The sequence below is a fragment of the Nocardia exalbida NBRC 100660 genome (genome assembly GCF_000308575.1).
Taxonomy (GTDB): Bacteria; Actinomycetota; Actinomycetes; order Mycobacteriales; family Mycobacteriaceae; genus Nocardia; species Nocardia exalbida.
In genome coordinates, this window is sequence record NZ_BAFZ01000058.1 from 56,570 (window position 1) to 112,320 (window position 55,751).

General features: G+C 67.9%; 55 protein-coding genes and 1 pseudogene (2 of these 56 running past the window's edge). 32 read left to right on the forward strand and 24 right to left on the reverse strand.

Features of this window, described 5'->3' with window-relative positions:
- The 3 genes in view from ON29_RS13455 to ON29_RS13465 are tightly spaced (each overlapping or abutting the next) and all read right to left on the reverse strand, a layout consistent with a single transcriptional unit that may run on beyond the window.
- Nucleotides 1-660 carry the 5' end (the start) of a type III PLP-dependent enzyme domain-containing protein gene (locus tag ON29_RS13455; RefSeq protein WP_040866581.1) on the reverse strand. 846 nt of this gene lie to the left of the window's left edge, so 660 of the gene's 1,506 nt are visible here — the first part of the coding sequence; it begins with the start codon at nt 658-660; its stop codon lies off the left edge, out of view.
- Nucleotides 657-1,943 carry a heavy-metal-associated domain-containing protein gene (locus ON29_RS13460; RefSeq protein WP_040866582.1) on the reverse strand — a complete coding sequence of 429 codons (1,287 nt, stop codon included), beginning with the start codon at nt 1,941-1,943 and terminating at the stop codon, nt 657-659. The genes ON29_RS13455 and ON29_RS13460 overlap by 4 nt, the downstream gene beginning before the upstream one ends.
- Entirely contained in the window at nt 1,940-3,196 is a 1,257-nt protein-coding gene (locus tag ON29_RS13465; RefSeq protein WP_245548940.1) for an aminotransferase class V-fold PLP-dependent enzyme, read from the reverse strand. Before ON29_RS13465 ends, ON29_RS13460 begins: the two co-directional genes overlap by 4 nt.
- A gap of 136 nt (nt 3,197-3,332) precedes the next feature.
- On the opposite strand from ON29_RS13465, the gene ON29_RS13470 reads away from it, so the two are divergent.
- Nucleotides 3,333-3,764 (forward strand): pyridoxamine 5'-phosphate oxidase family protein, encoded by a 432-nt coding sequence (locus ON29_RS13470; RefSeq protein WP_040866583.1) that lies wholly within the window; start codon nt 3,333-3,335, stop codon nt 3,762-3,764.
- Here the strand turns inward: ON29_RS13470 and ON29_RS13475 are convergent.
- The 4 genes from ON29_RS13475 to ON29_RS13490 all read right to left on the reverse strand — a co-directional run bounded on the left by ON29_RS13475 (nt 3,761) and on the right by ON29_RS13490 (nt 7,063).
- A complete protein-coding gene (locus tag ON29_RS13475; RefSeq protein WP_040866584.1) occupies nt 3,761-4,195 on the reverse strand; it encodes a CBS domain-containing protein in 435 nt (144 codons plus the stop codon). The genes ON29_RS13470 and ON29_RS13475 overlap by 4 nt on opposite strands.
- A gap of 102 nt (nt 4,196-4,297) precedes the next feature.
- On the reverse strand, nt 4,298-5,560 hold the full coding sequence (locus tag ON29_RS13480) for a PucR family transcriptional regulator (RefSeq protein ID WP_040866585.1): 1,263 nt from the start codon (nt 5,558-5,560) through the stop codon (nt 4,298-4,300).
- Between the two features lie 243 nt (nt 5,561-5,803).
- Nucleotides 5,804-6,043 carry a hypothetical protein gene (locus ON29_RS13485; protein ID WP_040866586.1) on the reverse strand — a complete coding sequence of 80 codons (240 nt, stop codon included), beginning with the start codon at nt 6,041-6,043 and terminating at the stop codon, nt 5,804-5,806.
- Between the two features lie 222 nt (nt 6,044-6,265).
- Nucleotides 6,266-7,063, reverse strand: a complete 798-nt coding sequence (locus ON29_RS13490; protein ID WP_174371817.1) for an SAM-dependent methyltransferase — start codon at nt 7,061-7,063, stop codon at nt 6,266-6,268.
- A gap of 326 nt (nt 7,064-7,389) precedes the next feature.
- Here ON29_RS13490 and ON29_RS13495 point away from each other — a divergent pair, with 326 nt between their 5' ends.
- Both ON29_RS13495 and ON29_RS13500 read left to right on the forward strand, forming a co-directional pair.
- Nucleotides 7,390-7,611: a DUF397 domain-containing protein gene (locus ON29_RS13495; RefSeq protein WP_040866650.1), complete on the forward strand. Its 222-nt coding sequence runs from the start codon at nt 7,390-7,392 to the stop codon at nt 7,609-7,611.
- Nucleotides 7,612-7,701: 90 nt separating this feature from the next.
- Nucleotides 7,702-8,601 carry a Sco1979 family transcriptional regulator gene (locus ON29_RS13500; protein WP_051175166.1) on the forward strand — a complete coding sequence of 300 codons (900 nt, stop codon included), beginning with the start codon at nt 7,702-7,704 and terminating at the stop codon, nt 8,599-8,601.
- 235 nt (nt 8,602-8,836) lie between these two features.
- On the opposite strand, the gene ON29_RS13505 is transcribed toward ON29_RS13500, so the two are convergent.
- The 4 genes from ON29_RS13505 to ON29_RS37045 all read right to left on the reverse strand — a co-directional run bounded on the left by ON29_RS13505 (nt 8,837) and on the right by ON29_RS37045 (nt 10,935).
- Entirely contained in the window at nt 8,837-9,064 is a 228-nt protein-coding gene (locus ON29_RS13505; RefSeq protein ID WP_040866587.1) for a hypothetical protein, read from the reverse strand.
- A 297-nt stretch (nt 9,065-9,361) separates the two neighbouring features.
- Nucleotides 9,362-9,664: a putative quinol monooxygenase gene (locus tag ON29_RS13510; RefSeq protein ID WP_040866588.1), complete on the reverse strand. Its 303-nt coding sequence runs from the start codon at nt 9,662-9,664 to the stop codon at nt 9,362-9,364.
- Nucleotides 9,665-9,728: 64 nt separating this feature from the next.
- The gene (locus tag ON29_RS13515) at nt 9,729-10,388 is read right to left on the reverse strand and encodes an SDR family oxidoreductase (protein WP_040866589.1); all 660 of its coding nucleotides are present in this window, start codon (nt 10,386-10,388) and stop codon (nt 9,729-9,731) included.
- 82 nt (nt 10,389-10,470) lie between these two features.
- On the reverse strand, nt 10,471-10,935 hold the full coding sequence (locus ON29_RS37045; protein ID WP_051175183.1) for a DUF2599 domain-containing protein: 465 nt from the start codon (nt 10,933-10,935) through the stop codon (nt 10,471-10,473).
- A 165-nt stretch (nt 10,936-11,100) separates the two neighbouring features.
- On the opposite strand from ON29_RS37045, the gene ON29_RS13525 reads away from it, so the two are divergent.
- On the forward strand, nt 11,101-12,210 hold the full coding sequence (locus tag ON29_RS13525; protein WP_040866590.1) for a lipase family protein: 1,110 nt from the start codon (nt 11,101-11,103) through the stop codon (nt 12,208-12,210).
- A 10-nt stretch (nt 12,211-12,220) separates the two neighbouring features.
- On the opposite strand, the gene ON29_RS13530 is transcribed toward ON29_RS13525, so the two are convergent.
- Complete coding sequence (locus tag ON29_RS13530; protein ID WP_040866591.1) at nt 12,221-12,463, reverse strand: hypothetical protein; 243 nt, start codon at nt 12,461-12,463, stop codon at nt 12,221-12,223.
- Nucleotides 12,464-12,807: 344 nt separating this feature from the next.
- Here ON29_RS13530 and ON29_RS13535 point away from each other — a divergent pair, with 344 nt between their 5' ends.
- The 7 genes from ON29_RS13535 (at nt 12,808) to ON29_RS13565 (ending at nt 20,625) form a co-directional block, all read left to right on the forward strand.
- Nucleotides 12,808-13,983 carry a lipase family protein gene (locus ON29_RS13535; protein ID WP_083863461.1) on the forward strand — a complete coding sequence of 392 codons (1,176 nt, stop codon included), beginning with the start codon at nt 12,808-12,810 and terminating at the stop codon, nt 13,981-13,983.
- Between the two features lie 234 nt (nt 13,984-14,217).
- Nucleotides 14,218-15,591, forward strand: a complete 1,374-nt coding sequence (locus tag ON29_RS13540) for a lipase family protein (RefSeq protein ID WP_040866593.1) — start codon at nt 14,218-14,220, stop codon at nt 15,589-15,591.
- 178 nt (nt 15,592-15,769) lie between these two features.
- On the forward strand, nt 15,770-16,834 hold the full coding sequence (locus ON29_RS13545) for a fused (3R)-hydroxyacyl-ACP dehydratase subunits HadA/HadB (protein ID WP_040866594.1): 1,065 nt from the start codon (nt 15,770-15,772) through the stop codon (nt 16,832-16,834).
- A gap of 385 nt (nt 16,835-17,219) precedes the next feature.
- Entirely contained in the window at nt 17,220-18,164 is a 945-nt protein-coding gene (locus ON29_RS13550; RefSeq protein ID WP_040866595.1) for a Sco1979 family transcriptional regulator, read from the forward strand.
- Nucleotides 18,165-18,265: 101 nt separating this feature from the next.
- Nucleotides 18,266-19,216: a Sco1979 family transcriptional regulator gene (locus tag ON29_RS13555; protein ID WP_051175167.1), complete on the forward strand. Its 951-nt coding sequence runs from the start codon at nt 18,266-18,268 to the stop codon at nt 19,214-19,216.
- A 186-nt stretch (nt 19,217-19,402) separates the two neighbouring features.
- The gene (locus ON29_RS13560) at nt 19,403-20,062 is read left to right on the forward strand and encodes a TetR/AcrR family transcriptional regulator (RefSeq protein WP_051175184.1); all 660 of its coding nucleotides are present in this window, start codon (nt 19,403-19,405) and stop codon (nt 20,060-20,062) included.
- Nucleotides 20,044-20,625, forward strand: coding sequence for an Rv1733c family protein (locus ON29_RS13565; RefSeq protein WP_157172766.1), 582 nt, complete (start codon nt 20,044-20,046; stop codon nt 20,623-20,625). The genes ON29_RS13560 and ON29_RS13565 overlap by 19 nt, the downstream gene beginning before the upstream one ends.
- 216 nt (nt 20,626-20,841) lie before the next feature.
- Here ON29_RS13565 and ON29_RS13570 read toward each other — a convergent pair whose 3' ends face one another.
- Nucleotides 20,842-22,392: an acyl-CoA carboxylase subunit beta gene (locus ON29_RS13570; protein ID WP_040866598.1), complete on the reverse strand. Its 1,551-nt coding sequence runs from the start codon at nt 22,390-22,392 to the stop codon at nt 20,842-20,844.
- Nucleotides 22,393-22,959: 567 nt separating this feature from the next.
- On the opposite strand from ON29_RS13570, the gene ON29_RS13575 reads away from it, so the two are divergent.
- The 4 genes from ON29_RS13575 to ON29_RS13590 are packed head-to-tail and all read left to right on the forward strand — an operon-like array spanning nt 22,960 to nt 27,029.
- Entirely contained in the window at nt 22,960-23,904 is a 945-nt protein-coding gene (locus ON29_RS13575; RefSeq protein WP_245548942.1) for an RsbRD N-terminal domain-containing protein, read from the forward strand.
- A gap of 57 nt (nt 23,905-23,961) precedes the next feature.
- A complete protein-coding gene (locus ON29_RS13580) occupies nt 23,962-24,912 on the forward strand; it encodes an acyl-ACP desaturase (protein WP_040866599.1) in 951 nt (316 codons plus the stop codon).
- Entirely contained in the window at nt 24,909-25,937 is a 1,029-nt protein-coding gene (locus tag ON29_RS13585) for an alpha/beta hydrolase (RefSeq protein ID WP_040866600.1), read from the forward strand. Before ON29_RS13580 ends, ON29_RS13585 begins: the two co-directional genes overlap by 4 nt.
- A 42-nt stretch (nt 25,938-25,979) precedes the next feature.
- Nucleotides 25,980-27,029: an LLM class flavin-dependent oxidoreductase gene (locus ON29_RS13590; RefSeq protein WP_051175168.1), complete on the forward strand. Its 1,050-nt coding sequence runs from the start codon at nt 25,980-25,982 to the stop codon at nt 27,027-27,029.
- A 12-nt stretch (nt 27,030-27,041) separates the two neighbouring features.
- On the opposite strand, the gene ON29_RS13595 is transcribed toward ON29_RS13590, so the two are convergent.
- Nucleotides 27,042-28,079 carry a fused (3R)-hydroxyacyl-ACP dehydratase subunits HadA/HadB gene (locus tag ON29_RS13595; protein ID WP_040866601.1) on the reverse strand — a complete coding sequence of 346 codons (1,038 nt, stop codon included), beginning with the start codon at nt 28,077-28,079 and terminating at the stop codon, nt 27,042-27,044.
- A 44-nt stretch (nt 28,080-28,123) separates the two neighbouring features.
- A complete protein-coding gene (locus ON29_RS13600; protein WP_051175169.1) occupies nt 28,124-28,729 on the reverse strand; it encodes a YdcF family protein in 606 nt (201 codons plus the stop codon).
- 358 nt (nt 28,730-29,087) lie between these two features.
- Here ON29_RS13600 and ON29_RS13605 point away from each other — a divergent pair, with 358 nt between their 5' ends.
- The 5 genes from ON29_RS13605 to ON29_RS13625 all read left to right on the forward strand — a co-directional run bounded on the left by ON29_RS13605 (nt 29,088) and on the right by ON29_RS13625 (nt 34,738).
- Nucleotides 29,088-30,287: an esterase/lipase family protein gene (locus ON29_RS13605; protein ID WP_040866602.1), complete on the forward strand. Its 1,200-nt coding sequence runs from the start codon at nt 29,088-29,090 to the stop codon at nt 30,285-30,287.
- Nucleotides 30,288-30,617: 330 nt separating this feature from the next.
- Nucleotides 30,618-31,925, forward strand: coding sequence for an ABC transporter substrate-binding protein (locus tag ON29_RS13610; RefSeq protein WP_040866603.1), 1,308 nt, complete (start codon nt 30,618-30,620; stop codon nt 31,923-31,925).
- A gap of 2 nt (nt 31,926-31,927) precedes the next feature.
- On the forward strand, nt 31,928-32,773 hold the full coding sequence (locus ON29_RS13615; protein WP_217999160.1) for a carbohydrate ABC transporter permease: 846 nt from the start codon (nt 31,928-31,930) through the stop codon (nt 32,771-32,773).
- On the forward strand, nt 32,770-33,636 hold the full coding sequence (locus tag ON29_RS13620; RefSeq protein WP_040866604.1) for a carbohydrate ABC transporter permease: 867 nt from the start codon (nt 32,770-32,772) through the stop codon (nt 33,634-33,636). The genes ON29_RS13615 and ON29_RS13620 overlap by 4 nt, the downstream gene beginning before the upstream one ends.
- Before the next feature lie 13 nt (nt 33,637-33,649).
- Nucleotides 33,650-34,738: an ABC transporter ATP-binding protein gene (locus ON29_RS13625; protein ID WP_040866605.1), complete on the forward strand. Its 1,089-nt coding sequence runs from the start codon at nt 33,650-33,652 to the stop codon at nt 34,736-34,738.
- 42 nt (nt 34,739-34,780) lie between these two features.
- On the opposite strand, the gene mhpA is transcribed toward ON29_RS13625, so the two are convergent.
- Both mhpA and ON29_RS13635 read right to left on the reverse strand, forming a co-directional pair.
- Nucleotides 34,781-36,610 carry a bifunctional 3-(3-hydroxy-phenyl)propionate/3-hydroxycinnamic acid hydroxylase MhpA gene (gene mhpA, locus ON29_RS13630; protein WP_083863463.1) on the reverse strand — a complete coding sequence of 610 codons (1,830 nt, stop codon included), beginning with the start codon at nt 36,608-36,610 and terminating at the stop codon, nt 34,781-34,783.
- Entirely contained in the window at nt 36,607-37,632 is a 1,026-nt protein-coding gene (locus tag ON29_RS13635) for a VOC family protein (RefSeq protein WP_040866658.1), read from the reverse strand. Before ON29_RS13635 ends, mhpA begins: the two co-directional genes overlap by 4 nt.
- Nucleotides 37,633-37,834: 202 nt before the next feature.
- Between ON29_RS13635 and ON29_RS13640 the strand changes: the two genes are divergently transcribed.
- Nucleotides 37,835-38,473 carry a TetR/AcrR family transcriptional regulator gene (locus ON29_RS13640; RefSeq protein WP_040866606.1) on the forward strand — a complete coding sequence of 213 codons (639 nt, stop codon included), beginning with the start codon at nt 37,835-37,837 and terminating at the stop codon, nt 38,471-38,473.
- Between the two features lie 60 nt (nt 38,474-38,533).
- Here ON29_RS13640 and ON29_RS13645 read toward each other — a convergent pair whose 3' ends face one another.
- The 5 genes from ON29_RS13645 to ON29_RS13665 form a co-directional block, all read right to left on the reverse strand.
- Nucleotides 38,534-39,574, reverse strand: a complete 1,041-nt coding sequence (locus tag ON29_RS13645) for an amidohydrolase family protein (RefSeq protein WP_373283875.1) — start codon at nt 39,572-39,574, stop codon at nt 38,534-38,536.
- 251 nt (nt 39,575-39,825) lie between these two features.
- Nucleotides 39,826-40,227, reverse strand: a complete 402-nt coding sequence (locus ON29_RS13650; protein ID WP_040866660.1) for a nuclear transport factor 2 family protein — start codon at nt 40,225-40,227, stop codon at nt 39,826-39,828.
- Nucleotides 40,228-40,256: 29 nt separating this feature from the next.
- Nucleotides 40,257-41,270: a hypothetical protein gene (locus ON29_RS13655; RefSeq protein WP_040866607.1), complete on the reverse strand. Its 1,014-nt coding sequence runs from the start codon at nt 41,268-41,270 to the stop codon at nt 40,257-40,259.
- Nucleotides 41,267-42,601, reverse strand: coding sequence for a Dyp-type peroxidase (locus tag ON29_RS13660; RefSeq protein WP_040866608.1), 1,335 nt, complete (start codon nt 42,599-42,601; stop codon nt 41,267-41,269). Before ON29_RS13660 ends, ON29_RS13655 begins: the two co-directional genes overlap by 4 nt.
- 9 nt (nt 42,602-42,610) lie before the next feature.
- A complete protein-coding gene (locus tag ON29_RS13665; protein ID WP_040866609.1) occupies nt 42,611-43,171 on the reverse strand; it encodes a hypothetical protein in 561 nt (186 codons plus the stop codon).
- Nucleotides 43,172-43,374: 203 nt separating this feature from the next.
- Here ON29_RS13665 and ON29_RS13670 point away from each other — a divergent pair, with 203 nt between their 5' ends.
- From ON29_RS13670 to ON29_RS13685, 5 genes are all read left to right on the forward strand, one after another.
- Nucleotides 43,375-44,085: a hypothetical protein gene (locus ON29_RS13670; RefSeq protein WP_051175172.1), complete on the forward strand. Its 711-nt coding sequence runs from the start codon at nt 43,375-43,377 to the stop codon at nt 44,083-44,085.
- Nucleotides 44,082-44,567: a hypothetical protein gene (locus tag ON29_RS13675; protein ID WP_040866610.1), complete on the forward strand. Its 486-nt coding sequence runs from the start codon at nt 44,082-44,084 to the stop codon at nt 44,565-44,567. Before ON29_RS13670 ends, ON29_RS13675 begins: the two co-directional genes overlap by 4 nt.
- A gap of 791 nt (nt 44,568-45,358) precedes the next feature.
- Entirely contained in the window at nt 45,359-45,565 is a 207-nt protein-coding gene (locus ON29_RS13680) for a DUF5988 family protein (protein ID WP_040866611.1), read from the forward strand.
- Nucleotides 45,566-45,791: 226 nt separating this feature from the next.
- Nucleotides 45,792-45,962, forward strand: coding sequence for a hypothetical protein (locus tag ON29_RS35790; protein ID WP_157172767.1), 171 nt, complete (start codon nt 45,792-45,794; stop codon nt 45,960-45,962).
- A 294-nt stretch (nt 45,963-46,256) separates the two neighbouring features.
- A complete protein-coding gene (locus ON29_RS13685; protein ID WP_373283876.1) occupies nt 46,257-47,249 on the forward strand; it encodes an alpha/beta hydrolase in 993 nt (330 codons plus the stop codon).
- A 139-nt stretch (nt 47,250-47,388) separates the two neighbouring features.
- Here the strand turns inward: ON29_RS13685 and ON29_RS13690 are convergent, their stop codons facing one another.
- Nucleotides 47,389-48,903, reverse strand: coding sequence for an MFS transporter (locus tag ON29_RS13690; protein ID WP_040866612.1), 1,515 nt, complete (start codon nt 48,901-48,903; stop codon nt 47,389-47,391).
- Nucleotides 48,904-49,066: 163 nt separating this feature from the next.
- Between ON29_RS13690 and ON29_RS13695 the strand changes: the two genes are divergently transcribed.
- From ON29_RS13695 to ON29_RS13705, 3 genes are all read left to right on the forward strand, one after another.
- Nucleotides 49,067-49,651 carry a TetR family transcriptional regulator gene (locus ON29_RS13695; protein ID WP_040866613.1) on the forward strand — a complete coding sequence of 195 codons (585 nt, stop codon included), beginning with the start codon at nt 49,067-49,069 and terminating at the stop codon, nt 49,649-49,651.
- Between the two features lie 22 nt (nt 49,652-49,673).
- Complete coding sequence (locus tag ON29_RS13700; protein WP_157172768.1) at nt 49,674-50,891, forward strand: FAD-dependent oxidoreductase; 1,218 nt, start codon at nt 49,674-49,676, stop codon at nt 50,889-50,891.
- 178 nt (nt 50,892-51,069) lie between these two features.
- Nucleotides 51,070-51,909, forward strand: a complete 840-nt coding sequence (locus tag ON29_RS13705) for an aminoglycoside adenylyltransferase domain-containing protein (RefSeq protein ID WP_051175174.1) — start codon at nt 51,070-51,072, stop codon at nt 51,907-51,909.
- 87 nt (nt 51,910-51,996) lie between these two features.
- On the opposite strand, the pseudogene ON29_RS13710 reads toward ON29_RS13705, so the two are convergent.
- Nucleotides 51,997-53,731: pseudogene (locus ON29_RS13710) on the reverse strand (DUF3556 domain-containing protein).
- A 75-nt stretch (nt 53,732-53,806) separates the two neighbouring features.
- Between ON29_RS13710 and ON29_RS13715 the strand changes: the two are divergent.
- The 3 genes from ON29_RS13715 to ON29_RS13725 form a co-directional block, all read left to right on the forward strand.
- Nucleotides 53,807-54,562: an NUDIX hydrolase gene (locus ON29_RS13715; RefSeq protein ID WP_281032532.1), complete on the forward strand. Its 756-nt coding sequence runs from the start codon at nt 53,807-53,809 to the stop codon at nt 54,560-54,562.
- A 95-nt stretch (nt 54,563-54,657) separates the two neighbouring features.
- Nucleotides 54,658-55,242, forward strand: coding sequence for a biotin transporter BioY (locus ON29_RS13720; protein WP_174371818.1), 585 nt, complete (start codon nt 54,658-54,660; stop codon nt 55,240-55,242).
- Nucleotides 55,235-55,751, forward strand: partial view of a class I adenylate-forming enzyme family protein gene (locus tag ON29_RS13725; protein WP_040866616.1) — the start only. The gene runs 617 nt beyond the window's last position; 517 of the gene's 1,134 nt are visible here — the first part of the coding sequence; it begins with the start codon at nt 55,235-55,237; the stop codon falls past the right edge of the window. The genes ON29_RS13720 and ON29_RS13725 overlap by 8 nt, the downstream gene beginning before the upstream one ends.

A 55,751-nucleotide genomic window follows, 5' to 3' on the forward strand; every position in this document is an offset into this window, starting at 1 on the left:
GGCTCGCTCGATCAGGCGCAGGCAGGCATCGATCGCCCGGACGCGTTCGCCGAGATCGCCGGAGTCGAGGTGGAAGGCGAACCCTAGAAAGGCGATTCGCCCGCGCTGCGCCGACAGCAGATCGAACGCCTGCTCGACATGCGCGACCGGCATCCCGAACCGGCTCACCTGCCCCCTGCCGATACCGGAAACCCGTAGCAGCACCGGTATTTCCGCATGGTCGGAGGCCAGCTCCGCGATGCGGCCCAGTTCCCACAGGTTGTCCACGTTGATCGTCACTCCGCGGTCGAGGAGCTCGAGCAGGAATGCTTCCCCTTTCGGCCCGGTGACCTCGATGCGCGCCGGACCGAACCCGGCGGCGAGGGCACTGGACAGTTCGTGCGGTGACGCGACGTCGACGGCGATGCCCGCGCGCTCAGCCGTGCGGACGAACGCGCGAGACTGATTCACCTTGTGCGCGTAGCAGATTCGGTGCCCGGACAGGCGTCGCTGCAGCACAGTGCGCAAACGGAGCAGATTCTCCGAGTAGACCTGCGGGAACACCAGATGCACCGGAGACCCGAAACTCGCCCGTGCTTCCGCCGCGAGGCCGGGGGTGTCGAGAAAGGCGCGGACCATCGGATGCAGCTTCGCGGGCAGCGCGGGCGGCCGAGGCGTCATACGGCGGCTTCCGATGCCTCGGTGACCGAGGCCCGCGTGGCGCCGTCGGGGCGTTCCGCGACCGGGTTGTAGCCGCCGTCCCGGATCGCTTCGAAGGCCCGGGCGCGATTGCGCGGGCTGCGGAACTCGGCCACCACGCGTTTGCTGTCCAGATCGATCTCCACCACGCGGATGTCCATCGATTCCAGGACTCCGCCGATCGTGCGGACGCAGTGTTTGCATGTCATGTCCGGCACGTAGAACACCTGGTCCTCGGCGGTGGCGGCACGGTCGGCGCTCGCCTCGTCGAGTTCGGCGCTCACCTCCGCGACCTCGATGCGGCCCGCGATCTCGGTGAACGTCGCGACGAACCGGTCGACCAGCGACGGCAGGATACTGACATGCCCGCTGTCGAGCTGATGCGGCGTGGCCGCCAGGCAGGCCGGATGACTGCCGGCGGGCAGCAGGGCGTACTGCCGGGAGATCAGGTCCAGGTCGTCGTGATACTTGGCGATCGCCTCGGCGACCGTGAGACCTTCGACCGTGGTGGCGCGCTCCATCACGGCGTGCGCGTCGGCGATGGTGGCGTCCTTCATGGCGCGCAGGGTCGCGACCGTCTCCGCCGAATAGCGAACGGTGCCGTCGGGCTGTGCGACGAGCGTCACCGGGATCATGCCCCGCCGATAGGTCGAGGCCTGCAGCTCCCAGAACCATCGGGTGGCCACCGCGGCGAAGATTCCGGAAGTTCGCAGGCCCTCGGCGAACTCGGCGGCCTCGCGGTAGGGGGTCTGCGCGGCCAGCAGCGCGTGCTGGGCCAGGACGCGCCCCGCCGCCTCGATGCCCACCCGGAAGATGTCGCGCGGATCGTGGTCGGTGGTCGTGCCCGCCAGCACGGCGTGTTCGCCCGGCCCGAGCGCCGCGATCCGCGCGGCGAAGGCCGCATCGGCGTCGAGCTGGTGCCACAGCGCCAGGACGGTCTCCCGCATCGCGATCGGCACCGAGGGCCCGAGGCCGCCGGCGCGGAAGTGCCCGGTGTTGGGGATGCCGTCGCTGTCGGTCCACGCCATCCGGTGCGTCGCGCTGGTCACCTGATCCGCGCGGCACGGCCGCATGAACCGCTCCAGATACAGCCGCTGGGAATAGGTGAGATGGCTGTCGGGCTCGGGACGCAATGCCGCGCAAGTGAATTCGATTCGCCGCGGCGGGGGAGCGGGCGCGAGCGCGCTGTGCGACCCGGGCTGCGCCAAGTGCGCCAGCACCCTGGACGCGGCCCGCCGGTCGTAGCGGGGGATGTCGTTACTCACGTGACCTCCTCGGCGATGGTTCGCACGCACGCGACGAATCGGTCGATCTCGTCGGGCGTGTTGTAGATGTGCGTGCTGACCCGCACCGAGCCCGCGCCGCCGGTGTCGGCGGGGACGCAGTGCGCGCCGGTGCGCACCAGGAAACCCAGCTCACTCAGGACGAATCCCGCGTCGGTGGCCGAGATCCCGTCCAGGGTGAAGGAGACGATGCCGTAGCCGACCTCGCACGCGGCATGCGCCGGACCGGGCAGGAACTCCAGGCCGCGGATCGGTCGCAGCCCGTGGATCAGACGCAGGGTCAGGGCACGGTTGTGCGCGGCGATGACATCCATGCCGAACGATTCCAGCACCTCCAGCGCACTGCCGAGGGCGAGGATGCCCGGGATGTCGGGTGTGCCGCCTTCCAGCAGCGCGGGCATCGGCCCCGGCCGCAGACCGCCCTGATCCGTGGCGATGCCGGAATTTCCGCCGGGCAGGAACGGCACGAGCCGGTCGTGCACACGCCGGTGGCAGTACAGGACCCCGGTACCCGGCGCCCCGAACATCTTGTGCGCGGCGAAGATCGCGAAATCCGCACCGAGCGCGCTCACGTCGACCGGAAGATGCCCGCCGCTCTGCGAGCAGTCGAAGCACAGCAGGATGGCGGGGTCGATCCGGCCGCGCAATTCCTCCAGGGTGCTGAGACCGCCGAAGACATGGTGCAGATGCCCGGTCGTGATCAGCCGGGTGCGCGGTGTGATCTTGGCCAGGATGTCGTCGGTGTCCGCCTCCCCTGCGGCGGTCGTCCGGTAGGGGATCGGATGGATGCGGCGTCCGAACCGGGCGAGCAGTCCGCGAAGGTGCTGCCACGGGTACACGTTCGACGCGTGATCGCTCGCGTTGTAGAGGATTTCGTCGCCGTCGGCGAGCGCCGTGAGACCCCACGACAGCGCGACGGCGTTGAGCGCGGCGGTGGCTCCCGCCGTGAAGACCACCTCGTCCGGGTGCTCGGCGCCGATGAAGGCGGCGGTGTGTTCCCGGATCCGGGCGATCCGGGCGGTCAGGCCGGTGGCCCAGGGATAGGTGCCGCGGCCGACGTTGGCGGTGCCGTTGCTGTGATAGCGCTGGATGGTCTCGATCACCGGAAGCGGCTTCTGTGTGGTCGCGGCGCTGTCCAGGTAGACCTCGGTGGCGCCGGCGAGCGCCGGGAACAGCGCCCGCGCCGCGACCGGCGGCGTCGCCGGTGGCCGGGGATTCTCGTCGAGCCGCGTCACCGGCGATCTCGGGGCAGGGGACCGCAACGTGACGCTCCCTTCACCGGTAACTCGGACGTCACCCACGATACGCATTTTCGGTACGGACTTCGAAGCTTTGTCGCCGACAACGACTTTCGGGACTAGCCTGGGCGATATGCCCCTGAGCCCACGAGAGCGTCAAGAGTTCCTAGCGCAGCCGCATGTCGCGGCCTTCGCGGTGGCCGCGGGTACCGGTCGTGGCCCGCTGACCGTCCCGATCTGGTATCAGTACAGCCCCGGCGGCGAGATCTGGATCCTGACCGGCCCGGAGTCGCAGAAGATGCGCTATCTCCGGGAGACCGGCCGCTTCAGTCTGATGGTGCAGCAGGTCGAGCCCACGGTCCGGTATGTGAGTGTGGAGGGCCCGGTCACCCGGACCGTCCCGATGACCGACGAGCAGCACCGCGAGATGGCCGCGCGGTATCTGCCCGCCGAATCGGTCGACGGCTACCTGAAGGCGGCCGAGGCCTTCGGTGAGCAGGTCGCGGTCTACCTGCGGCCGGAGCACTGGCTGTCGGCCGATCTGGGGGACCCCAGCGCGTTCTAATATCTGCCCTGCAGATACTCGACGAGGTGCTCGCGTTCGGTCGCCAATTCGGAGATCGCGCTCTTGACCACGTCGCCGATGCTGACGATGCCGACCAGCCTGCCCTCGTGTACCACGGGCAGGTGCCGGATGCGATGGTCGGTCATGGTGCGGCGCAGACCGTCGACCCGGTCGTCGGGTGCGCAGGTGCGCACCGCGGAGGTCATGATCGCCGACACCGGGGTGTCCAGCAGCTCCGCGCCCCGCGCGTGCAGACTGCGCACCACGTCGCGTTCGGAGACGATGCCCGCGATCGTGTCGCCGTCGGGGGAGACGACGACCGCGCCGATGTTCCGCTCGGCCAGGGTGGCGAGCAGTGTGCGTACCGTCGTGTCGGGTGCGACCGTGGCCACGTCGCTGCCCTTCCTGCGCAGGATCTCCGAAATTCGCATATTTCACCATCCAGACGTCGGGGCACTACCAGGATCGCAAGTTCACGGCGCGGTGACCAGCACGAATCCGTTACGGGCCACGGTTCGGTCACGGTGGGCAGGTCAGAGCCTGCGCGCGACGCTGCGGTCCAGATCCCGGGCCAGCAGGGCGATCGCCGCCTGGGAGATGCCCGCCGAGGTCGCCAGGTCGACGGAGGTCAGCTGGGCGATGCGGCGCAGGCGATAGTCGACGGTGTTCGGGTGCACGTAGAGCTGGCGGGCGGTGAGCTGCCGGTTCATGTCGTTGCCGAGGTAGGCGCGCATGGTGTCGAACAGCTCGGGGTGGGCGTCCAGCGGGTCGAGGATGGTCGCGATCCGCCGGGTGGCCGGGCCGCTGCGGGTGAGCTGGTATTCCACCGCCAGATCCGACATCTGGTAGAGGCCGGGTGGCCGGACACCGACGCGCACGAGATTGAGCAGTTCGTGCGCTTGATCGGCCGATTCGGGGATCTGATCGGTGTCGGTGGGCACGACGGTCGCGGTGAGCGGCACCTCGGCGGCAGCGGCGAGCAGCTCGAGTGTCGTGCCGGTGAGGACCGGTTCGGCCTCCTCGCCCAACGGGATGAGCAGCGTCCCTCCCTTGGCGCTGAGCAGGGCGAGTGCGCGGGAGGCGAACACGGTGGCCAGCTCGGACTGCAGCCGCCGCAGCTTGCGGCGCGCGGCCACGTTCCCGTCGACGCGCGGATCGCGCTCGTCCGGATGTTCCGGAATCGACAGGGCGACAACCTGATAGGCCTCCGCGATCGGAATGCCGGTCTGCCGTGCCAGAGCCGAGCTGCCGCGACCGCTGAGCAGTGCCGAGGCGAGCGTCTGCGCCGCCGTCTGATGCTCCTTGGCGACCAGGTGCTGTTCGTCGACGTAGGCATCGGACACCGCCGCGGTGATCGCCTCGAGCAGTTCGAGAAGCAGATCGGCCGCCACCAGCACCTCGTCGACGTCGTCGGCCGCGGCAGGCGCGGTGACCAGACCGAAGGCGATGCGCAGTCCCTCGTGATAGGCGCGCAGGATCGTGCTCAGCGGCACGGCCTCCCGTGCCCAACGAGCAGCAGCCGCGCGGAGGGGGCCGAGCTGATGCTCGTCCGGTACGGTACGCCGGTCGAACATCTCGGCAGCGAGGTTCAGGCAGCTGCGGGTGAGTTTCGTGACGTCACCGCGTAATTGCTCGCCGGGCAGCGTGCGGCAGGGAGCCATGACGTTTTCGAAGTATCCGACCATGTGCGAAGCTACGCTGTCGGCGTTCAGCAAGGGCACCGAAGCCGGCTGTCCGCCGATTTCCAGTACCGGGTCGGACGAGTCGGGGGACAGATCCAACGCGGAGTAGGTCATTACGAGTTCGCTCCCAATGCCACGCCGGGCGTGCGAGAAATCGCGCCCGGGTCGATCGATCACTATACGAAAGGGTCGTGTGCACGGGGAGTGATCTGTGAGATCGTCCGGGAGCCGGACGCGTTCCGCGATGGCGCTTTTCGGCCGCGGCGCGGGACCGCGAAGCGTTATCGGCCGGTCACGGCGTCGGAGCCGACTCCGCCTGCGGCGCGGGCTCTTGCGTGCCTGCCGCGGCAGGCAGGGTTACTCGTCGTCCAGCCCCGCTGACAGGTAGGCGGCGGCGGCCAGCCATTGCCTGCACTGCGGACCGTGGACTTCGTGGGTGTAGAGAATGTCGCGGGCCTGCCGGTAGGTGAGGCCGCGGGGCTCGACCCCGCAATCGGAGAGGGCGAACTCGGGCGCTGCCGAGTACTGGCGCAAGGGTTCGGCGCCGGCCCCATCGATGACGGCAACCCGGCGGGGCGTTCGAAATGGCTCGATCATTCGACTACCCCTCGCGTCCGACGTGCGGCGGGGAGGCCGAAGTGCCGGTGACGCAAGCTCGAACTCCCTGCGTACCTCCCCGATTTCGAGTTCGAGTCTATGCCCCCGTTACTTACAGATGCAAGTACATCTGCACGATCGGTCGGAGAAAAAATAGCGGTGGTCGCCGGTGCGAGACCGGCGACCACCGCTGTGCCGCTTACGGTTTGATGTTCAGGGGCCTTACGGCTTGCGGGCGACCCCTCCGTAGGCGGAGATCGGCCGGGTCTCACCGACCTCGGTGTCGCCCGAACGCCACTGCGTGATGGACACGAAGCCGGGGTCGACGAGTTCCAGACCGTCGAAGACGGCCTTGATCTGAGCCTGCGGGCGGGGGACATAAGGAGTGCCGCCGGTGCCGGTGTAGTTCTCGCACAGGGTGACATACGCCTTGCTGTCGTCGGTGCCGTCCCACATCACCAGGTAGCTACCCGACGGCACCGCATCCAGCACGGTGTGCACGATGCGCAGCAGATCGTCGTAGGTCTTGGCGTGGCCGAGCACGCCCATGAACATCACGGCGACGGGCTCGTTGAAGTTGAGGACGTGCTTGGCGTCGTTGACGATCCGCTCGGGATCGTGGTAGTCGGCGTCGATGTAGGTGGTGACGCCCTCCGGTGTGGTGGAGGTGAGCAGCGCCCGCGCGTGCGTGAGCACCAGTGGGTCGTTGTCCACGTAGACGATCCGGGACTCGGGCGCGACGGTCTGGGCGACCTCGTGGGTGTTCTGCATGGTGGGCAGGCCGGTCCCGATGTCGAGGAACTGACGGATGCCCATCTCGCCCGCGAGGTAGCGCACCGCGCGGATGAGGAACTGGCGCGACTGCACCGCCATGGTGGTGATGTCCGGATCGACCTCGATGCCGGCGTCGCCTGCGATGCGGTCGATCTCGTAATAATCCTTGCCGCCCATCCAGTAGTTCCAGATCCGCGCGGAGTGGGGGATGTCGGTCCGGATGAGGGGGCTGTGGTCTTCGGGCATGGGGTGGTACTCCTCGGCAATAACGTGTCCGCGACACTGCCGTGCGGGTGGGTGCGTGGGGGTGTCGCGAATGACTGGTGCATCCGATGTGCACTGCGACACTACAAGATTCGAACTCGTCCAGCGGGGTGGATCAGGGAGCTGATCTCGCTGTTTTCGAGGCGAGGCAACGGCGTTTCACATCGCCGCCCGGATGCCTCCGGTCCGCGAGCGCACGGAGGGCGAACTTCGTGCTATCGTCCGGTGTTGGTGCAAATGCAAGAACGTTTGAACGTGCATCTGCACGAACCGAATCGCCTAACTGCGGTAACCGAGGAGTGGGGAAGATGTCGGATACGTCCACCAACGAGATCATCGGAACTTGGCGTAAGAGTTCCTTCAGTAATCCGAGCGGCAACTGCGTCGAGGTGGCCGAAACCGCCAACGGCCAGGTGGCGGTACGGAACTCGCGGGACCCGGAGGGTGGGTTCCTCGTCTATACGCGTCCGGAGATCGACGCGTTCGTCCGCGGCGCGAAGGCCGGGGAGTTCGACTATTTGACTAGCTGAGCGGTAACATTGGCGGTCGGTACGGTGTGTTTCGCGACAGGTGGTTGTGACACACTGTGGGCAACCCCCGGAGTATCGGAGACGAACTCGATGATCGCTGAACCCGATGACGATGGTCATGTGCAATCCGTTGTCGCGGAACGTGGTCCGACCGTGCTACGCATCGCACTGGGCGGCCAGCTGCGCAAGCTCCGGGAGAAGAGGAACATCACCCGCGAGGCGGCGGGCGACGCGATCCGCGGATCGCACGCCAAGATCAGTCGTCTCGAGCTCGGCCGTACCGGCTTCAAGGAACGTGACATCCGCGACCTGCTGACCCTGTATGGCGTCCACGATCCCGAGGAGCGCGAGTCGTTCCTCGAATTGGCCAGGCAGGCCAACGAACCCGGTTGGTGGCATCGCTACAGCGACCTGCTGCCGCAGTGGTTCGGTACCTACCTCGGTCTGGAACAGGCCGCGAGCAAGATTCGCACCTACGAGTCGCATCTTGTTCCCGGCCTGCTGCAAACACCCGAATACGCCAGGGCGGTCGTGGCGCTCGGGTACGAGGACGCCGATACCGAGCGGCGGGTCGCGGTGCGTCAGCGCAGGCAGGAAATTCTCTTCCGCTCCGATCCTCCGGTGGTCTGGGCGGTGCTCGACGAAGCCGCGCTGGTGCGACCGGTGGGTGGCCCGGAGGTGCATCGGGAGCAGATGTTGCACCTGGTCCGGCTGGCGAAGCTGCCGAACGTGACGATCCAGGTACTGCCGTTCACCGCGGGCGAGCACGCCGCGGCGGGCAGCTCCTTCAGTATTCTGCGTTTCGCCGAGCCGGAACTCCCGGACATCGTGTACCTCGAACAGCTGACCAGCGCGCTGTACCTCGAGCGGCGACAAGACCTGGCGCTGTACCTGTCGGTGATGGACCGGCTCAGCGTGCAGGCCGAGCGTCCGGAGAAGTCGATCGAGATCATGGAGAAGTACGCCGAAGGGCGCGAGATCGCGCGATAGCGTCTCGCGGCCGGGGAAACCCCGATACGCCGAACGGCCACCTCCGGAATCGGAGGTGGCCGTTCGGTTGTGCTGCCCAATTGCTAAGCGGCGGTGGCCGCGGAAATGGTGTCTATCCGCTCCCGGCGTCGGCGGCATCGTGGTGGCTACGCGCCTGCGTCGGGCGACGCGACAAAAGTGCTCGTGGCACAAGGCATTCAGCTATCCGCCGGTGCTCGGACGGCGGGGCTCGGGCCTACTGCCTGATGAAGCTGGAGGCAATTCGCCAGAATGTCGCGGGTTGCAATGTCTCGAGATCCCAATCGTCGGCCATCGCGTGCGCGGTGGTGACGATCCGGTCGATATCGAAATCGTGCCGAGTTGCCGCCCCGGTGGATTCGACGGCATCGATGACGTATGCCACGGCGGTTTCTCGGGAAAATGCGGTATTGCTGTGGCCGCTGCGGGCCGTCGATGTGCTCATATGTCTACCGTTCGCTGGCTGGTCGGCCAGTGCGGTGTCGGTTGATCCGAACCGACCGCCGGTGAGTGGTAGTTCCATTCGAACGCCCCTGCTTGTCCGGCGGCGGCAAACCCACGGCGGCTTCGGCCTTCGGCTCGCCCACGCGGCCTTCCCTGGTGGTCCCCTGTAAAGCGTTGCGGGACCGAGTTTATGCCGCTGTACCTTTCAGATGCAAGCACATCTGCACGATCGATTGCACGTGCGCAGTGCGTATTTCGAGGCCGGAAGTTTGCGGATGTGGTGCCCGGCACCCGAATTTCAGTCGCGGGCGAATAGGACGTCGGTGCTGTAATCGATCTGTGTACCCGGCTCGACGAATTGGTCCGCGGCGGCCCGCCAGGCCAGAAAATGTTCGGTGAATCGGTGCGCTTCCGCTGCCTCGTCATCGGTGTAGAGCTGGTACAGGAAGAATCGGTGCGGATCCACCCGATCAGCACAGATGTCGAAGCGCAGACAGCCGGGCTCGGTCCGCACGGAGGCTTCGGCGCTGCGGGATATGGCCGCGAGGAACTCGGCGCGAGAGCCGGGGCGGATCTTCATCGAGACGATTCGACTGAACACGGTTGTTCTCCCATCGTGACCGTTGCGGTCGATCGGCAAGGGCGGTGGCGAGCGACACGACCGCTCAGTCGGCCAGTTGCGCTATTGCCTGGCTAATCGGATCGCTGCCGGAGACGAGTTCGAGTGTCAGCTCGAAGGTGTGCGCGGCGGGCAGCAGTCCGGCCAGTACGGCCGCGACGTCGGCGCGGGGGACCTCGCCGCGCTCGACCGGGGGCGGGGCCAGAGTCACCAGTCCGGTGCCCGGAGCATCGAGCAGCCGGCCGGGGCGCAGGATGGTCCAGTCGAGGTCTCTGCTGCGCAGATCGTTCTCGGCCTTGGTCTTGGCATCTATGTACGCCGCCCACACCTCGTCGGAACCGGGAGCGGGCGGTTCGCCCGCGCCCATCGTGGAGATCTGCAGGAAACGGCGCACCCCGGTTCGCTCGGCCGTCTCGGCGAGCCGGACGGAGCCGCCCAGATCGACGGTGTATTTACGTTCGACGCCGCTGCCCGGCCCCGCGCCCGCGGCGAAAATCGCCGCGTCGCAGCCTTGCATGACGTCGGTCAGTTCGTCGGTGGCCGCGTGCTCCAGGTCGCACAGCACCGGCTCGGCGCCGGTGCCGCGCACATCGTCCGCGTGCTCGGGATTGCGGATCAGGGCGGCGACCTCGTGGCCGTCGGCAGTGAGCAAAGGGGCCAGCAGCAAGGCGATTTTCCCGTGTCCGCCTGCGATGACAACGCGCATGGATCGCTCCTTCCGGTCGGGGCGGCGCCCGCGCTCAGCGCTCGGGGCCGCCGGGATTACAGTGCGCTTCGACGGTGGCCGGTTAGCCGACCGCCGGGCGCCAAGGTTCCAGGTTCCAGCTCGGCTTGTTCGGCTGGACCAGCCGAGCCCACGCCCAGTGACAGATGAACTGATCGCGCATGCCGGGTGCGTCGGCGTCCGCCGACCGGTCCACGACTTCCCGCCACGCCCGTTCGTCCGAGCCGGGGAAGGTGGTCTGCCGACCGGCCTGCGTGGGGAAGACGAGCAGTCGCGGGCCGTCGATCGTCTCGGTCCAGGTGACGTCATCGATCAGCGGCTGCCCCGCGTAAGGGTCGACGGACGGCATCGCGGCCTGCGCCGTCGTGATCGGCGACGCCGTAGCGCTGGAGGTGGTTGTGCGGCCGGTATCCGCCGACGGCGCGGACGCATCGGCACCGCAGGCGACCACCGCGGCGAGCAGGCCCGTCGCGAGGAGCGCGGCCGCGCGACGCCGGGTGACGAGGCGATGCGGGTACCGCTGCGCCACGGTCGAGCCTCCTGTGTTCTCCTCGGCACCGCTTTCCGGCGTGATCACCCGAGCCTAGCGAGCCGGGGCGGCCCCGGCGAGAGTCCCCGGCCGCGCCACCGAATGTGGTGGCTTGCCGGTGCGGCTCCGGCTGGGGATAGTCGGTCGGTGCGGTGTGGACGGATCATGGTGGGGGCGGCGGGCGTCGTGGTCTCGGTGACGGTCGCGTTGGCCGGACCCGCGGGCGCTCGGGTGGGCGAGGCGCCCGGCACCGTGACGGACCTGGTGGAGCTGGCGGGGCGGCTGCGTGTGGCGGGGGCGACGACCGCCGAGCGGCTGACCTATTGGTCGCGTGGCCCGCGTGGGCCGATGCAGAGCACCGGAGTGCTGTATCTGCCCGAGGGCTCTCCGCCGCGGGGCGGTTGGCCGATCATCGCCTACGCGCACGGCACCTCGGGGATCGCCGACGAGTGCGCGTTCACCCTGCAACCCCGGGACTACTACCTCACGTCGGTGTACCCGGACCTGCTGCGCGCGGGATACGCGGTCGTGATCTCCGACTATGTCGGTCTCGGCACTCCCGGCGTGCACCCCTACCTGGACGGTCCGGCCCAGGCTCGCAGCATCATCGACGGCGTACGCGCCGCACGGGCGGTCGCGCCCTCGCTCGGCACCCGCTGGGCGGTGTTCGGCCAGTCGCAGGGCGGGCACGCGGCGCTGTTCACCGCCCACCTCGCACCCGCTGACGCGCCCGACCTCGATCTGCGCGGTGCCGCCTCGACCGGGACGCCGTCGAATCTGGACGCGCTGTTCCCGCTGGCCGGGCCCTGGCTGCCGCGACTGCCGCTGCAGAAGACGACGACCTACTTCGGCATGCTGCTGGCCGGATTGCGCGCCAGTGCACCGGAGCTGGACATCGACAGCTACCTGACGCCGGTGGGCCGGGACGTCCTGCGCATCGTGGAAGCGGATTGCGCCGCCGAGGCGGACGCGCAGGTGGCGAGTATCGGCATCGGCGCCATGCTGTCGCGGCCCTTGGACGATCCGGCGTTGCTGGCCGCGGTGCGCGCGATGTTGCGGCTGCCGACGAGCGGCTACTCCGTTCCGCTGTATCTCGGCCAAGGGCTGACCGATCTGGAGGTGCCCGCGCCGTTGACGCTCGAGCTGATCGCGGAGTTGCGCGCCTCCGGCACCGATCTGCGGGTGGGCTGGTACCCCGGCGATCATCTGGGCGCGGCGCGGGAAGCGTTTCCCGACGCGCTCGCGTTCCTGCGCGGCGTGCTCGATCGGCCCTGACCTCGCGTACTCAGCGCCAGAGCGACCGGCACGGTAGCCTGCGCAGGCCGGGCCGGACCTGGGCGTCGACGGTGACGGTGAGCCCGGCGTGTGCGGCGGCCGAGGTGAACTCCCAGGCCTCGGTCCTGGTCGCGGCGTATTCGAGGACCAGCGCGTCCTCGGGGGTGGAGCCGTCGAAGTAGACGGTGATCCGCCGGGTCGGCGGATCCTGGGTGTCGTCGCGGTCGGCGAATCTGCGCGCAGTGCCGTCCATGCCACCGTCTCCTTCCTACCGGCTCGGCAGCCGTGCCGGTGGATCTGACGGTAAAGGGCCGCCACTGCTGAGAACATGTTCCAAGTTATCGGCTGGAAATGTCACAGAACGGACGCCGGGCGGTCGGGTACAGTCACCAGCCGGGGCGCGCGACCGCCACAGGCCGGGCACCCGAAACTTGTGAATTGTCAACATGATCGCGTCGGGTGGTGCTCGGCGCGGGTGATGTTGCCGAGGATGAGTACAGCGTTGGACGATTCAGGAGGCACACGTCGATGAGTCAGGGCCCACGTTCGTTGGGTGGGGGAGTGGGACGACGGCGTCTCGCACGTGCGATCGGAGCGATGGCCGCGGGCCTGGTGCTGGTCGCGAGCATGGCCGGCGCGGCAACCAGCGCGCCGCTGTACCCCGAACCCGATCCGGATCCCTTCTACGCGACACCCGCGGATATCGCCGACCGCAAGCCGGGTGACGTGATCGCGACCAGGGTGATGCCGCCGCTGGCGATCTTCCCGGAGACCACGGTGACCGTGGTCCGGTTCCGGTCGACGAGTTCGGAGGGTAAACCGATCGCCGCGACCACCACGGTGCTGACGCCCAAGGCGCATCGCACCGACGGGCCGCTGCTGTCGTTCCAGCACATCATCAACGGACTCGGCGCGGAGTGCTCGGTCTCCCGGGTGCTCTACACCGGTGACCCGAACCTCGTCGTGCGGGAAGCGCCGGGCTGGAACGTGCTGCTGGCGCGCGGCTGGAGCGTCGCGCTGCCCGATCACCTCGGCCCGAATTTCGCCTACGGCGCCGCGAAGCTCGGCGGGCAGATCACCCTCGACGGGATACGCGCCGTCAAGCAGGTCGGCGAACTCGGGGTGCAGCGCAGCCCGGTGGCGATGGTCGGGTATTCCGGCGGCGGGATGGCCACCGCGTGGGCGGCCGCCCTGCAACCGAAGTACGCCCCGGAGCTCGACATCGCCGGCGCGGCCATGGGCGGCGTGCCGATGAATCTCGTGAAGATGCTCGAGGGGCTGGGTTTGAACCCGCACCCGGTGTTCGGGCTCGCGTTCGCCGCCGGATTCGGGTTGGAGCGTGAGTATCCGACTCGCTTCCCGCTCAGCGAGCAGTTGAACGAGCGGGGGCTGGCCGCCCGCGCGCAGATCGCCAACAGCTGCACCAACGACATCCTCTCGACGGGCGCGGGCCGCGGTGCGCTGGACTTCGCCAAGACGACCTCGATGATCAACGACGACACCGCGCGCGCCGTGGTCGAGGAGAACAGCCTCGAGCTCTACGACGGTGTGCCGAAGATGCCGGTATTCGAATGGCATTCGCCGATCGACGGTCTCATCCCGATCGACGCGGTGGTCAACACCGACAAGCGGTGGTGTGCGGCGGGCGCCAAGGTGCAGGCCGAGCAGATTCCGGTTCCGGACCATCTGACCGCGGCGGTGCTGGGTATTCCCGCGGCGCTGACCTGGCTGGACGCCCGCTTCCGAGGGGAGCCGGCGCCGAGCAATTGCTGAGCGACGATACGTGACCGGCCGAGCCGGGACCTGTTCTCCGGATACGGGTCTCGGCCCGGTTGTTGCGATATGGATACGCGACAACACAACTCGGATGCTTTACTGCGTCCAGCCACGGCCGCTGACGTAGCCTGACGTCCTGGCTCCCGGTCTGACAGGGGCCGATTCGGGGGTCGAAGGCCAGTGCGCCCGGGTGCCAGACGACGTTGCCGTTCGCACCCGAAGGCGTGTGCTATGAGAATTTCGCGTGCCATTGCTGTGGCTTTGCTCGCCGCCGGCTCGGCCCTGGCCGTCCCCGCTGCCGCGGAGCCCGCGCCCGCCCCACCGCCCGGCGGGCTGCTGCCCGGGTTGCAACAACTCATCGATCAGGTCATCCCGCCGCCGCCGATCGCACCGCCGCCGGAGCCGAGTTCGCCCGCGCACGAGGCGACTACGCTGTCGCCGTCGCTGGCGGCGCTGCGCTCGGCCGCCCTGCCGTCGGCCGTCGGTGATCCGATGTTCGACCTGCGCCCGGCGAATCTCGACGAGCTGTCCGAGGGGCAGGTCATCGAAATCCGCGACGTGAGCGCGACCACCGCGCCGTTGATGCTGATGCCCATTCAGCGGGCGCTCCTGATGAAGTACCGCACGACGGACGCGCACGGCGCGCCGTCGTATGCCACGGCGACGCTGGTCGTTCCCGCCGCACCGTGGCCGGGACCGGGCCAGCGGCCGGTGGTGGTGAACAACCTGCCGATCGACGCCCTCGGTCGTACCTGCACGCCCGGATACACCCTCGCGCACGGGCTCAACCCGGACACCAGCTTCACCGATTTCCTGCCACCCACGACGCACGTGGCGGCGCTGCGCGGTTACGCCGTGCTGATCCCCGACCACGAGGGCCCGTCGATGGCCTACGCCGAGCCGATCGTGGCCGGGCACGCGGTGCTGGACTCGATAAGGGCGGTGCGCGGTCTGTTGCCGGACGAGTTCGGCGCCGCGAAGTTCGGGCTCGCGGGGTATTCCGGGGGCGCGATCGCGACGCACGGGGCGGTGAAGCTGATCGACGGCTACGCACCGGAATTGGCGGGCGTGATCGTCGGCGCCGCACTCGGCGGGGTGCCCGCCGACTTCGAGATCCTGGCGCGCAGCATGAACGGCAACCTCGCCTCGGCCGTGTTCATGGGCGCGGTCTTCGGGATCGGCCGCGAGCGGCCGGAGATCCTGGCCGGGATGAACAATCTCGCCAAGTGGGTGGCCACCTCACCGGTGAAGAACATGTGCGGCAGCAGTTACGGGGCGATCGGTGTGCTGATGCTGCCGATCGACCTCGCCGCGAACTTTCCCGATCCGCTGCATTCGACGCTGGCCGCGGACATCTTTCGGGTGACGAAGATGGCCGGCATGAGGTCGGCGACCCCGCTGTACGTCTACAACGGCGAGCAGGAGTTCTGGATCCCGGCAGAGGGTGCGCGCAATCTCTACGCGGAGCAGTGCCGCCTGGGGGTGCCCGCGGTGTACCGCAGTGTGCTCGGTGAGCACATCATCGCGGGCGCGCTCGGTTATCCGGAAGCCATGGTCTGGCTCGACGACAGGCTGCGGGGAGTCCGGGCGCCCGACGAGTGCTGACCGGGTGATGGCGCGGTGAGGGCTCCGGTTAACACCGCGGGCCCGGGAGTGCGATCAACATGGTGTCCCCTTCGGTTCGTATGCCCAGATCTGGCTAGAGTGCTGTGCGGTGTCGTCGGCGCTTCGGTACGGTGGGCCGGTCCGGGCGGGGTAACGCCCGAATTCCCGAGAGAGGCACATGAGCGACATCACGACCACCGCGTCCGAGCAGGCCAAGGCACTGGTGGGGCGGCACTACCGCCTGACCGACCCGTACGAGGTGGGTCGGGAGAAGATCCGGGAGTTCGCGCGAGCGCTGCAGGACGGCCATCCGGCGCATCGGCACGAAGACGCCGCCGGGGGGCTGGGCTTCGACGGACTCGTCGCGCCGCTGACGTTCTCCTCGATCATCCTCATGTTGATGCAGCGCAAGATGTTCGAATCCGTGCTCACCGGGTACGACCTCGGCCAAGTGCTGCAGACCGAGCAGTCGATCCGGGTGCACCGGCCGATCGTCGCGGGCGACGAGGTGCGGTGCGACTCCTACATCGAGTCGTTCCGGCAGTTCGGTGACAAGGACTTCATGGTCACCAAGAACGTGCTGAGCAATCAGCACAAGGAGGTGTTGCAGACCGCGCACACCACGGCGGTGGCGCAGACCGGAGTCGAGCTGGCCGCCGATCTGCGCGCGGTGGTCGATGGCGTGATCATGACCGGGCAGTCGGCCGCCGACCGCGCGGACGCGGCGGCCGCGCGCCTGGCCGACGACGACGGCGGGCTGGTCGAGAGCTTCGATGAGCCGGCGCAACCGGAAGCGCCCGCCGAGCCGCGCATGCCGCGTACCCTTCCCGCTTTCGAGGACTTGTCCGTCGGCATGGAACTCGCCCCGCGCACGGTGCTGGTGTCCCGTGGTGATCTGGTGAACTACGCCGGTGTGTCGGGCGATTCGAATCCGATCCACTTCAGCGACGAGGTCGCGCGCAGCGCCGGTCTGCCCGACGTGGTATCGCACGGTCTGCTGACGATGGGCCTCGGCGCCGGATATCTCACCGCGTGGCTCGGTGATCCCGCCGCCGTGACGCGGTACGGGGTGCGGTTCGCCGGGTTCGCCCCGGTCCCGGCGACCAAGGCCAGCGCGATCGAATTCCACGGCCGGGTCAAGCAATTGGATCCGGATCGCCGCGCGGCCACCATCGCCTTGACGGCGACCTGCGGGGACCGGAAGCTGTTCGGTCGCGCGACGGCGGACGTGCTGCTGCGCTGAACCGATCGGCCGCTCCGGCCTCGTCATCGTCCGGGGTGTGGGGCCTGTGCCGTCGTGGGGGCGTCGGAAGCACCCGGTGACGCGGCTCGGTCGGAGAGCTGTGCGCCCGGTATCGCGTTCTCGCCCAGCAAAGTGCAGCGCCGCCGGGAACCGTTGGCTTCGCGGCACCTGGGTTTCGCGCGTACTGGGAGTATGTTGGTGCAGGGGTGGGCGAAGTCGGGCTGCGGCACAGCGCTGTACGCGACGTCGGGTGACTGCCACCGGCAGCGAGTGAAGTGCCCGCTATCCCGCGCTGATCTTGCGGATGTGCTTACACCTGCGCATTCGCGTCGCCGGCGGTGGCTCGGTGCTGGAGTGTGGGCAGTGCGCATGCAAGACTGCGTACATGCGTGCTTCGGTAGTGCGGCCTCAGAACGAAACCATCGCTCGTGGAACGGCTCCCGCCGCCGAGGGCGGCCCGACCGCCTTGCGGATGATCCTCGGCGGGCGGATGCGGCGGTTGCGCGAGGCATGCGGCATCTCGCTGGAGGAAGCGGGCGAGGCGATCCGCGGCTCGCACTCCAAGATCAGCCGATTGGAATTGGGGCGCACCGGTTTCCGGGAACGGGATCTGGTGGATCTGCTCGCGCTGTACGGCGTCACCGACGAGGAGGAGTGCGCGGAGTTCAAGCGGCTGGCGAAGCAGGCGAACACCTCGGGATGGTGGCATCGCGACGCCGACTGGCTGCCGAAGTGGTTCGACACCTACCTCGGGCTGGAGCAGGCCGCCCAGCTCATCCGTTGCTATGAGCCGCGGGTCGTCCCGGAGTTGCTGCAGACCCCCGACTACGCTCGCGCACTGTTCGTGCTCGCGCACCCGCACGAGGACGAGGAGTCGATCGAGCGGCGCGTGGCCCTGCGGATGCGCCGTCAGGAGATCCTGACCAGACCCGACCCGCCCCAGCTGTGGCTGATCGTCGAGGAGGCGGCGCTGCGGCGCAGGATCGGGGGATCGCAGGTGTGGCTGGCCCAGCTCGAGCACCTGCTGCGGGCCGCGGAGGCGCCGAACATCACGGTGCAGGTGCTCGCCGATCATGTCGGCGGCCCGGCGCTGGCCGACGGCGCGTTCGCCATGCTGCGCTTCGCCGAGGCGGATCTGCCCGACATCGTGTATCTCCAGCAGCTCACCGGCGCGCTGTACCTGGACAAGGACGCCGATCTCGCCGCCTACCGCGCCGTGGCGAATCTGCTGTCGGTGCACGCCGCGCCGCCCGAGTACACCCGCGACCTCATCGCGGCGTTGCGCGAGCGCGAGCCACGGATCGTGGAGCTGCCGTCCGGCCACGCCTGACCGTAAGGCGCGGCGACGAGCCCGGCGCAACCACGAATACCCAGCGGTACAGGGACTTTCGACCATAGATAACGACTGGGTGAACATGGCAGACTCGGGGCATGCGCCCTTCGAAGGAACGACAGGCGAGAGATTCTGCCGGGCCCGGTGGTCATCCGGTGTCCGGCGGCGGGCCGACGGTCCTACGCATGGTCCTCGGCGGCAGGCTGCGCCGCCTACGCGAGTCCCGGAATATCACCCGCGAGGCGGCCGGTGACGCCATCCGCGGGTCGCATTCGAAGATCAGCAGGCTCGAGCTCGGGCGCACCGGCTGCCGGGAACGGGATCTGGTCGACCTGCTCGACCTCTACGGGGTGACCGATCCCGGGGAACGGGAGCGCTACCTGGAACTGGCCAGGCAGGCCAATGCGTCCGGTTGGTGGGCGCGGGACAGTGACTGGCTGCCGAAATGGTTCGACACCTACCTCGGGCTGGAACAGGCGGCGCGCCTGATCCGCAGCTACGAACCGCGAGCGGTCCCCGAACTGCTGCAGACGCCGGAGTACGCCCGCTCGCTGCTCACCCTGTCGCATCCGGGGGAACCGGAGGATTCGATCGAACGTCGTGTCGCGCTGCGCATGCGCAGGCAGGACATCCTCGCCGGTCCGCACCCGCCCCAGCTGTGGATGATCATCGAGGAGGCCGCGCTGCGCCGCAGGATCGGCGGCTCGACCGTCTGGCGCGCCCAGCTCGACCGCGTGCTGCGCGCGGCCGCTCAGCCGAACATCACCATCCAGATCCTGGCCGACCATGTGGGCGGCCCGGCCCTCACCGACGGCGCGTTCACCATCTTGCGTTTCGCCGAGGCGGATCTGCCCGACATCGTCTACCTTCAGCAGCTGACCAGCGCGCTGTATCTGGACAAGATCGCCGACCTGGATGTGTACTACGCCGCGCTGAACCAACTTTCGCTGCTGGCCCCTTCCCCGCAGCATTCCCGGCAACTGCTCCAGGTCTTGCGCGACGGCGTCCCGCCGACGGTCGACGAACCGGTGGACCACCCGCGAGGGTGACCGGAACGCGCACCGCGGCACGCCGCATTCGCGCGCCGGAGAGAACTCCCTCGCCGACCCGCACCCCGTACGCTCCCTCCTGGATTCAGCGCGCCCGAATCGGGCATTTCCTGTGCGAGATGATCCGCATGCCGGGGAAAGGACCGAATATTGTCCCATTGGGACAATAGGGGGTAAGCTGTGTGTATGAGCGACGACGGTGTCGGTCTGGACGGCCGTCGACTGCGCACTCGGCGCAGCCGCGAGGCGTTGTCGCGCGCGGCGTTCGACCTGCTCACCGAGCGGGGGCTGGAAGCGGTGGCCGTCGAGGACATCGCGGTGCGGGCGGGTGTCACGCGGCGCACGTTCAGCAGGCATTTCGCCTCCATCGAGGAGGCGATTCTGGGCGATGTCGATCAAGACGTCCATCTGTTCAACGAGGCGCTGCGCCGCCGGCCGCCGGGTGAGCCGCCCCTGACCGCCTACCGCAACGCCGTCCACGACTGGTTCGCCACCGAGTACGGCGGCGCGCGCGCGTCCCTGCTGGCCCGTCGCTGGGCTTTGTTCCAGCGCTTCGAGGACGAACCCGAACTGTTCGCCGGCTATCAGCGCATCCGCATCGACGGGCAGCGCGAATCGGTCCGGATCATCGCGGCGCGGCTGGGGGTGGATCCGCTGACCGATCCGCGTCCGGCGGTCGCCGTAGGCGCAGGCGCCGGCCTCCTGCTGGCGGCGCTGCAGAGCTGGGCGGCGGGCCCGGATCCGATGGGCCTGCCCGGCCTCGTCGAAGAGTTCTTCGACACCCTCGTCACCCTCACCACCGAATTCCGTAACGAGGAGTCACCGTCATGTCTACCGGGTCGGTGAACATGTACCGCCGCACGTGCCGCCGCGTCGGCCTGGATCGAAATCCGCTGCGCCGCAGGGAAGACCGTGTGCAAACCGGGTTCGCGGTCCTGCTGGCCCTGGTGTTCCTGATCGTCGTGCCCGTGCTGGCGGTGACCGTCGGCGGCCGGGTGTACCGGGTGGAGACGGCCGCGGTGCAAGCCGAGACGGCGCGGTTGCATCAGGTCGACGCGACGGTGATCGAAACCGGGAAGGCGCCGCTGTACGCGCCGGTGGTGCCCGCGCGCGTGTCCTGGAAAGACGCCGACGGCGTGACCCACACCGGCGACTATCAGTCGACCACGGTGGTGGAGCCGGGTGCCGCCGTGCCGATCTGGCTGAACGAGCGCGGTGCGATCGTCGAGCCGCCCTCCTCGTCCCAGCCTGCCAGCAAAGCGGTCATGCTCACCGCGGGTGCGGTGCTCGGCGTCTCGATCGTGCTCGCGGGGAGTTACCTGTTGCTGCGCCGCGGACTCGATCGGCGGCGGCTGCGCCGGTGGGAAACCGAATGGGTGGCCGCCGACCTCACCTGGGGGCACGGCTGAGCCTTGGTGCGGCGTGCCCGCCGGGCGAGGGTAGGGAACAGGCGCAGCGGGCACGTCGCGTGCCGGGGCGGCAACGCGGCGAACGAAGCAGCCCGGCACTGCCCTGAGATTAAGGCATCGGCGTGCCGGGCGGCCCCGTTCGGCGCGGATCGCCGGAGATCCCATCACATAGACCCGGTTACGTTGTGACACAACATAACCGGAGTCTGGGTCGTCTCAGACGGGGAAGAGACTGTGCTTGCGCGGGTTGGGCTCGGCGCTCGCCTCCTTGTCGCGCAGCAGGCGCAGCGCGCGACGGATCTCCAGCCTGGTCCGCGACGGCTCGATCACCGCATCGATGTAGCCGCGCTCGGCGGCGATCCATGGCGTGGCCACCGTGGCGTTGTACTGCTCGATCATGTAGTCGCGCACCGCCGCGCGTTGCTCGGGGGGCACCTGGGCGATCTGACGCTTGCCGACGATGCTCACCGCGCTCTCGGCGCCCATCACGGCGATGCGCGCCGTCGGCCAGGCCAGGCTGACGTCTGCGCCGAGTTGCTTGCAGCCCATCACGGCGTAGCCGCCGCCGTAAGCCTTGCGCACCACGACGGTGACGATCGGGACGGTCGACTCGATCACCGCGCGGAAGAACCGCCCGCCGCGTTTGATCACCCCGCTGCGCTCCTCCTCCACGCCGGGCAGCACACCGGGGGTGTCCACGACGAAGATCAGCGGCAACCCGAAGACATTGCACAAGCGGATGAAATGCGTCGCCTTGTCCGAACATTTGGCGTCGATCGCGCCGCCGAGCACCAGGGGCTGGTTCGCGATCACCCCGACGCTGCGCCCGTCCACCCTGGCGAAGCCGGTGATCAGGTTCTGCGCGGTGGCCGCGCTGATCTCGTGGAAGTCGCCGTCGTCGAACAGGCGCAGCAAGATCTCGTGCATGTCGTAGCCCTGCCGATCGGAATCGGGAATGATCGAGTCCAGCTCCAGATCGTGCGGCGTGACCTGCGGCTCCAGCCCCGGGTTGACGATCGGGCCGGGCTCCAGGCAACTCGACGGCAGATAGCTCAGATAGGTCCTGGCCCAGTCGAAGGCGTCCTGCTCGGTGGCGGCGACGTGGTGGACGGTGCCGGTGGCGGCCTGCGCCTGCGCGCCGCCCAGCTCCTCCATGGTCACCTCCTCGCCGGTGACCTCCTTGATCACCTCGGGCCCGGTGACGAACATGTACGACTTCTCGGTCGCGATCAGGACGTCGGTGTTCACCGGTGCGTAGACCGACCCGGCCGCGCATTTGCCCAGCATGATCGATACCTGTGGCACGAAGCCGGACAGCCGTTCCTGGCGGCGGCTCATCAGCGCGTACCACGCCAGCGAGGTGACCGCGTCCTGGATGCGGGCGCCACCGGAGTCGTTGATCGCGACGACCGGGCAGGCATTCGTGGTGGCGAAATCGAGCGCGGCGGCGACTTTGCGGCCGAACATCTCACCCACCGAGCCGCCGAAGACGGTCTGATCGTGCGCGATCACCACGACGGGCCTGCCGTCGATCCGGCCGCGCCCGGTGACCACGCCGTCGCCGTACATGGCGCCGGGGGTGCCCGGCTGGCGCACCAGCGCGCCGATCTCCACGAAACTCCCGGGGTCGAGGAGTGCGCGCACCCGCTCCCGCGCGCTGGGAATGCCCTTGCTCTTGCGCTTCGCGATTCCGTTCTCGCCCGCGGGCTCCTCGGCCAGCTCCAGGATCGCCCGCAGCTCGTCCAGCTTCTCTCGCGTACCGCTCATATGTGGTGTAGCCCTTCGAAACTCGTCGCGACGCCGTACGGCAGCGCGGCGCTCGATGCTATCGGCGCCGCGATCCGCTGCACAGCCCATCGGAAGATCTCATGGAACAGCTCACAGGTTTGCCTTTCGAATCCACGGTTCATAGCACGCACCGGACCGGTCGGCCGCGACGACACGGACTGTGCGACGTCCCAATCGTGGCCGTGAGCGTCGATGAACCGTCCTCACAGCGTCGGAGGGGGCTTCTCAGGTCGGTGCCGACGGATCTAGGGTGAGCTCGACGCAGCGCCGGAAATGCGCGGACGGCGCTGCGTCACATACTCCGGAGATCGGCGGGCCGGCGACGGCTCGGGCGCCGGATTCGAAAATCGCGGTGCCGCAGCGGTTCTGTCCGTGCCGGACCCCGTCGGCCTCGATCCGCTCGAAAAGCTTGTGACGGTGCCCAACCGGTCGGTCGACCACTGATGACTTACCCGATTCGGCGCGACATATCTCGATTCCATCACGATCCGTCGCTAACCTTCGGAAGGCATGATGGGCAGGCAGCCGAGAACGAGTACCGAGACGTTGACATCGAAACTCGTCGAACACCTCGCCGAGCGCGTCGGCCACGACGCCTCCGGCGATGTCGCGAGCACTGCGCGAAACTGTTTGGCGGCCGCCGTCGAACTGCTGGCGCCGCGTCCGGCGCATGCGGCGTCGCGACCCCCGGAGATCGCCGGTTTCGCCTCGCGCTGGGCGCGGGAGGGCATCGCGCTGGAAACGGTGCTCGGCGCGTATCACGACGAAATCCGCAACGGACTGGAATTGCTCGCCGACGAGGCCGCCGACGAGCGGACCGACCATTTTCTCGCGGGTGCGCGACTGGCGATCCACGTCCTGGAAATGGTAACGGTGGCGGCGTCGACCGCTTATGTGGACGAGCATCGCGCGGTCGCGCGGGAACATCAGACCGCCGCCCAGACGCTGGTCTCCGCGTTGCTGGGCGGGCACGCGGTCGGCGAACTCGCCAGGGCGACCGGCATTCCGATCGCACGGTCCTACCAGGTCGTGGCGCTGGGCATTCCGGCGCACCCGGACGAGCGAAGACCCGTCACGGGCACAGAGGCGGCCCGGCGCAAACTCCGGCGGGTCCAGGCCGCGCTGGCCGATCCGCTCGGCTCACGGGCGTTGTCGGTGCTGTCCGCCGCCGGCGGCACGGTGCTGGTGCCGATCGATGACGTGCCCGCCCGCACCGGAACGTTCAACATGACCCCCGACGTGCTGACCATCGTCGGCGAGGCCGCCGAGGTGCCGCTGACCGCCGCCGTGGCCACCGGGCGCACCGCACGCATTCCCGAATTGGCCGGGCGCGCCCACGATCTGCTGGACCGGTTGCGGGCGGCGGGCAGGCCCCCTGGGCTGTACGGGGTGACCGACGCGGGCGACATCGCGGGTTGTGATCTGCCCCAGCCCGGTCATATGACCATCGTCACCTCGCCCAACGATCACGTAATCGGCCGTTCGGCCTGAAATTTCGCCGGTATCGTCGAATGTGCCCTGAAATCGAGGGTGAGCAAAGGAGTGCGAGTGACCACCGCGTTGACCGATCGCGATATTCTACGCGAACTCGAACCCACTGCCGAACGCCTGCTCAACGACCATCTGCGCAAGGCCAAGTCCTGGAATCCGCACGATTACGTGCCGTGGGACGACGGGCGTAATTTCGCCGCCCTCGGCGGAATCGATTGGGAACCGGGACAATCCGGACTTTCCGAAGTCGCGCAGACGGCGATGATCACCAATCTGCTCACCGAGGACAATCTGCCGTCGTATCACCGGGAGATCTCGGACGCGTTCTCCCTGGACGGGGTGTGGGGTACCTGGGTGGGCCGGTGGACTGCCGAGGAGAACCGCCACGCCATCGTGATGCGCGACTATCTGGTGGTGACCCGCGCGGTCGATCCGGTGCTGCTCGAGCAGGCCAGGATGGCGCATATGACCTCTGGCTTCGCGAAACCCGACACGGAGCAAGTGTTCCTGCGTTCGGTGGCCTACGTCACACTGCAAGAGCTGGCGACCAGGATCAGCCACCGGAATACCGGAGCGGCCTGCGAGGAGCCGATCGCCGAGCGTATGCTGCAACGTGTCGCCGCCGACGAGAACCTGCATATGATCTTCTACCGGAACATCAGCGCCGCCGCTCTGGACCTCGTGCCGAACGAAGCGCTGCGCGCGATCACCACCGTGGTCACCCGCTTTCAGATGCCCGGACTATCCCAGCCGAACTTCCGGCGTAACGCGGTGCTGCTGGCCGAGCACGGCATCTACGATCTGCGCCAGCATCTCGACGTGGTCGTGCGCCCGGTGCTGCGCGCGTGGCATGTCTTCGAGCGCACCGACCTGACCGGTGACGGCGAACGCGCCCGCGACGAACTGCACGCCTACCTCGGGGATTTGGAGTTGAAGGCGCGACGGTTCGAGGAGCGGCGCGAGCGCGCTGCGGCCAGACGAGCGGAACGGGCCGCCGCGGCAGGATGAGGTCGCGCGTTCCGATCACCGCGGCGGCGATGGCCCTCATCGCCGCGGTCACCGCTGCTCCCGTGTTCGCCGATCCGGTGCCGCAGGCCCCGCCGCCCGCGGTGGACCCGGCCATGACCCGCACGGGGCTGCTGTCGATCGAAAAGGTCGCCGAGGGGCATGAGCGGCTCTCCATCGCGTCCGCGGCGATGCGCAGGATCATCTCGGTCGACGTGCTGCGCGGCAGCGGCCAGGCGCCACGCCCGGTGCTGTATCTGCTCGACGGCGTGGACGGCGACGCCACATCGGCATGGCTGGGCAAGGGCGGTGCCGCCGAATTCTTCGCGGGCAAACCGGTCGACGTGGTGCTCACCGGCGGCGGCACCGGCAGCATGTACAGCGACTGGGTCCGCCATGACACCGCGCTGGGACTCAATCGCTGGGAGACCTTCCTCACCACCGAGCTTCCGCCCATCGTGGAATCGCTGCTGCGCACCGACGGCCGCCGCGCCATCGCCGGAGTGTCGATGGGGGCGCAGGCGGCGATGATGCTCGCCCAGCGCCACCCCGGCTGGTATCGCGCCGTCGCCGGGATGAGCGGGTGCTATTCCACCGCGGACCCGCTCGGTCACGCGGTCACCACCATCACGGTCGCCTCACGCGGTGGCAACGTCGACAATCTCTGGGGGCCGCCGTCCTCACCGGAATGGGCCGCGCACGACAGCCTGTTGCATGCGGAGAACCTGCGTGGCACCGCTGTCTACCTCTCGGCGGCCGCCGGGCTGCCGACCGGCGCCGACCTGGTGGCGGTCGCGAACTCCCCGTCGGTCGCGGACGCGCTGCGCACCGCGGGCGGCGGCGCGGCGCTGGAGGCGGGTGCCCGTGCCTGCACCGAGCGGTTCGCCACCCGCCTGTCCGAGCTGCGGATTCCCGCGACCGTGGAGTACACCGCGGAGGGCATGCACACCTGGCCGGATTTCCAGGCCCAGCTGCCGCGGGCCTGGCGGGTGCTGGCGGAGGCGCTCGGAGTGCCCTCCTCCCCGTGAATCGCGGCGGAATCAGCGCGGCGCGCTCGCGTTGACATCGGTATGATCTCGGCGCTGTCCTCTGTCCGGTTCTCCGTTCTCGATCGGTCGCGCGTACGGCGCGGTCAGAGCCATCCGGTCGCGCTGCGGGAGACCGTCGAGTTCGCCCGGCTCGCCGAGGAATGGGGCTATCACCGCTTCTGGGTGTCCGAGCACCACAGCGTGCCCGGCGTTGCGGGTTCGGCGCCGACCGTGCTGGCGGCGGCCGCGGCGGCCGCGACCTCGCGGATCCGCATCGGCACCGGCGGCGTGATGCTGCCCAATCATCAGCCACTGGTGGTCGCCGAACAGTTCGGCGTGCTGGAATCGCTGTACCCGGGACGCATCGACATGGGGTTGGGCCGCTCGGTCGGCTTCACCGACGGCGTGCGGCATGCGCTCGGGCACGACAAGCGCGACGCGGAGGACTTCGACGCCCGGCTCGCCGAACTCCTGGCGTACTTCACCGAGGGAAGGCAGGGGGTGCACGCCTGGCCCGCCGAGGGACTGCGGGTTCCCGCGTTCCTGCTGGCGACCGGCTCCGGCGCCGAACGCGCCGCCCGTTTCGGGCTGCCGCTGGTGATCGCCCCGGCCGGCGGCGAGGACCGCATGGTCGAGGCCATCGAGCGCTACCGCGCCGAATTCCGCCCCGCCCTCGCCGGCGCCGAACCCTACGTGATGGTCTCCGGTTCGATCGTCATCGCCGACACCACCGCGCAGGCCCACCGGCTGCTGCTGCCGGAGGCGTGGTCCGCCGCGTACGCGCGCACCCGTGGCGAGTTCCCGCCCCTGCTGCCGCCCGCCGAGATCGAGGCACGCACCATGACCGACCGGGAGCGCCGAATCGTCGAGGAGGGGCTGCGCGGCCATCTGTACGGCACCGAGGACGAGGTCGCCGACCACCTCGAGCGGCTGGTGACCAAGACGGGCGCGGACGAGATCCTCGTGCACACCAGCACTTACGATCGCGCGGCGCGGCTGGATTCGCATCGCCGCCTGGCGCTGCTCACCGGTCTGTCGCCCGACCGCGCAGACCGCGATCGCGCGGACGCGCGGTCCGGCCGAGCCGCCTGATCGCGATATCGCCTACGGGAAGAGCACTTCGGCGGCGGCGTAGCCGAACAGTCTGCGTCCCTCCGCGTGCGCCTCGACCGCGATGGTCGCCCGCCGCTTGCGGGCATCGATCGAGGTGACCCGGCCGCGGAAGTGGATCGTGCCCGCCCCCACCGACGGTATCCGTAGGTGATGAGTGTTGTGCGCGAACTGAGCGCGAAAACGGCTGATCGCCGCGGGATCACCGAGCCAGGAACTCAGGAACGAGGTGGTCAGCCCGAGTTTCAGCATGCCGGGCGCCACCACGGTCGGCAGGCCGCTGGCGACGGCGACACGTTCGTCGAACAGCACCGGATTGGACTCGCCGGTCACGCCGGCGTAGTTGACCAAATCGCCACGGGACAGGCGCATGGTGCGAACGGGCAGTTCGGTGCCCACCGCCAGGTCGTCGAAATCGACACGCGTGCGCGGTATCCGAGGGTCGGGCGTCGGCGCGAGATGGTCCGCCGCGGCCGGGGCGACGGCGCTGCCCGGGGCCGGCGCCTCGGGGCAGCGATGTCCCATGGCTACTTGGCGCACCGCATCGGCCAACCCGGGATCACGCTCGCCGACGCGCGCGAGCAGCGCGCTGGAACCGGTCTGCACCACGGCGCCGTGCTGGTCGATCAGCACACTCTTGATCGCGAGGACGTCGTAGTCGCCGAAGTGCCGGAACGATTCGAAATAGATGTCGCAGGTCAGCCGATCACCGGCCACCAACGGCCTGCCGAAGTCGAAGACCTGGTCCGCATGCAGAATCCGGGTCGGGTCGTAACCGGTGATCAGCGTGTCCAGTATTTCGCGATGCACCCTGGTGAGAATGATCGAGCTGAACGTCGCCGGGGCGATGAGTCCGGAAAAGCCGAGTTCGGCCGCGGCGGCCTCGCTTCGATGCGCCGGATGCGAATCCTGGACGGCGCGGGCGAATTCACGGATCTTTTCCCGTTCCACCTCGTAGCGAAGAGTGGAACGGTAACGATGGTCGACCAGCGACATCGCCTGTTCGGCGGGATTCACGGCGGTCTCGTTCATGGTTGCTCCTGTATTGCGAAACGGTAATCGACGGCGGCATCCCGTCAGGGGAGCGGACCGAACCGCCAGAGGGCGGGCGGCACCTGCTCGGGGGTCACGGTGCCGACGACGTCCACCCCGGCGTCGTGGAAGGTGCCCACCGCCCGGTCCATGTGATCGGCCGACGTGATCACCACGGCGTCGCGCGCGCCGATCGCGCGCATGATCGTGGCCGAGCGCACGGCGTTCTGCGCGGTCGTGTCGGCCTCCGGCTCGAGCTCGATCCGGGTGGACGGGACGCCGCGGGCGATCAGCCAATCGGCCATCGCCCGTGCCTCGGTGACGCCGTTGCGTGCGTTGCCGCCGGTCACGATGATCGGCGAGAAGGGCGCCAGCAGCGCCTGCGCGTATCCGGCGTGCAGACGATCGATCAGTTCCGGGCGCATGCCACCGTCGGGCAGCAGTCCGTAGCCGAGCACGACGATGGCGGTGACCGGCCCGCGCACCGTCGGCGTCGGGGCGGGGAAGAGGGCGGACGGCGCGGTGATCGAGGGGCTCGCGGCGGCGGAGCCAGAGCCGTCCGCGGCGGCGTGCGGGGGGTTGGTCAGCGCGGCGGTGACAGCGAATGCGCCCAGCACGGTGCGGGCGAGGGTAACCATGATGGCGGACACGGGATCTCCCAGTGGTTAGCCACCGGATGGCCACCGATGGCTGGGTTCAGCGTCCATCCATGATGCGGCCGTCGGCTGTTGCGGAACCGTAATCGCCTGGTGATCTGGAAAATTCACCGTTTCGGCGTCGTCGGCTTGTGCCGTCCGACCTATTCGCCGAATTCATGAAAATGCCCTTTTCGCGTACTTTGTGCCGTCTCCCTAGCCGTGGCCGAACGCATTCGTGAGGTCTCCAGATCCAGCTCTTCCGCATAGGCCGTCCCGTTTTCCGGTTCTAGCGTTGGCGCAGCTTCGGTGCCGTCTACCAGCGAGAACGGCGCCGGCCGTCGAACACCGTGGTTCTGCAGGAAGGCAAATCATGAAACGAAGTACCTACGGGCGATCGTCCTTGGCGGCGGTGCTGCTGAGCGTTTCGGTGCTCGCCGTCGGTGCGTCCGGCGCGAACGCGGCGCCGGAGGCTCAGCCCACCGAACAGCAGTTGGCCGACTACATCGCGGCGGGCCGCACGGCCGCGCCGGTGGCGGATTCGGGCAGCGCGGGCACCGGCTCGGCCTGCACCTCGGGTAGCGGCGCCGGGTCGGGCAACGGATCCGGGGACTGCTACGGCGGATCGGGCAGCAGCTCGGGATCCTCCGGCGGATACGCCAGTGACACCGTGGGTTACGGTCCGCCGATGACCTCGTGGCTGGCCGCGTTCGGCTACGGGCTGACCCACCCGGACGCGGCCCCGCCGGGCGCCAACGACTGGAGCTGCAAGCCGACCGCCGAGCACCCCCGCCCGGTGGTGCTGGTGCACGGCACCTGGATGAACGCCTACAACGGCTTCGCCTTCATGGGTCAGCCCATCAAGGACGCGGGCTTCTGCACCTTCACCTTCAACTACGGCCGGTCCAACCTGCTCGAGGGCGGTGGTCTCGGATCGGTACTGCCCGGGGTGATGGGCACCGGCTACATCCAGGACTCGGCCAAGCAGCTGGCCACGTTCGTCGACCGGGTGCTGGCCGCGACCGGGGCGTCGGAGGTGGACCTCGTCGCGCATTCGCAGGGCGGGTCGATGTCGAACTGGTACACCAAGTTCGAAGGCGGCGCGGCCAAGGTGAAGAATCTGGTCACCTACGGCGCCACGCATCACGGCACCAGTCTGGACGGCATCGGTGCGCTGGGCCGGGCGATCAACAACTTCGGCATCGACATCCTCGGCTTCATCGAGATCTTCGTCGGGCACGCGGGCATTCAGCAGACGATCGGCTCGGACTTCGTCAACAAGCTCAACGAGAACGGCGACACCGTTTCCGGGGTCGACTACACCGTGGTCGGCACCCGCTACGACGAGATCACCAATCCCTACGATCTGACCTTCCTGAAGGCGGCGCCCGGCGTCACGGTGCAGAACATCACGCTGCAGGACGGATGCGAACAGGACGTGTCCGACCACCTCACGATGATGTATTCACCGCGGGCGTTGTCCATCGCGCTGCGCGCGCTGGACCCGGCCGGTCACCCGAATCTGGAGTGCACCTTCAACCCGTGGTTGCTCGGCGGCGGGGGCTCGCTGTGATCACCGGATGACCTGCTCCCGTCGAGCGGCGTGGCTTGTGCCTCGACTCCGCCCGCCTGCTCGACGGGAGCACCGGCCGCCACGCGTTCCTGCCCGCCGGACGGGATCTCTCAACCCGCCCCTGTCCGGCGCGTACGTCCCCGGCGCGCGGCGGTATGCCCACCGAGTGGCCCCTCGCACCCGCTGCTCGGTGGGCATCGGCGTGTTCCGGGGACGCTCCGTTTCGTGCACTATCGCCAACATTGGCAATCGACAATGTCTTTCAGCGCCCTAAGGTTGACCAACCTTAGTGTTCGTCCGAACCGCTTCGTGCCCGAACAGGAGCCATGCATGCCGGTATCCGGTTCCACGCGTAGAACCTTCTTGCGCGCGGCGGGCTTCGGCGCGGCGGCCTTGTCCGCCGCCTGCACCGGATTCGCCACCAGCGGCAACGGCGGAATGATCTTCCTGTCCACGCAGTTCCGTCCCGCCGACGAGGCCGAACGGTTCCGCGGCCTGCTCGCCGATGCCGCACCCGGCGTCGGTTACGTGACCATCGAAGAGAGCCCGTTCGCGAGCCAGGTCCGCAGCCAGGTCGACGCGGGAGCGACGCAGATCGGCCTGCTCGGCGGCCTGCACGGCGACATCGCGCCGCTCGCCGACGGCTATTTGCAAGACCTCACCGGTTTGGTCGCCGACCTCGGCCCCCGTGGGTGGCCCGCCGCCTACCTGGAACTGGCCAGGGTGGGCACCGACCGCACGTGGTACATCCCCTGGGCCACCGCGAGTTATGTCCTTGCCGCACATGCGGAGGCGCTGGAGCATCTGCCGACCGGCTCCGATGCCGCGTCGCTGACCTATGACCAGTTCCTGGACTGGGCCATCGCCGCGCGCCGCGCCAACGGCAATCGTCCCGTGCTGGGTCTGCCCGCGGGACCCAAGGGCCTGCTGCACCGCTTCGTCCAGGGCTTCTTGCTGCCCTCGTTCACCGGCGGGCAGATCACCACCTTCCGCTCGAACGAGGCAGTGACGGCGTGGCGATACCTGCGTGAGCTGTGGGCGAACTGCGTCCCGGCGAGCACGAACTCCGACTTCATGCAGGAGCCGCTCGACAGCGGCGAGGTGCGCCTGGCGTGGGATCACGTCGTGCGCCTGGTCCACGCGCCCGAGCGCGACCCGCGCAACTGGCGGATGCTTCCCGCGCCCCGTGGCCCGCACGGCCTCGGCTACATGGCCGTGATCGCCGGACTCGCGATTCCCGAGGGCAGCCCGGACCCCGAACTGGCGCAGCGGACGATCAGCACGCTCACCCGTCCGGACACTCAACTGCGGCTGCTGCGTTCCAACGGTTTCTTCCCATCGGTCGACACGGCGATCCCGGGCGACCTGCCACCGGCCATCCAGCTCGAGGCCTATGCGGTGCGCAGGCAGCAAGAGGCGCCCGGCGCCATTCTTTCGCTGCCACCGGTGGGTCTCGGACAGCGTGAAGGCGAGGTGAGCAAGGTTTTCAAAGACAGTTTCCGCTCGATCGTGCTCGACGGGGCCGATATCCGCGCCACGCTGGATCAGCAGGCTCGGGTCCTGCAAGGCATCCTCGACGACCTGAAGGTGCCGTGCTGGGCTCCGGATCCCGCCGCCGAACTCTGCCGGGTGGGCTGACCATGATGTCGAGACTGCGCTCCCCGTGGATGCTGCTGCTGCCCTCGATCGTCCTGATGGCGGCGCTGTTCGGCTGGCCGCTCGTGCAGGGCGTGCTCGAGGCGTTCCGTGGCGGCGACGGACTCACCCTCGCCAACTGGGAGCGACTGTTCGACGATCCCTACATCTTCACCGCACTGCGCAACACGGTCCTGCTGATCGTGATCGTCGTGCCCATCCAGCTCGCGCTCGCCGTCGGCATGGCGCTGCTCATGCAGGCGCGGCCGCGGTTCGCCGGCGGCCACTTCTACCTGTGGTGCCTGCCGCTGGCGATCTCCGAATTGGCCGCGGGCCTGGTCTGGCTGTCCATTTTCGACAACCGCGGCTATCTGAATTCCCTGCTGGTCGGCCTCGGTGTCTCCGACGACGGCGTGCAGTGGCTCGGCTACCAGAACGCGGGCACGATGCTGCTGGCCGTCGTGGTGGCGGAGGTCTGGCGCGCGACGTCGCTGGTGTTCGTGATCGTGGTGGCGGGCGTGCAGATGATCCCGCGTGACTACGACGAGGCCGCGCAGGTGTTCGGCGCGAACTTCTGGCAGCGGCTGCGGCACGTGACGCTGCCGCTGCTCGGGCCGAGTCTGCAGGTGGCGCTGATCCTGCGGACCATCCTGGCCTTGCAGGCGTTCGCCGTGGCGCAGGCATTGACCGGGCGGGACTTTCCGCTTCTGGTGGGCGAGACCTACGAGTGGTACGCCAATCTGCAGAATCCCGCGGTCGCCAGCGCTGTCTCGCTGATCGTGCTCGCGATCTCGCTCGCCACCGCGGTCTTCTACCTGCGGGCGGTCCGGCAGCCGGAGCAGGCGCGATGAACCCGGACAGCGCCCCGTCGCGCGCACTGCCACCCGTCGATCGCGCGCCGCTGCGCAGGCGCCGCAGGCGCGCGGTGTGGGTGCAGGTGGCCTGCTCGGCCGTGAGCCTGTTCATGGCGTTGCCGATCGTTCTCATCGGCCTCGCCGCGGTGTCCTCCCGCGAGGCGCTCAACCAGTTCCCGAAGCCGCTGATCCCCGGCGATTTCTCCACCGAAACGCTGGTCGCGTTCTTCCGGGCGACGGGAACCGCCGCCGCCCTGGGCAACTCGGTGCTGGTCGGCCTCTACACGGTGTTCTGGTCCCTGGTGATCGGCGCGCCGGCGGGATATGCGCTCGCGCGCCACGCGTTTCGCGGCAAAGACACCTATCAGGTCTTCATCCTCTTCGTGCGCGCCTTGCCGATCGTGGTGCTCTCGGTGCCGCTGGCCACGATGTTCCTGCGCGTCGACGTGTACGACACGGTGCTGGCCGTGACGCTGGTACACACCACGCTCGCGTTGCCGACCACCGTGCTCATCACGGCGAGCATCTTCGTCGCGGTGCCGCCCGATCTGGAGGAGGCGGCCCAGGTCTTCGGATGCGGCCGCTGGCAGGCCGCGCGCCGGATCGTGGTGCCGCTGGCGCTGCCGGGGCTGGCCGCGTCCTCGATCTTCACATTCGTCCTGTCGTGGAACGAGATCCTCGGCGCGACGATCGTGACACTCGGGCACCGCACGCTGCCCGCGCAGGTGCTCACCGCGCTGGACGAGGCGTCGACGGCGTACCGCTTCGCGGGCGGCTTCGCGTTGATCATCCCGGCGCTGGCGTTCATCTTCGTGATGCGGCGCTACCTGGTGAACATGTGGGGGACGACGCTGCGATGACAGGGGTTCGCTGATGGCTGAAGTGGTGGTCCGGGATCTGGCGAAGACCTACCCCGGCGGTACGGCGCGCGCCACCGACGAGGTCTCGCTGGAGATCTCCGACGGCGAGTTCATGGTGCTGCTCGGACCGTCCGGCTGCGGCAAGACCACCTTGCTGCGCATGATCGCCGGGTTGGAGCTGCCGGACTCGGGTCAGATCGTGATCGGCGGCAAGGACGTCACCTATCTCGAGCCGCGGCGGCGCAATCTGTCCATGGTGTTCCAGTCCTACGCCGTGTTCCCCAACAAGAAGGTCGCCGACAACATCGGTTTCGGCCTGCGCGTGCACGGCGTGCCCGCCGACGAGATCCGTCGCAAAGTCGCCTGGGCCGCGGAGCTGTTGCAGCTCACGCCCTACCTGGACCGCTACCCGGCGCGGCTGTCGGGCGGCCAGCGCCAGCGCGTCGCGGTAGCGCGGGCGATCGTGATGGACGCCGACGTGCTGCTCATGGACGAGCCGCTGTCCAACTTGGACGCGCTGCTGCGGCTGTCGTTCCGGGCCGAGCTGAAACGACTCGTCGCCGAACTCGGCACCACCACCATCTACGTCACCCACGACCAGATCGAGGCGCTGTCGCTGGGCAACCGCGTCGCCGTGATGCGCGCCGGGGCGATCGTCCAGTGCGGCCCGCCCACCGAGGTCTACGACGATCCCGCCACCGAATTCGTCGGCGGCTTCCTCGGCAGCCCGCCGATGAACTTCCTCACCGGCACGGTCGCCGCCGGAGCGGCCGGGCCGCGCATCGACCTGGGCGGGCAATCGCTCGCCGTTCCTCCCGAGTTGTCCTCCTTCGAGGGCAAGACGCTGCGGCTCGGCATCCGCCCCGAGGCCGTCGTGCTGGCCGACAACCCCGCGGACGCGACAGTGCGGGCCGAACTCGAAGTGCTGGAGCCACTGGGCTCTTCGACCCTGCTCACCACCCGCCTCAGCGGGCAGACGGTGAAAGTCCAAGCGCCGCCGGGCTTCCGCGCCGACGAGGGCGGCACTGCGAATCTGCACCTTCCTCCCGAAGCATGCCGCTGGTACGACCCGGAAACCGGGCTGCTCCTGCCGGTTGGGTGAGCACCGGACGCCGGCCAGGTATCCGGGGCGAGACGGGCGAGGTCATCGGCTCTCTTCCGCGCGGCCGGAGGTGACAGGCACTTGGTGCGCGGCGGATTCGGACACCGGCTCGTCCCGCCTTGCACTGGCGGATGTGGGCTCGGCCGACGGTGCGGCAGGCTCGGGCAACCGGACCGAGGCGGGCTGTGTGAGCCCGGCCGGCGGGGTCGGCAGGTGCAGTTGATGCCGTAGCGCGGCGACCAGTGCGGCGGTCTGGGCCGGTTCGGCGGTGCCGAAGACGTACCGGTCCGGGCGCAGCAGGACCACTCCGCCCGGATGCAGCCGGGCGCGGCGGAACCAGCGCGCCAGCGCGCCGGTGTGGTCTTCGATGTCGGTGAGGTCTTCGCGGCCGTCGCCGGGTTTGCCCTGCGGGCGTCCGCCCAGCGGGTAGACCGTCACGAAGCGGGTGTCGAGGGCGCGCAGAACGTCCAGGTCCGCGGGGGAGAAGACGCGGCGTGGGTCGGAACCGTAACCCAGGACGGCGAAACCGAGGCCGAGCGTGTCGTCGAGTCGCTGATGCCTGCCGTGGTAAGTGCGGATCTCGGGCTGGGGCGCGAGTCTGCCCTGAACTCCGCGGATCAGCGGGCGAGGCAGGCCCAGGTAGGCGCCGCGGCGGAAGCGCGGGGCGGGCTTGATCTTCGCCTGGCGGATCCAACCACCGAGGCCGGGTAGCCGCACCGTGGTGGAGATGAGGGTGTCGCGAGCCGCTGCGAGGAACCGGTTGTCGATGGAGACGACGTTCTTGTTGAATACCGACAGGTCGATCATGGCCTTGGCGTGCGGTCGGCGTTCGCTCTCGTAACTGTCCAGGATCGCCGGGTCGGCGCCGTGGCGCAGGATCGCGGTGAGCTTCCAGGACAGATTATCCGCGTCGCGCACACCGGAATTCATGCCCTGGCCGATGAATTGCGGGGTCATGTGCGCGGCGTCGCCGGCGATCAGGATCCGGCGCTCGCGCCAGCGGTCGGCGACCACGGCGTTGAAGGTGTAGACGAGCTTGCGCAGCACCTCGACCTCGTCGGGGTCGACGTAGCGGGAGATGTGGCGGCGCACGGTGCCGGTGTCCTCCATCTCCTCCTTGGTCTGGTCCTCGCGCAGCATGAACTCGAAGCGGTGGTGCCCGTCCGGCTGTGGGCAGGACACGATCGGCAGCTCGGGGTCGCAGACGAAGTCGAAGTAGGGCAGGTGCCGGAACGCGTCGACGCCCTCGCGTGCCTTCAGATCGACCACCAGCCAACGCTCGGGAAAGCTGGTGCCCGACATATCGATCCCCAGCTCGGTGCGCACGATGCTGCGCCCGCCGTCGCAGCCGACGAGGAACTTCGCGCGCACCCGTTCGGTGCTGCCCGCAACGATCTCCGCATCGCGTTTGCCGTAGCCGGTACCCGTGCACTCGGCGTGCTCGACGCTCACCGACCCGGCGTCCTGGTCGAAACCGGTCACGGCGCGCCCGCGGCGCACGGTGACGTGCTGGTACCGGTCGAGAGCGCGTTCGAGGCTGCTCTCCAGGTAGGGCTGGTAGAGGAAGTTGGACACGGGCCAGCTCAGGGGCCGGTCGATCTGGTTGAACTGCGCGAGCACCTTCCCGTCGCCGCGGACCCATTGGACGGTGGAGTCGAGGTTCATCTCGGCGTTGATCTCGTCGGCGACATCGGCGGTTTGGAAGATCCGCATGCATTCGTCATCGGTGTAGACCGCGCGGGCCAGGCCGTAGTACTCGGGTTCGCGTTCGAGAACGAGCACGTCGATGCCGCGGCGGCCGAGCAGGTTGGCCAGGGTCAGGCCGGTCGGGCCGAGCCCCACGATCACGATCTCGTGGTCGAATTCGCTCATCTGACAAGACCTCCGGTGAGTTCGGGGACGGTGATCTCCGGGGTGCGCAGGCGCGCGGCCGCGGTGCGGAGCTGGGCGAGCTTGGCCAGCGGGGTCTCGGAGACGGTGTGGTGGCCCCAGATGCTGATGCCCTGATAGGTCGTCGCCGCCCATGCGGCGTCGAGTTCCGGGGTGATGACGATCGGGTTCCAGCCGACCTCGAGTTCGAAACCCGAGGGAGTGACGCAGTAGAACGACAGTTCGCGGTCGTTGGTGTGCTGCCCGACCGACCATGCCATCCGGAACCCGAGATCGGTGACGCGGCCGTAGGCGGCGAGCATGTCCTCGAGGGTGGCGGACTGGATATTGACGTGCTGGACCCGGGTGCGGATGGGGTCGATCTTGATGCCGCGGATGTTGGCGACGGCGATCGAGTGGTGGCGTTCGTTGACCCGCAGGAAGCGGATCTTCATCGTCAGCCCGGAGATGTTCTCGTCGATGAAGTCCGACAGCCGCGAGTCGAACAGGGTGCGGTAGTAGGCGTGCATCGATTCCGGTTCCCGCGACACGATCGCCACATGGCCCAGGCCGGCTTCGCCGGTGACCCAGCCGGAGTTGAGCATGCGCAGCGGTTCGGGTGTGGTCAGCGCGGTGGTGAAGATCTCGGTGGCGATGCCTTTCGGGCCGGGGAAGCGCCACAGCCGCTGCACCCCGCGCAGCGCGGTCTCCTCGGCGGTGCCTTCCTCGATCGGCACGCCGCGATCGCTGACCCGGGCCAGGATGCGGTCGAATGTCTCGTGGTCGTCGACCTGCCAGCCCAAGGCGGTCACATCTTCGGCGGGGCCGCGTCGGATCAGGAACCGGCAGGCCCGGTCATCGAGACGGAATCGCAGGGTGTCGGCGTCGAGCCGATCGGCGTGTAGCCCTATCGCCGCCGCGCCGAAGCGCTCCCAATCCGGCAACCGCTGCGACTGCACCGCCAGGTAGCCCAGGTGGACCGCACCGTAGACCGAGTCCTCGGCGTTCGGCAGCGAATCGCTCATCGCGACCATCCGCCCGGCCTCGACTCCGTTGTCAGCGCTTGGCACAGTCACCTCCACAGCTCTAGTGATGAAATCATCAGTCAAGATGGAGATATCTGTCAAGCCAATATTGATGATTCGATCAGAATCTGTTCTACCTCGCGAATCGTAACTGACCGATCCCTCAGTTATGATTTCTCTAGGACGAACAGGGGAAGGTCTGATGACTGCCGAACCAGTGGTGCGTACCCGCACCGATCGCCGCCGTGAGCGCACCCGCAACGCCCTGCTCGGTGCGGCGCGCAAGTTCCTGTCCGAGGGGCGTTCGGTGGTCAGCATCCAGGAGATCACCGAGGCCGCCGACGTCGGATTCGGCTCGTTCTACAACCACTTCGAGTCCAAGGACCAGCTCTTCGACGAGGCGGTTCGCTCGGCGCTGCAGGTCTACAGCGAAATGCGCGACCAGATCGTGGCCCTCTACGAGGACCCGGCCGAAGTGTTCGCCGTGAGCTTCCGGATGACCGGCCGGTTGCAGCGGCGCATCCCGGAGATGGTGCGTGTGGTGCTCAACTCCGGCATGGCCGTGATGCTGCTCGACGAGGGCCTCGCGCCTCGCGCCCGCCGCGACATCCGCGCGGCCCAGGACGCGGGCCGGTTCGAGCCGATGGATCCCGACCTGGCGGTCATGGCCGCCGGTGGTGCGATGCTGGGGCTGCTGCAACTGCTCGATGCCGACCCTGCCGCCGACGCCGACGCGCTGTCGGACGAGATGACCTACCGCATGCTGCGCATGTTCGGGATGAACAAGCGGACCGCGCAGCGTCTCAGCTCCGGCGACCTTCCCGACATCCCGCAGCTCTGAGCGGCCCTTCCGCGGGCGCTGCCGCCGTGCATCGGGACGGCGCCTGACCTGCCCCGCCGGTCAGTGGCGGTTGGCGGCCCGGGCCACGGCCCGGAACAGGCGGGTTCGCACCTCGCGGCGCATTCGGGTGAGCAACGGCGACTCGGGTGCGTTCGCCGGCGTTGCGCCGAAACGAGGGAACAAGGCGGTGGCGTTCGCGCGGTGGATCGCGCGCCGCGTCGCCTCGTCGCAGCCGGGGTATTCGGTCAGCCCGGCATCGAAGTAGTGCACCGCGGGTTCGGGCGCGAAGGGCCAGTCGCTGCCGTAGAGCACGTGGCCCGGCTCGGCGAACGCGAGCAGGGTCGGCAGCGCCGCCGCGCTCGAAGACAGGGCGGTGTCGAAGTAGAAGCCGGCGAACTCGCCGAGCACCTCGATCGGGCTGCGGCCGGTTTGGGTGAAGATGCCCAGCGACATCCGGTGTGAGGCGTAGGGGACGAATCCACCTCCGTGGCTGAGTATGAACCGGATGTTGGGAAAGCGCTCGCGGATTCCGTTGCGCACCAGCAGATACGCAGCGCGCGTGGTGTCCAGCAGAAAGTCCGCGGCGAAGGACGGCGCGCCCGGCACGGCGGGACCGGGCAGGTCCGCCGGATGGACGAAAGCCACCGCCGAGCGCTCGTCCAGCACCCGGAACAGATCGTCCTGACCCTCCTCGCCCAAGTACACCCCGCGCGAGTTGCCCAACAGCACCACGCCGTCGGCGCCCAGGGTGTCCAAGGCGCGGGTGGCCTCGGCGGCGGCCGCCTCGATATGGGGCATGGGGGCGGTGGCGAAGAACCCGAAGGTCTGCGGCGCGCCGGCGGAGAGCTCGGCGGCGTAGTCGTTGACCGCCCGTGCCAGACGCGCTGCCTCGACCGGATCGGAGAGGAAGGCCGTGCCCGGTGTCGAGATCGACAGGACGGACGAGCCGATCCCGACGCCGGCCATCATGTCCCGGGCCGCCGCCGGGCTCCAGTCCGGCAGATCCCGGCCGCCTGCCGCTGCGATGCCGTGCGCGCCGAGCGCCTCGCGGTAGACGGGAGGCACCAAGTGCTGGTGGACGTCGATCCGGTCCAGCGACATGCCGCAGCCCTTTCTTCTTGATGGACTCATCAATGTAATGAGCACATCAATCTTCTTGACGATGGGATTCTCATACTTGAGACTTTCATCATTATACGGGCTGACTCTACACCCGGTGATACCGGAACCGGCGATCGGTTCGTCCGCTTCACCACCGCACTCATGGGGGATCGCCGACGCCGCGCCCATGGCCGCGCTGGTACTTCGCATCAGCGGGCCGATCGCGCGGGATCGTCGTCGAGCAGTTCCGATCAGGCGCCTTTTGCCCAAGCCCAGGCTGTCAGCTGCCACTGTGCCTCGAACTTCCCGAGCGCGACGATGAAGATCGAGCCGGTTTGCGTTACCCGCTTGCCCTGGACATCGACTGTCATGGTCGCGGGAACAACGACATAGGCGTGGTCATCCGAGACCTCGGCGTGCCGCGGCTCGCCGGCCGCGATGTGGTAGCCCGATGCTCCTGTGCGCTCGCCTTCCTTTTGTACGTCCCTCCACCACTCCTCACTGGCTGTCGGCCCGTGCCACACAGGTGGCGACATTCCGTCGAGTATCTGCATCGGGTCGGCGCACAACGCTGCCATCGCGTTCGGGTCGGCGTTGTTGAAGGCATCGACGTATCGGAGCACCACCGTTGTCGGGTCGTCCGGGCTGTTCACAACGAGCCTCCTCGCCGGGGTGGTTGCGGTCATTCCATGGTGGCGAGGTTGTGCCAGAGGTGTTCGAGGCTGTCGGTGCCGCCGAAGAGCGTGGTGAAGTTGGTGGAGTCGATGAGCACGATGTCGCCGGTGCGTCGCCCGGCGGGCGGCATCCAGATCAGGGCGTTGAATTCGGTGTTGCCCGCGGCGGTGAAAGGGTGGGGGCGGGTGGGGTCGACGCGCTGGCGGGCCAGCACACGGAGCGAGTCGCTTTCGGGCGCGGTGAGTTGGTAATGCGGCAGATGGGGGTGGAAGTTGAATGTGGTGACCTGGTCGAGGAGCCGGGGTGTGTCCAGGTCGCGGTACGCGGTGACGGGGAAGATCTGATCGGTGCCGTTCACGACCGCCGGGCGCAGGCCCCATGTGTTGTGGATCGGCACGCCGAGCGTTTTCATCAGCGAGCGCGTGTACTGGCCGAATCGCTGCTGGCGGGGGACCAGCGGATCGCCGTGATGGCGGTATTCGATTTGTCGCTGCGCGTTGTCGTCGCTGAAACCGACGTCGTGGTGCGGCGCGAGCAGCAGGCAGGTGCCGTCGCGTCGCAGCCACTCACCGATGGCGTCCCCCTCCTCGGGTGCGGCCTGCTGTTCGGAGAGGATGTGGTCGAGCCCGAAGATCATCAGGGTGTCGGTGTCGGCCAGGATGCGTTCATCGATGGGCAGGGTGTAACCGGCTTGGTCGATGCGCTGGAAGACCGCGACGGGATGACCGGTGGCCTCCTCGGCCAGCCGTTGGAAATCCAATGTCGAGCGGTGGAACAGCTCGAGGGTGCCTGCGATGCCTTGCAGGAAATGCGCTCTGTCGTAGTCGGGGGTCTCGTAGGCCGGCCACGTGGCGTTGCGGACTTCGGTCATCGTGGAGAAGCGGTTGTAGATTTCGGCGGGGTCGCGCTGGGCTTCCCACGGGTAACTCCACGTCCAGTAGATACTGATCCGCCGCCGCCCGTCGGCCTTGCGCGGCATGTGGCTCTGGTTGTAGGTGCGTGCCGTCGGCAGGCTGCTCATGAGGTCACCTCTGGGCTGTCGAGCCCGGCAATGTAGCGCAGGGCGCTGATACCGGGCAGGAAGAAGTACGCGCCGCCTCTGAGCGTGGTGAACGCGGGCAGGCTCGCGAACACCCTGCGGATCGGCCGCTTCGGGACGGTGAACTCCAGCGTCCCGTCCTGGGTGCCGCAGATGGGATCGTGCTCGTTGCCGAGTTCGTGAAACGACTTGTCGTTGATCCAGACGTTCTGGGCGAACTCGAACTGGCGAACCAGGCTGGCGCAGACGATGAAGGCGGCGATACCTCGGTCCGCGCCGTCGTCGGAGGCGTCCGGTGGCAGCGCGGACCCGTAGGTGGCGCCACGACGAATCATCCTGCGCCGGTTCATATGCACCGCGGTGTCACGCGGATTGAGTCGCCGCGCGTGCGCGCCCAGCGGCACGGCATAACCGTGCGGGTCCATCTCCTTATAGTTGAAGTCGTTGTTGCGTGCGGGATCCGCTCCCAGCTCCGGGTCGTCGCGGTCCGGCGAAAGCACGAGCGGGGCGCCGCTGCGCCACCGGCCCATGAGTTTGGCGGCGAGTAGTTCCTGCTCGTCGGGGGTGTCGGCGTGCTCGCGCAGGAAGTCCCGGAATGCGCCCACGTGTTCTTGCAGCCGCCGGTAGGCCATGTAGCTGCCGTTGCGGGACAAGACCTCCGGCTGCGGTTGCCCGCGGGGCGGTCCTTCCTCGTCGGGGTAGCCCAGGATGAATTCACCGGGTTGCAACGGCGCGCCAGAGCCGGGGGTCGGGTCCTCCCCGGACCCTTCGATCGCAGGCTGGGACAACCGGTCGCGGAATCCGAAGTGGTCGTGGGCGTAGTTGAACGGCGGTGTCGCATTCAAATCCAGGAACGACAACACGCGCACACCCGGACAGCCGGCCACCAGTTTCTCGTGTTCGGCCGTGCACCGCTGTCGTTCGGCCTCGGTGCGGGCGAACAGGATCGCGATGGCATGCAGGTCGTCACCGGCCAGCCCGCCCACCCAGTTGTCGGGATGATTGGCGCCGGTGTCGCCCAGGATGTCGGCGCGGGCGGCCATGCCCTCGCGGAACTCGTCGGGGAAGGTGGCGAGCGCTTGCTCCGGCACCCCGAGCGCCCGCAGGCCGTTCCAGGTGAAGGCCAGTGTGACCCAGCGCTGCGAGCTGTCCATAGTGGCGCGCACGTCCGCGGCCGACTGCACCCGGTCGAGCAGCGGGGTCAACCAGGCTCGGCCCCCGGCGGGGTCGTCGAAGGACAGGAACTCATAGCGGCCGGTCACTGCCGGGGTGCGGGTCAGCAGGATGTGTTGAATGTCGTCGAGTTCTAGCATGGTGCCGGGTTACTGCATCTGATCGAGCATGCCGGAGAACGACGCCTTCAATCGCAGCGCCTTCTTGATCTCCTCAGCGCTGACGTAAGGGTATTCGCCGTACTCGAGGAAACTCGGAAACTGATGTTCACGAACGTATTCGACGAACGCGTCCGGGTTTTCCTTCCAATCCTCCGGGAATCCCTCGAGGTTGGTGAAAACGGTGTCTATACCGGTCTGCGTGAACAGCATTACGGCGTCTTCGGTGTACTTGTCGAAATCGGTATCGAAGATGCCCTGATATTGGAAATACAGTCCGAAACCGACGTCGAACAGCAGCCACCGCAGATAGTGCAGCCGCAGCGGTGCCAACACGTCCGGGCTTGCCGCTACCGCGTCTTCGATCTGCTTGCCGTGCGCGCGGATGGCCTCTTCCCGACCGGGTTTCACCTTGGCGATGATCGAGAACCCGTAGCAGGCCGGGGTTCGCGGGAAGATCGGACCGTATCTGCCGCGCTGCAGTTCGAAGTAGCCCTCCTTGGGGATGGCCAGCGCCGCCGGCTTGCTCCAGTCCTGATCGGCGGTTGCCATATTGCGTACCTACCTTCGCCGCGTAAGCCAACTATCGAGTCGTATCATTCCTCTGCGGGTGGCACCTGAATCCGATGTCGCCCATCGGCTGAGGCCGAAAGCCGAACCTTGTTTTCGAATTGTTACGCTGCCCGGCCGCGTTACGCGTCGCGATACCCGACGAAATTCCGGCGGCAGGCAGGCAATTTTGGGAGGATGGCCTCATGCCGACTCCGTCACAACACACCAAGCCTGCGCCGCCTCTGCGTCGATTGTCAACGCCGCGTGCCGCCGCACTGGCCGGGGTGTTCTTCGCGGTGTTACTCGGTACCACGCTGGTATTGATTCGGATCACAATGCCGGAACACGCCGAGGATTCGACGCAATGGCTACAGGATCGGCACAGCGTGATCACCACGGCGACAGTGCTGATGCCGTTCGCCGGAATCAGCTTTCTGTGGTTTATCGGCGTCGTGCGCGACGGGTTCGGAGAGTATGAAGACCGGTTCTTCCTGTCGGTATTCTTGGGCAGCGGACTGCTCTTCCTGGCGATGATGTTCGTCGCGACCGCTGGTGCCGCGGGCCTGGTGATGAGCAACGACGGCGTCACCGACCCGGGCGCCCGCGCCGAGGTGATCAACTTCGGGAGGATGATGGTGGTTTCGGCGAGCCAAACCTACGCGTTGCGGATGGCGGCGGTGTTCATGATCTCGCTCGCGACGATTTGGGCGAAGACCAGGCTGATGCCCCGTTGGCTCGTCGGTCTCAGCTACCTGCTCGCCGTGGCGCTGCTGGTCGCCAGCGAGATGAACCGGTGGGTGACGCTGGTGTTCCCGGTGTGGGTGCTCGTGGTCAGCGGCTTGCTCCTGGCTCGCGCCGGACTGATCGACCAGCGGCGCGACGAGCGGGGCGAATCTCGGCGGCAGCTTTCATGAACGAGTCACCGTCGCGGCATTCGCCCGAATTGAAAATGCTCTATCAGGCGGTGGCGGACCGACACCTGCAACACGACAACCTGCTCTGGCAGGTACCTGCCGTCAGCCTCACAGCTCAGGCCTTCTTGTTCAGTATCTCGATGGGAGCGGGCAACGACGCCGTCGCGCGGATCGCCTCCTCGCTGCTCGCGCTGAACGTGTCGATCATCTCGATCATGCTGATGGCGAGCCATCGCCTCGCCGCTCGTAAGGATGTGCTCTGGCTGGAGCGTTTCGAACAGAACGAACTCGCGGCCGGAACCTGGGGCGCGCACGGCACGGCATTCGAAACGCAACAAGACGTCGCCGACCTGGACGCCGGATGGGTGGGCAGCCTGATACCGATGCGGCAGATGTTCACGGTCTGGGTCGTCGGACTCGCCTGCTTCGGCCTGGCCGCCGTCTTCATGATCCTACGGACACTCATCGGCCTCGCCCGGTGAGCGGATCTCACCCGGCCGGCGCCACTGGGCCCCGAAACGGAGACTCCCGGCATCTGGTGCATGCCGTTCTCTAGTGGCTTCCGGCCGATCGCAGTAACCTGATTGAATCACGTCCTTTCCTCATCGTCGCGGAAAAGGTCGGCCAGGTCGACGCAGTCGCGACAGGACCTGGCGCCGGACCGTCCTGCACAGGGTGTGGTTCGGCAATTCACCGCACGGTTGACGCTCGCCGTGCGAGACCATAACAACCGGGTCGGGGTCGAGAACAAAACAAGCGCGTCATGGTCGGCGCAGCCGGGCACTGTCTGCCGCGGCAGATTTTGCTCACCCGCCAGCCGTCACGTCGGTTGGACGGCACCACATCGCTGGTCGGCTGGAATGCACGCGTATCGAAACAATCACTCGATATCGAGGGAACAAATATGTCCAGCAAAATGATCAAGTTCGTCACCGCAACCGCTATTGCCTTGCCCCTGGCCACTCTTACAGCTCCGGCGGCTTCGGCCACCCCCCTCGGAACGGCGCCCGCGAGTTCGACATCCACAGCGGTCGTTCCTGCCGGGGGAACAGGATCAGGATGGGGATCAGTGGCAATCTGCTTCCCCCTGGGCAGCGTGGTCTGGTGCATCTGAGACCACCGGACAACGTCTGCACGCAGTCCGGAAGGATTAGCGAATAGACGACCTGGCATCCCCGGATTCCGCCTTCCCGGCGCCGGGGATGCCACCACACCGCCGGACGTATCGGCAATCAGGGCCCGTGTGCGTTGTTTCGTCAACGGGAGATACGCCATGCCACAACTGAACATCTATCTCGAAGGCGGACCGGATGGTCTGGCCGAACACGCTCTGCCGCTTGCGCCGACCGCTGAAATCAAGATCCCCTATCGTGGCGGCTACGAGCACTTCATCCCGACATCACGGTTTCGCAATACAGCGATCGGCCGCGCGCGTGTATTCGAGTGGACCTACCGGACCATATCGCCGAACAGCTCGTAGGATCTCCGCCCACCGAGTCCCGGCACAGTCGGCACTTTCCATCGCCATTCGCGGCTTTCGTGTCATGATGTGAGGCGATCCGCGGCTCGCTTCGATGGTGCCGCGGTGATGTGCGTTCTCGCCCTCGAACTACAAGGCGACCGGTGCCGAAACCGACGGTCAGCTGCTTGTGACCGAGTGATCCGCACCGGTATGGAGCGGTCCGCCGCCTCATCGGCACACGTCGATGACCGAGTCCTTCCGACAGGAGAACAGGCCCGCTCTCCACCATGAGCAGCTCTTCGAGTTGTTCCACACGATCATGACCAGGGAGGGCATCTCGGGCGCGCCGCAGCTGGGTGACGCCGTCCGCCTGTTCCGGTATCTGGACGGCGGGATCAGCAGGATGTCCAGCTAGTTGCTCGTCCGCTCCCCGAGCGCTCGCCTGTGCTTGTGTCCCGCGCCTAGCGGGATCGGTCCGATTCGTGAGGTGTCCAGACCACTCTTACCGGCGAAGCGCCATGCCTTCCTCGGTTCTAGCGTTATCCGAGCTTCGGCGCTGTCGAGCCGCTACGGCGGCGCCGGTGGACGAACGCTGTGGTTGTGGAGGAAGCAAGCGATGAAACGAAGTGTCCCCGTTGGCGCAGGGCTTGCGGCTGTTGCCGATTCGGGCAGCGTGCAGGCAAGGATCAGGTCGGTCTTCCGCTACGGGGTGCACGCACTCGGCGTGCTGGCGGCGGTGTCCGCCCTGACCGCAGGTGTGATCGCGGCGTCACCGGCCGCGCGCGCCGACTCGCCGTCGATCACCGGTTCGTGGGCGGAGGACGACCGGACCGTGCAGTTGCGGGTGCATTCCGCGGCGATGGGGCAGGACATCATGGTGAAGGTGCTGCGTCCGGCCGACCGTTCGGTGCCGCGGCCGACGTTGTATCTGTTGAACGGTGGCGGCGGTGGCCAGGACAGCGCGACCTGGCAGAAGAACACCGACGTGCTGGGCTTCCTCGCGGGCAAAGACGTGAACGTCGTGCAGCCGGTGGGCGGCCGCTGGAGCTATTACGCGGATTGGCGCTCCCCGGACCCGAAACTCGGTGTGTACAAGTGGAAGACGTTCCTCACCGAGGAATTGCCGCCGCTGATCGACGCCGAGTTCGGCACCACCGGCGTGAACGCCATCGCGGGCTTGTCCACGTCCGGAACCTCGGTACTGCAGCTGCCGATCGCCAAACCCGGTCTGTATCGAGCGGTCGCGGCGTACAGCGGTTGTGCGCAGATCAGCGATCCGATCGGCCGCGAGTTCGTGAAACTGGCAGTCGAGAGCTGGGGCGGCGGCGACACCGAGAACATGTACGGCCCGCCGGAAGACCCGATGTGGGCGGCCAACGACCCGTACCTGCACGCCGACCAGCTCCGTGGCATACGCCTGTTCCTGTCGACCGGGACCGGAGTGCCGGGCATGTATGACACTTACAACGGCGCGTATGCCCAGCCAGGACCGCGCGGCTACCTCAATCAGCTGGTGCTGGGCGGCGTGATCGAGGCCGCGGTGAACTGGTGCACCCACAACATGCGCGACCGCCTGAATGCCCTCGGTATCCCCGCCACCTACGATTTCCAGCCCACCGGGACCCATTCCTGGGGCTACTGGCAGGAGGCGTTGAAGAATTCGTGGCCGGTGCTGGCCGACGGGTTGGACCTGCCGCACTGACGGCCCGGGAGGGAGGGCGAGCAGCGACCGCCCGATTCCTCCCTCCGGACTCGTAAAACCCACGGGCTCGGGATTTCCCGCCCACGGCCGAAGGCTGCTCGACTTCGGTCGAGAAGTCATCGTGGGCCGGATGCGCGATTCAGCCGACTCGGGTGGATTCCGGTGCGGAGGGTTCTGGTTCCGCATCCGAGGTCGTCCGCGTTCCGGTGGCCGCCACCAGCGCGATCGCTGCGACGCAGATCCCGGCACATACCCACATGAGCAGGCTCATGCCGCTCATGAAGGCCGATTGCACGTGGTGCAGCAGCGCGTCATCTCCGATGCCGCGGGCGACGGCGACTCCGGAGCCGACTCCGGCACTGATCGGCTCGTGGTTCAGCGGACCGAGTTCCGAGTGGTACCGCACGGATACCACGGTGCCCAGCACGGCCACTCCGATCGTGCCGCTGGCTTGGCGCAATGCCGACAACAGCGCGGAGCCCGCCCCGGCGCGCTCCGGCGTGAGCGCACCCACGGCAAGAGCCATGGAGGTCGGCAGGACCAATCCGATGCCGAGCCCGACCACCGCCATCCATACCGCGATGAACCAGTACGCCGTACCGACACCTGTGGTAGCTCCCGCCGCCATACCGACCGCCAGCAGCGCGAACCCGGCCACCAAGGTCGGCCGGACGCCGATCCTGTCGCGCAATCCTTCGAGGAAGTTGGAGGCGAGGAGCAGACCGCCGATCATCGGCAGCATCCGTAGGCCGCTGCCGAGGGCATCGACGCCGAGGATCGCCTGGAAGTACTGCGGGATGCTGAAGAACAACCCGAACATCGCGAACGCGCTGAACAACTGGAAGGCCGTGCCCCATCGGAACCCGTGGTCGGCGAACAGTCCGAGGTCGACGAGGGGGTGAACCAGCCTGCGTTGCCAGGCGATCAGACCGGCCAGGAGTCCGATACCTCCGAGCACGGTCATCCATGCGGCGCCGTCGCTCCAGCTGTTCTCGCCGAAGCGGATGAAGCCGTAGGTCAGGCCGGCCAGTCCCACACCGGACAGTACGACGCTGATGGGATCGATGGGACGGCGCACCAGGCTGCGGGACTCGGGTATCAGCAGGCCGACCGCCGCAGCACCGATCAGCACCATGGGAATGTTGATCAGGAATACCGACCCCCACCAAAAGTTCTTCAGCAGCAGTCCCCCGACAATCGGGCCCAGCGGCATCCCGAGCGTGACCGCCGTAATCCACACCGTCGTCGCCCGAGTGCGTTCCGCGGGGTCGGGGAACAGTACGGGAATCATCCCCATCGACAGTGCCATCAGCACCGCTGCGGCGACTCCCAGCGTGATACGCGCCGCGATCAGCTCACCGGCAGTCGAGGCGAGCGCGCACCAGACGGACGCACCGCCGAACAGCAGTAGGGCGCCGAACACGAACTTCTTCCGTCCGAACCGGTCACCCAGTGCGCCGGCGGGCAGCATCGCGGCCGCGACCGCCAGCGTGTAGGCGGTGCTGAACCACTGCAGCGCAGCGGTACCGGCGTCCAGATCCTGCGCGAGTGTCGGCAACGCGATGTTGAGCACGGTCATGTCCAGCCCGACGGTCAACATCGCCAGCGCGAGCGCACCGAGGGCCAGCCATCGGCGCAGTGGTGTCACTTCCATCGAAGTCCTCTCATAATTTCCGTAGTAACTACGAGTTTGTAGTGAATACTGATTTAGTGAAGGTGTCAATACGGAGTCGATCGTCTTCCATAGTCGGTTCGCAGTCGAGGTAGACTCGGCGCGACAACGAGGTAGCGACGTCTGCACACAAGGGGTTGGCAAGGTGCCAGGGCTGCGAGAACGGAAGAAGGCGCAGACGCGTAAGCGGCTGGCCGACACCGCGTTCGAGATGTTTCGGGAGCGAGGCTTCGACAATGTGACCGTCGCGGAGATCGCCGATGCCGCCGAAGTGGCGGTGAGCACGCTGTTCGCCTACTTCCCGAGCAAGGAAGCGCTGGTCTTCGATGAAAGCGACGCTTACGAGCAGGCCCTGACCGCAGCGGTCCGCGAACGCGATGCCGGCGTCTCGATCCTGGACGCGCTCGAGCAGCACCTGTTGCCGCCGGAGCATCCGTCCGTCGAGGGCCCCTCCGGCGCGGAGTTCGTCGAGTTGGTCAAGGCCACCCCGGCGCTGCTCGACTACGCCGCTCGGATGCGCCACCGATGGGAGGCCGCCCTGGCCGTCGCCATCGCCGACGAGGCGGGCCTGCCGCCGGACGACCTGCTGGCTACCACCCTGGCTCGCTACGTTCTCGACGCCGAGTTCCTCGCCACGTACGGTGCGCATTCGCCGGCGGATCTGCGGGCCGTCTTCGGCAAACTCCGCCATGGCTGGTCGGATTTCGGTGCCCAGCCGTCGTCGGGGTAGGCATCGTACGAAGGGAAGGGACATGCGTTCGACGGGACCGAGCGTGGGCGCGACCGACGAGCGTGCGGTGGTGGGTATCGTCGGAGCGGGCCCGGGGGGACTGACCGCGGCGCGCGTACTGCAACGTCACGGCATTTCGGCAGCAGTCTTCGACAGTCGCCATGGGCTTTCGGGCAGTGCCTCCGAAACCCTTGTGCTGCACCCTGATTCCGGTCAGCGCGCCATGCGGTATACCGGCCTGCTCGATACGATCGTGGCGCGGTCCGTCCCCGAACGCACCGGTGTGCGCTTGCTCGGCAGAGACGGAACCGTTCACTACGCCGACGACGGCGGCCGCGACGCACGGGCGAATCCAGAAGTCGCACAACGTGTGCTCGAAGCAACCCTGCTCGATTCACTGACCCCCGGGACCGTTCGATGGTCGCACCGGCTGACCAGCATCCGCGACGAGCGAGATGACGGTTTGCTGCTGCGGTTCGACAACGGCCGCTCGGTGCGGGTCACCGCCGTAGTCGGTGCCGACGGGGGCTGGTCTCGGGTTCGCGAGACCGTAGCATCGGTCGATCCCGGCTATCTCGGGGTCGTGTTCGCCGTCGGATGGTGCGAGGACAGCGGTCTCCTCGATGACGAGCTGATCGCGGACGGTGACACCTTCGCCCTGTCCGACAACAAGGCACTGTTCGTCTATCGCCCGGCCCGCGGTGCTACGCGCGTCGTCGCCGGGTTCCGGGCGGGGATGAATTGGCTGATCGACGGCCCGTTCGAACAGGCCGGACCCGAAGCGGCCAGTGCTGCCCTGACCACGATCTTCAACGACTGGGCTCCTCCGTTCCGCAAGCTCCTCGACGGACGGATCGCGTTCGACATCCACCCGGCGTACGCCCTCCCGGCATCGTTCACCTGGCGCGGCCATCCGCGGTTGACGCTGGTCGGTGACGCCGCGCACATGACGGCGCCTTTCTTCAGTCAGGGTGCCAACCTCGCGATGCTCGACGGCGCAGAGGTCGGCGCCCGCATAGCGGAATCATGGCACCGGGGAACGAGTCTCGACGCGGCCCTGCGCGGTTACGAAGAGTCGATGCTCACCCGCAGCCGCGATCTGCGAGTCTGGGCAGCCGACGGCCTCGACCACGCGGTAGCGCCCGACGCCCCGGGTCCCGCCTTGCGCCACCTTCGCGTGCACCGGAATCGAGCATGGCCGAACTCGAGTACCAGGCGGTGCCACTGCATGATCGCCTGACCGGACTGCTGGATCAATGCAGCTCGATCCGGCATCGGGATCGGGCAAGTCTCGGCCATCCGCACAGGAGCAGGCAATTCGGCGGTGTCGAATGGTCCTATTCCGCAGTGGTGGATCTCCGGTCCGGATCAGCGGCAGGCGGTAGGCCCGGCACCCGAGCTGGCGGATACTGGCCCGCATGACCGATGCCCCGGTGGACTCCCACTCCCTGCCGACTGAGTTGCGTCCTTATCTGGATGGTCTCGTGCGTCGCACCCGCGCCGTCTGTGCAGGTCATCTGGTCAGCGTCTTCGCGGTAGGGTCGATCGCGCTGGACGACTACAGGCACGGGCGCAGCGACGTCGACGTGACAATCGTCGCCGACCCATCGATCCCCGCGCGGGTACTGCGGGAACTGGCCGAATCGCTCGCCCACGCCTCGCTGCCCTGCCCTGCGGCCGGGCTGGAACTGGTGGTCTACGGCGCGGACTTCGTCGCCGAACCATCCGGCGCGGCTGGTTACCTCATGGACCTCAACACCGGACCGCTGTTGCCGAACCGCGTCAGCTTCGATCCGGCGGAATCCTCGGACTTCTGGTACGTCATCGATCGTTCCATCGCTCACCAGGCCGGGCGTCTCCTGTACGGCACCCCTGTACGGCAGGTCCTCGCAGCACCGTCGGAGCGCGACCTGTACGCGGCGATGCGGGCTTCGGTCCGGGAACACGCCGGGGGAGCGGGGCATCTGGGCGACAACCGGGTGCTGAACGGCTGCCGGACGGCAGCGTTCTGCCGCACGGGTCGCTGGACGGCCAAACGCGAAGCGGCACGGATGATCGCCACGTCCGAGGAGTATTTCCGCCCCCTCGTCGAAACCGCGCTGCGCAGCTTCCAGGGCCCACGCACGGCAGCGCTTCCGCTGCCCGCGACCGACGTTCGAGCTTTCCTCACCTGGGTGGGGGAGCGCGTCGAGGAAGCTGCGATCCACGCATTGGTCGATGGTCAGCGGGGAGATGCGGACCTGCGGCGAGGGCCGTGAATAATGGCGTTACTTTGATATGCGCATCTGACTATGAGATCTCCCGAACAATGCTCGGCGGGAATGGAGGCCGAGGAACGAAGAGCGCTAGCCCTGTTCGCTGGCCCTGTAGTGCACCCGCACCGGTACATCGTCAGCCCAGGGCTGGCGGGTGACCATGTCGGCGACTTTCACCTCTCCGCGTTCGAATTCGCCGGTGGCCGCGTCGACGAGGCGGTATTGCTGGGTCTGCTTGTGGATCGGCTGGGCGTCCAGGAGGACCACGCGTACTTCGCCGGGTTCGAAGTGGCAGCGCCGGTGCATGGCGGCGATGAGTTGTTCGTTGTGCATGTGGCCGTCGCCGAAATTCCAGCCCACGGCGGTGCTGCAGATGCGTTCGCCGTCGGTGATGGTGTACGCGTCTTCGCGGCCGGGCGGCATGGCGCGGTGGACCAGCGTGAACAGTGCGCGGCCGTGGGTGTTCATGGCTCGGAAGGCGTATCCCAGGTACATCGGAATCTGTGCGCGGTCCTTTCCGTAATACCGCTCCAGCTGCGCCTGCGGCATGCTCGCGATGGCGACGATGCTCGTGCCGATCTTCTGCGCGGCCGAGGGTTTGATGCACCACATCGTGGTGTCCCAGTTCCCCGCGTAGTAGCGCATGCCCGGCAGGAAGGAGATCTTGCGCGGGAACAGGTTCCCGGCGATCACGATGCTCGCGGCCACGCCGAACAGCACTGCGACCGGTAGCGGATTTCGCAGGCTGCTCAGGCCGAGGTCGGCGTGCGCGACGAACAACGCGGCGATGCCGAAGATCATGAAGACGTTCCATTCCAACGGCACGCCCATCGGAATGGCGGTCAGGATCGCCAGATGGAAGCACACCATGACGAACGCGGCGACGGCGGTCGGCCACCCGCCGTGCGAGAAGAACAGCACCGGCGGAACGCACATCTCGATGACGGTGCCGCCGTGGGCGAAGACGCGGGACAACCGTCCTGGCCGTAGATCGTCGGGGAAGCGTTCGAAGACCGCGCTTGAGTGGTTTCGGCCGGAACACCGGACTGTTGGACATCATCGTGGAGACCACGAAAGGGAAGTGCTTGTTCAGCTTCGACGTGGCCGCGCCCATCCAGATCACGACGAAAACCGCTTTCGCGGCGACGATCGAATCGGCTCCGGGGAAAAGGAAGGCGACGGTGAGCGTGGCGTAGACCTCGCCCCGGGCGGCCAGGAAGATCACCTTGTCGCGCAGGCCGATGACGGCCAGCAGGCCGAGAATCGCCGCGACCTGCCAGTGCGGCAACAATCCCACGGTGGTGTCCAGTTCCGGGATCGGGCCGGTGCCGTCGGACAGCAAGGCGACCGTTGTCGTCGCCAGCAGCGCCGCGTACAAAGCGATGTCCACCGGGGTGCGGTTGTCGCCCTTGGTGAGCGGTACCCGATCCGGCCACGGTGGCAGCCGAATAGTGTTGGGGCGCAGCCAATACAGGATCGAGCCCAGCGGCGGGAAGTATCGGTTGTTGAGTGGGCCGAAGCCGCAGCCCAGCCCCACCACCTCGAACAGCAGCGTGTACAGCACGATCTTCTGGAAGACGATCGGTTCCGCCCACCAGGCGCCGACGTTCGTGAATCCGTCGATGCCCGCGGTGGTCAGTGCGACCAGCAGGCCGCCGAGCAGATACAGGCAAATCTTGCCGACGTAGAACAGGTGCAGCACCACGGGTGTCCCGAAGCCCACTTCGGCCCAGTGCCGGGCCATGGGACGGATGCGCTCACCGCGCGTGCCCTTGCTCCATTCCGCCAGGTCGACCACGGGCAGGTCGGGCTCGAGAAACCCCATCAAGCACGCTCCGATCGCGAACACCCGAGGCACGGCCGGGCCCCGAGGTTCCCGATACGGTGACAGGTGCGGCATTTGCTGTCAACGACTCCCGCGTCGCCCCTCGTGTCCGGTTCGGGCAAGATCGAGGCCATGGAGCCGACTCCGAAAGCGCCGCTGCCCAGGAGCATCGAGGAATTCCGCGTGCTCGCGACCTCCCGGCTGGCGGGATTCCCGCGCATCGAGGTCGCCGCCGCGCCCGGTGTGCGCCGCGCGGCGGTGGTGTTGTGCGTGGTCGAAGAGCCCGGTGGATCACCGGCGGTGATCGTCATCAAGCGGGCCTACCGTGGCCGTAACGCCGGACAGTGGGGATTGCCCGGTGGCCGCTTGGACGAAGGCGAGACCGCGGAACAAGCCGCCCTGCGTGAACTGCACGAGGAATTGGGGCTGCACGCGCGTCCCGAAGATCTGCTCGGCGCGCTGGATGACTTTCCCGCCGCGTCCGGCTTCACGATCACGCCTCTGGTTCTGGTGCTGACCGACGCCACGCGATTGCGGCCGAACCCCGACGAGGTCCACTCGGTGCACCTGGTCGAGCTCGCCAGGCTCGCCGCCGAGGACACCCCGCGCTGGGTCCGGGCCGAGGATGCGGTACGGCAGGCGGAACTGCGCGACGATGCCGCGCCCGCCGGCGAAGCCGGCCTGCTGCAGATGCGGCTCGGCCCGAAGATGACCATCCACGCACCGACCGGCGCACTGCTGTGGCAGTTCCGCGAAGTCGTCCTGCTCGGTACAGCGCCTTCCGCGGCCCGAGTCGCTCACTTCACCCAGCCCGATTGGACGCATCGGTAGGCCTCCTGCCAGGTCCGGCGCGGGAGGTCCACGGCGCGGGAACTTATCCGGCCTGCTACCTTGAACGTCGTTCAAGTTCTATGCGGAGGGTTGTCGTGGAGGGTGTCGAGGGCTCTCGGGAGCCGAGGGTCGGTATTTCCGCGCGGGACATGGCGCAGATCGCCGTCTTCGCGGCGCTGATCGCGGCGCTGGGCTTGCCCGGCGCCATCACGGTCGGGTTCAGTGGTGTGCCGATCACGGTGCAGACCCTCGGTGTGATTCTGGCGGGTGCGGTGCTCGGGGCACGCAAAGGGACGGCCGCGGTCGTGGTCTTCCTGACGCTCACGATGATCGGCCTGCCGTTGTTGTCCGGCGGCCGTACCGGTCTGACGGCGCTGGCCGGTCCCAGTGCCGGGTACCTGATCGGCTGGATCCCCGCGGCGCTGTTCATCGGACTGTGCACCGCCCGCATCCTGCCGAAATACCCGATCGCGCTCGGTCTGCTGATCAACGCCATCGGCGGCCTGCTGATCATCTACCTGTTCGGCACGGTGGGCCTGCTGCTGCGCACCGACCTGGGCGTCGGAGCGGCCATCACCACCAACTGGGCGTTCATTCCCGGTGACCTGCTCAAAGTGGTCGTCGCGAGCGTCGTGGCCAAAGGAGTGCACCGCGCGTACCCCGGTGTGATCCGTGCCTAGTCGCGAACTCGGTGGCGCGGGCGACGCGCCTGCCCTCGACTTCGACGGCCACACCTACACCTACCGCGAACTCGACCGGGCCATCGAGCGATGGATCGCCCGGGATCCGGACGCGGCCGTCTACGACGCGTCGGCCCTTCCCGTCGCGGACGCGCTGATCTGCGTCTGCGCCGCGGCACGGCGCGGTATCCCGGTCTTCGTGGAGAATCCCGAAGCCCGCCCGCACCGGACGGGCATACCGCCCGCGGCGTTCTTGCTGGTGGCGACCTCGGGCTCGACCGGTCGTCCCAGGCCGCTCGCGCGAACGGCCGCGTCCTGGTACGACAGCTTTCCGGCGTTCACGGCGATCACCGGCGTCGAACCGGCCGACCGCGTCCTGATCACCGGGCCGTTGCACGCGACCATGCACCTGTTCGGCGCACTGCACGCGTTGTGGCGCGGCGCGTGCGTCACAGACGATCCGGCACGAGCCACGGTGGTGCACGCGGTTCCCGCGGTACTGCGTGCGG

Excerpts from the sequence above, each read along its gene's own strand:
- ON29_RS13490 (WP_174371817.1), bottom strand. The coding sequence starts at position 7,063 with ATGCCCGAAGACCACAGCCCCCTCATCCGGACCGACATCCCCCACTCC.
- ON29_RS13670 (WP_051175172.1), top strand. The coding sequence starts at position 43,375 with ATGCCGACTCCGTCACAACACACCAAGCCTGCGCCGCCTCTGCGTCGA.
- mhpA (WP_083863463.1), bottom strand. The coding sequence starts at position 36,610 with ATGAGCGAATTCGACCACGAGATCGTGATCGTGGGGCTCGGCCCGACC.
- ON29_RS13660 (WP_040866608.1), bottom strand. The coding sequence starts at position 42,601 with ATGCTAGAACTCGACGACATTCAACACATCCTGCTGACCCGCACCCCG.
- ON29_RS13560 (WP_051175184.1), top strand. The coding sequence starts at position 19,403 with ATGAGCGACGACGGTGTCGGTCTGGACGGCCGTCGACTGCGCACTCGG.
- ON29_RS13540 (WP_040866593.1), top strand. The coding sequence starts at position 14,218 with ATGAGAATTTCGCGTGCCATTGCTGTGGCTTTGCTCGCCGCCGGCTCG.
- ON29_RS13690 (WP_040866612.1), bottom strand. The coding sequence starts at position 48,903 with ATGGAAGTGACACCACTGCGCCGATGGCTGGCCCTCGGTGCGCTCGCG.
- ON29_RS13665 (WP_040866609.1), bottom strand. The coding sequence starts at position 43,171 with ATGGCAACCGCCGATCAGGACTGGAGCAAGCCGGCGGCGCTGGCCATC.
- ON29_RS13680 (WP_040866611.1), top strand. The coding sequence starts at position 45,359 with ATGCCACAACTGAACATCTATCTCGAAGGCGGACCGGATGGTCTGGCC.
- ON29_RS13530 (WP_040866591.1), bottom strand. The coding sequence starts at position 12,463 with ATGGACGGCACTGCGCGCAGATTCGCCGACCGCGACGACACCCAGGAT.
- ON29_RS13545 (WP_040866594.1), top strand. The coding sequence starts at position 15,770 with ATGAGCGACATCACGACCACCGCGTCCGAGCAGGCCAAGGCACTGGTG.
- ON29_RS13525 (WP_040866590.1), top strand. The coding sequence starts at position 11,101 with ATGGTGGGGGCGGCGGGCGTCGTGGTCTCGGTGACGGTCGCGTTGGCC.
- ON29_RS13675 (WP_040866610.1), top strand. The coding sequence starts at position 44,082 with ATGAACGAGTCACCGTCGCGGCATTCGCCCGAATTGAAAATGCTCTAT.
- ON29_RS13610 (WP_040866603.1), top strand. The coding sequence starts at position 30,618 with ATGCCGGTATCCGGTTCCACGCGTAGAACCTTCTTGCGCGCGGCGGGC.
- ON29_RS13625 (WP_040866605.1), top strand. The coding sequence starts at position 33,650 with ATGGCTGAAGTGGTGGTCCGGGATCTGGCGAAGACCTACCCCGGCGGT.
- ON29_RS35790 (WP_157172767.1), top strand. The coding sequence starts at position 45,792 with ATGACCGAGTCCTTCCGACAGGAGAACAGGCCCGCTCTCCACCATGAG.
- ON29_RS13700 (WP_157172768.1), top strand. The coding sequence starts at position 49,674 with ATGCGTTCGACGGGACCGAGCGTGGGCGCGACCGACGAGCGTGCGGTG.
- ON29_RS13565 (WP_157172766.1), top strand. The coding sequence starts at position 20,044 with ATGTCTACCGGGTCGGTGAACATGTACCGCCGCACGTGCCGCCGCGTC.
- ON29_RS13500 (WP_051175166.1), top strand. The coding sequence starts at position 7,702 with ATGATCGCTGAACCCGATGACGATGGTCATGTGCAATCCGTTGTCGCG.
- ON29_RS13605 (WP_040866602.1), top strand. The coding sequence starts at position 29,088 with ATGAAACGAAGTACCTACGGGCGATCGTCCTTGGCGGCGGTGCTGCTG.
- ON29_RS13515 (WP_040866589.1), bottom strand. The coding sequence starts at position 10,388 with ATGCGCGTTGTCATCGCAGGCGGACACGGGAAAATCGCCTTGCTGCTG.
- ON29_RS13645 (WP_373283875.1), bottom strand. The coding sequence starts at position 39,574 with ATGTCGCTGGACCGGATCGACGTCCACCAGCACTTGGTGCCTCCCGTC.
- ON29_RS13505 (WP_040866587.1), bottom strand. The coding sequence starts at position 9,064 with ATGAGCACATCGACGGCCCGCAGCGGCCACAGCAATACCGCATTTTCC.
- ON29_RS13595 (WP_040866601.1), bottom strand. The coding sequence starts at position 28,079 with ATGAACGAGACCGCCGTGAATCCCGCCGAACAGGCGATGTCGCTGGTC.
- ON29_RS13570 (WP_040866598.1), bottom strand. The coding sequence starts at position 22,392 with ATGAGCGGTACGCGAGAGAAGCTGGACGAGCTGCGGGCGATCCTGGAG.
- ON29_RS13480 (WP_040866585.1), bottom strand. The coding sequence starts at position 5,560 with ATGACCTACTCCGCGTTGGATCTGTCCCCCGACTCGTCCGACCCGGTA.
- ON29_RS13475 (WP_040866584.1), bottom strand. The coding sequence starts at position 4,195 with ATGCGAATTTCGGAGATCCTGCGCAGGAAGGGCAGCGACGTGGCCACG.
- ON29_RS13495 (WP_040866650.1), top strand. The coding sequence starts at position 7,390 with ATGTCGGATACGTCCACCAACGAGATCATCGGAACTTGGCGTAAGAGT.
- ON29_RS13585 (WP_040866600.1), top strand. The coding sequence starts at position 24,909 with ATGAGGTCGCGCGTTCCGATCACCGCGGCGGCGATGGCCCTCATCGCC.
- ON29_RS13470 (WP_040866583.1), top strand. The coding sequence starts at position 3,333 with ATGCCCCTGAGCCCACGAGAGCGTCAAGAGTTCCTAGCGCAGCCGCAT.
- ON29_RS13535 (WP_083863461.1), top strand. The coding sequence starts at position 12,808 with ATGGCCGCGGGCCTGGTGCTGGTCGCGAGCATGGCCGGCGCGGCAACC.
- ON29_RS13550 (WP_040866595.1), top strand. The coding sequence starts at position 17,220 with ATGCGTGCTTCGGTAGTGCGGCCTCAGAACGAAACCATCGCTCGTGGA.
- ON29_RS13620 (WP_040866604.1), top strand. The coding sequence starts at position 32,770 with ATGAACCCGGACAGCGCCCCGTCGCGCGCACTGCCACCCGTCGATCGC.
- ON29_RS13635 (WP_040866658.1), bottom strand. The coding sequence starts at position 37,632 with ATGAGCGATTCGCTGCCGAACGCCGAGGACTCGGTCTACGGTGCGGTC.
- ON29_RS13655 (WP_040866607.1), bottom strand. The coding sequence starts at position 41,270 with ATGAGCAGCCTGCCGACGGCACGCACCTACAACCAGAGCCACATGCCG.
- ON29_RS13485 (WP_040866586.1), bottom strand. The coding sequence starts at position 6,043 with ATGATCGAGCCATTTCGAACGCCCCGCCGGGTTGCCGTCATCGATGGG.
- ON29_RS13640 (WP_040866606.1), top strand. The coding sequence starts at position 37,835 with ATGACTGCCGAACCAGTGGTGCGTACCCGCACCGATCGCCGCCGTGAG.
- ON29_RS13555 (WP_051175167.1), top strand. The coding sequence starts at position 18,266 with ATGCGCCCTTCGAAGGAACGACAGGCGAGAGATTCTGCCGGGCCCGGT.
- ON29_RS13590 (WP_051175168.1), top strand. The coding sequence starts at position 25,980 with ATGATCTCGGCGCTGTCCTCTGTCCGGTTCTCCGTTCTCGATCGGTCG.
- ON29_RS13705 (WP_051175174.1), top strand. The coding sequence starts at position 51,070 with ATGACCGATGCCCCGGTGGACTCCCACTCCCTGCCGACTGAGTTGCGT.
- ON29_RS13615 (WP_217999160.1), top strand. The coding sequence starts at position 31,928 with ATGATGTCGAGACTGCGCTCCCCGTGGATGCTGCTGCTGCCCTCGATC.